The sequence below is a fragment of the Vulcanococcus limneticus LL genome, assembly GCF_002252705.1.
In the GTDB taxonomy this organism is placed as follows: Bacteria; Cyanobacteriota; Cyanobacteriia; order PCC-6307; family Cyanobiaceae; genus Vulcanococcus; species Vulcanococcus limneticus.
On record NZ_NQLA01000001.1, the window covers coordinates 52,159 to 106,318 of the forward strand.

General features: G+C 67.8%; 58 protein-coding genes (2 of these 58 running past the window's edge). 33 read left to right on the top strand and 25 right to left on the bottom strand.

All coding sequences use genetic code 11. From position 1 onward, the window contains the following. Positions 1-721 carry the 5' portion of a sodium-dependent bicarbonate transport family permease gene (locus CJZ98_RS00325; protein ID WP_094587521.1) on the bottom strand. It extends 272 nt beyond the left edge of the window, so the window shows 721 of its 993 coding nt (coding positions 1-721); its start codon is at positions 719-721; its stop codon lies beyond the left edge, outside the window. A 140-nt stretch (positions 722-861) separates the two neighbouring features. On the opposite strand from CJZ98_RS00325, the gene CJZ98_RS00330 reads away from it, so the two are divergent. Next, positions 862-1,482: a non-canonical purine NTP pyrophosphatase gene (locus tag CJZ98_RS00330; protein WP_198537397.1), complete on the top strand. Its 621-nt coding sequence runs from the start codon at positions 862-864 to the stop codon at positions 1,480-1,482. Between the two features lie 664 nt (positions 1,483-2,146). Here the strand turns inward: CJZ98_RS00330 and CJZ98_RS00340 are convergent. Continuing rightward, on the bottom strand, positions 2,147-2,869 hold the full coding sequence (locus CJZ98_RS00340; RefSeq protein WP_232756087.1) for a BMC domain-containing protein: 723 nt from the start codon (positions 2,867-2,869) through the stop codon (positions 2,147-2,149). Between the two features lie 384 nt (positions 2,870-3,253). On the opposite strand from CJZ98_RS00340, the gene CJZ98_RS00345 reads away from it, so the two are divergent. After that, complete coding sequence (locus CJZ98_RS00345; RefSeq protein WP_094587525.1) at positions 3,254-3,565, top strand: hypothetical protein; 312 nt, start codon at positions 3,254-3,256, stop codon at positions 3,563-3,565. Here the strand turns inward: CJZ98_RS00345 and CJZ98_RS00350 are convergent. Further along, positions 3,552-5,225 carry an oxygen-binding di-iron domain-containing protein gene (locus CJZ98_RS00350; RefSeq protein ID WP_094587526.1) on the bottom strand — a complete coding sequence of 558 codons (1,674 nt, stop codon included), beginning with the start codon at positions 5,223-5,225 and terminating at the stop codon, positions 3,552-3,554. The genes CJZ98_RS00345 and CJZ98_RS00350 overlap by 14 nt on opposite strands. Before the next feature lie 250 nt (positions 5,226-5,475). On the opposite strand from CJZ98_RS00350, the gene CJZ98_RS00355 reads away from it, so the two are divergent. The 6 genes from CJZ98_RS00355 (at position 5,476) to CJZ98_RS18095 (ending at position 11,713) form a co-directional block, all read left to right on the top strand. Beyond that, positions 5,476-5,841 carry a hypothetical protein gene (locus tag CJZ98_RS00355; protein WP_094587664.1) on the top strand — a complete coding sequence of 122 codons (366 nt, stop codon included), beginning with the start codon at positions 5,476-5,478 and terminating at the stop codon, positions 5,839-5,841. A 195-nt stretch (positions 5,842-6,036) separates the two neighbouring features. Next, entirely contained in the window at positions 6,037-7,944 is a 1,908-nt protein-coding gene (locus CJZ98_RS00360; RefSeq protein WP_094587527.1) for an NAD(P)H-quinone oxidoreductase subunit F, read from the top strand. Continuing rightward, entirely contained in the window at positions 7,944-9,494 is a 1,551-nt protein-coding gene (locus CJZ98_RS00365) for an NADH-quinone oxidoreductase subunit M (protein WP_094587528.1), read from the top strand. The genes CJZ98_RS00360 and CJZ98_RS00365 overlap by 1 nt, the downstream gene beginning before the upstream one ends. Further along, complete coding sequence (locus tag CJZ98_RS00370; protein ID WP_094587529.1) at positions 9,491-10,801, top strand: CO2 hydration protein; 1,311 nt, start codon at positions 9,491-9,493, stop codon at positions 10,799-10,801. The genes CJZ98_RS00365 and CJZ98_RS00370 overlap by 4 nt, the downstream gene beginning before the upstream one ends. Positions 10,802-10,823: 22 nt before the next feature. Then, complete coding sequence (locus tag CJZ98_RS00375) at positions 10,824-11,225, top strand: fasciclin domain-containing protein (protein ID WP_094587530.1); 402 nt, start codon at positions 10,824-10,826, stop codon at positions 11,223-11,225. Positions 11,226-11,554: 329 nt separating this feature from the next. After that, on the top strand, positions 11,555-11,713 hold the full coding sequence (locus CJZ98_RS18095; protein ID WP_157910813.1) for a hypothetical protein: 159 nt from the start codon (positions 11,555-11,557) through the stop codon (positions 11,711-11,713). A gap of 90 nt (positions 11,714-11,803) precedes the next feature. Here CJZ98_RS18095 and CJZ98_RS00380 read toward each other — a convergent pair whose 3' ends face one another. From CJZ98_RS00380 to CJZ98_RS00405, 6 genes are all read right to left on the bottom strand, one after another. Next, positions 11,804-12,394, bottom strand: a complete 591-nt coding sequence (locus CJZ98_RS00380) for a hypothetical protein (protein WP_157910814.1) — start codon at positions 12,392-12,394, stop codon at positions 11,804-11,806. A gap of 143 nt (positions 12,395-12,537) precedes the next feature. Then, the gene (locus tag CJZ98_RS00385) at positions 12,538-15,360 is read right to left on the bottom strand and encodes a cyclic nucleotide-binding domain-containing protein (protein WP_232756062.1); all 2,823 of its coding nucleotides are present in this window, start codon (positions 15,358-15,360) and stop codon (positions 12,538-12,540) included. Next, positions 15,338-16,180 carry a nitrate ABC transporter ATP-binding protein gene (locus tag CJZ98_RS00390; RefSeq protein ID WP_094587533.1) on the bottom strand — a complete coding sequence of 281 codons (843 nt, stop codon included), beginning with the start codon at positions 16,178-16,180 and terminating at the stop codon, positions 15,338-15,340. The genes CJZ98_RS00385 and CJZ98_RS00390 overlap by 23 nt, the downstream gene beginning before the upstream one ends. Before the next feature lie 67 nt (positions 16,181-16,247). Beyond that, positions 16,248-18,239: an ABC transporter ATP-binding/substrate-binding protein gene (locus CJZ98_RS00395; RefSeq protein WP_094587534.1), complete on the bottom strand. Its 1,992-nt coding sequence runs from the start codon at positions 18,237-18,239 to the stop codon at positions 16,248-16,250. A 45-nt stretch (positions 18,240-18,284) separates the two neighbouring features. Beyond that, on the bottom strand, positions 18,285-19,106 hold the full coding sequence (gene ntrB / locus CJZ98_RS00400; RefSeq protein ID WP_094587535.1) for a nitrate ABC transporter permease: 822 nt from the start codon (positions 19,104-19,106) through the stop codon (positions 18,285-18,287). Between the two features lie 96 nt (positions 19,107-19,202). Beyond that, entirely contained in the window at positions 19,203-20,543 is a 1,341-nt protein-coding gene (locus tag CJZ98_RS00405) for a CmpA/NrtA family ABC transporter substrate-binding protein (RefSeq protein ID WP_094587536.1), read from the bottom strand. Between the two features lie 619 nt (positions 20,544-21,162). Between CJZ98_RS00405 and CJZ98_RS00410 the strand changes: the two genes are divergently transcribed. Further along, entirely contained in the window at positions 21,163-22,029 is an 867-nt protein-coding gene (locus CJZ98_RS00410; protein WP_094587665.1) for a DUF6671 family protein, read from the top strand. A gap of 68 nt (positions 22,030-22,097) precedes the next feature. Here the strand turns inward: CJZ98_RS00410 and CJZ98_RS18100 are convergent, their stop codons facing one another. After that, positions 22,098-22,244 (bottom strand): hypothetical protein, encoded by a 147-nt coding sequence (locus tag CJZ98_RS18100; RefSeq protein ID WP_157910815.1) that lies wholly within the window; start codon positions 22,242-22,244, stop codon positions 22,098-22,100. A 67-nt stretch (positions 22,245-22,311) separates the two neighbouring features. Here CJZ98_RS18100 and CJZ98_RS00415 point away from each other — a divergent pair, with 67 nt between their 5' ends. The 3 genes from CJZ98_RS00415 (at position 22,312) to CJZ98_RS18940 (ending at position 23,477) form a co-directional block, all read left to right on the top strand. Further along, entirely contained in the window at positions 22,312-22,929 is a 618-nt protein-coding gene (locus CJZ98_RS00415; protein ID WP_094587537.1) for an ISAs1 family transposase, read from the top strand. Between the two features lie 71 nt (positions 22,930-23,000). Beyond that, positions 23,001-23,234 (top strand): hypothetical protein, encoded by a 234-nt coding sequence (locus tag CJZ98_RS18935; RefSeq protein ID WP_232756063.1) that lies wholly within the window; start codon positions 23,001-23,003, stop codon positions 23,232-23,234. A gap of 3 nt (positions 23,235-23,237) precedes the next feature. Beyond that, a complete protein-coding gene (locus tag CJZ98_RS18940) occupies positions 23,238-23,477 on the top strand; it encodes a hypothetical protein (protein ID WP_232756064.1) in 240 nt (79 codons plus the stop codon). Positions 23,478-23,545: 68 nt separating this feature from the next. On the opposite strand, the gene CJZ98_RS00425 is transcribed toward CJZ98_RS18940, so the two are convergent. The 5 genes from CJZ98_RS00425 to CJZ98_RS00445 all read right to left on the bottom strand — a co-directional run bounded on the left by CJZ98_RS00425 (position 23,546) and on the right by CJZ98_RS00445 (position 26,037). Continuing rightward, positions 23,546-23,671, bottom strand: a complete 126-nt coding sequence (locus CJZ98_RS00425) for a sigma factor (protein WP_094587538.1) — start codon at positions 23,669-23,671, stop codon at positions 23,546-23,548. A 2-nt stretch (positions 23,672-23,673) separates the two neighbouring features. Further along, a complete protein-coding gene (locus CJZ98_RS00430) occupies positions 23,674-23,952 on the bottom strand; it encodes a sigma-70 factor domain-containing protein (RefSeq protein ID WP_094587539.1) in 279 nt (92 codons plus the stop codon). A 185-nt stretch (positions 23,953-24,137) separates the two neighbouring features. Then, the gene (locus CJZ98_RS00435) at positions 24,138-24,578 is read right to left on the bottom strand and encodes a phosphate-starvation-inducible PsiE family protein (RefSeq protein ID WP_094587540.1); all 441 of its coding nucleotides are present in this window, start codon (positions 24,576-24,578) and stop codon (positions 24,138-24,140) included. Positions 24,579-24,687: 109 nt separating this feature from the next. Further along, a complete protein-coding gene (locus tag CJZ98_RS00440) occupies positions 24,688-25,002 on the bottom strand; it encodes a P-II family nitrogen regulator (RefSeq protein ID WP_094587541.1) in 315 nt (104 codons plus the stop codon). 36 nt (positions 25,003-25,038) lie between these two features. Continuing rightward, a complete protein-coding gene (locus CJZ98_RS00445) occupies positions 25,039-26,037 on the bottom strand; it encodes a sodium-dependent bicarbonate transport family permease (protein ID WP_094587542.1) in 999 nt (332 codons plus the stop codon). 418 nt (positions 26,038-26,455) lie between these two features. On the opposite strand from CJZ98_RS00445, the gene CJZ98_RS00450 reads away from it, so the two are divergent. Both CJZ98_RS00450 and CJZ98_RS00455 read left to right on the top strand, forming a co-directional pair. Beyond that, the gene (locus CJZ98_RS00450) at positions 26,456-27,811 is read left to right on the top strand and encodes a cation:proton antiporter (protein ID WP_094587543.1); all 1,356 of its coding nucleotides are present in this window, start codon (positions 26,456-26,458) and stop codon (positions 27,809-27,811) included. 42 nt (positions 27,812-27,853) lie between these two features. Continuing rightward, on the top strand, positions 27,854-28,321 hold the full coding sequence (locus CJZ98_RS00455; protein WP_157910817.1) for a DUF6671 family protein: 468 nt from the start codon (positions 27,854-27,856) through the stop codon (positions 28,319-28,321). 4 nt (positions 28,322-28,325) lie between these two features. Here CJZ98_RS00455 and CJZ98_RS00460 read toward each other — a convergent pair whose 3' ends face one another. Next, complete coding sequence (locus CJZ98_RS00460) at positions 28,326-29,255, bottom strand: sigma-70 family RNA polymerase sigma factor (RefSeq protein WP_232756066.1); 930 nt, start codon at positions 29,253-29,255, stop codon at positions 28,326-28,328. A gap of 324 nt (positions 29,256-29,579) precedes the next feature. Between CJZ98_RS00460 and CJZ98_RS18105 the strand changes: the two genes are divergently transcribed. Both CJZ98_RS18105 and CJZ98_RS00465 read left to right on the top strand, forming a co-directional pair. Further along, the gene (locus CJZ98_RS18105) at positions 29,580-29,738 is read left to right on the top strand and encodes a hypothetical protein (protein ID WP_157910818.1); all 159 of its coding nucleotides are present in this window, start codon (positions 29,580-29,582) and stop codon (positions 29,736-29,738) included. 64 nt (positions 29,739-29,802) lie between these two features. Then, the gene (locus tag CJZ98_RS00465; protein ID WP_094587546.1) at positions 29,803-31,011 is read left to right on the top strand and encodes a cation:proton antiporter; all 1,209 of its coding nucleotides are present in this window, start codon (positions 29,803-29,805) and stop codon (positions 31,009-31,011) included. Positions 31,012-31,043: 32 nt separating this feature from the next. On the opposite strand, the gene CJZ98_RS00470 is transcribed toward CJZ98_RS00465, so the two are convergent. Then, a complete protein-coding gene (locus CJZ98_RS00470) occupies positions 31,044-32,549 on the bottom strand; it encodes an alpha/beta hydrolase (RefSeq protein WP_232756067.1) in 1,506 nt (501 codons plus the stop codon). A gap of 227 nt (positions 32,550-32,776) precedes the next feature. Here CJZ98_RS00470 and CJZ98_RS00475 point away from each other — a divergent pair, with 227 nt between their 5' ends. From CJZ98_RS00475 to CJZ98_RS00505, 7 genes are read left to right on the top strand one after another with little or no spacing between them, the layout of a single operon-like run. Further along, positions 32,777-33,274, top strand: coding sequence for a DUF2231 domain-containing protein (locus tag CJZ98_RS00475; RefSeq protein WP_094587547.1), 498 nt, complete (start codon positions 32,777-32,779; stop codon positions 33,272-33,274). Next, a complete protein-coding gene (locus tag CJZ98_RS00480) occupies positions 33,274-33,852 on the top strand; it encodes a DUF2231 domain-containing protein (RefSeq protein WP_094587548.1) in 579 nt (192 codons plus the stop codon). The genes CJZ98_RS00475 and CJZ98_RS00480 overlap by 1 nt, the downstream gene beginning before the upstream one ends. Then, on the top strand, positions 33,849-34,931 hold the full coding sequence (locus tag CJZ98_RS00485) for a cytochrome c oxidase subunit II (protein WP_094587549.1): 1,083 nt from the start codon (positions 33,849-33,851) through the stop codon (positions 34,929-34,931). Before CJZ98_RS00480 ends, CJZ98_RS00485 begins: the two co-directional genes overlap by 4 nt. 4 nt (positions 34,932-34,935) lie before the next feature. Continuing rightward, positions 34,936-36,606, top strand: coding sequence for a cytochrome c oxidase subunit I (locus CJZ98_RS00490; protein WP_094587550.1), 1,671 nt, complete (start codon positions 34,936-34,938; stop codon positions 36,604-36,606). Further along, a complete protein-coding gene (locus CJZ98_RS00495) occupies positions 36,603-37,238 on the top strand; it encodes a cytochrome c oxidase subunit 3 (protein WP_094587551.1) in 636 nt (211 codons plus the stop codon). Before CJZ98_RS00490 ends, CJZ98_RS00495 begins: the two co-directional genes overlap by 4 nt. A gap of 2 nt (positions 37,239-37,240) precedes the next feature. Then, positions 37,241-38,761: a GMC oxidoreductase gene (locus tag CJZ98_RS00500; RefSeq protein WP_094587552.1), complete on the top strand. Its 1,521-nt coding sequence runs from the start codon at positions 37,241-37,243 to the stop codon at positions 38,759-38,761. 55 nt (positions 38,762-38,816) lie between these two features. Next, positions 38,817-39,557: a hypothetical protein gene (locus CJZ98_RS00505; RefSeq protein ID WP_094587553.1), complete on the top strand. Its 741-nt coding sequence runs from the start codon at positions 38,817-38,819 to the stop codon at positions 39,555-39,557. On the opposite strand, the gene CJZ98_RS00510 is transcribed toward CJZ98_RS00505, so the two are convergent. Continuing rightward, on the bottom strand, positions 39,548-41,560 hold the full coding sequence (locus CJZ98_RS00510; protein WP_094587554.1) for a sensor domain-containing protein: 2,013 nt from the start codon (positions 41,558-41,560) through the stop codon (positions 39,548-39,550). The genes CJZ98_RS00505 and CJZ98_RS00510 overlap by 10 nt on opposite strands. Positions 41,561-41,722: 162 nt before the next feature. Here CJZ98_RS00510 and CJZ98_RS00515 point away from each other — a divergent pair, with 162 nt between their 5' ends. Continuing rightward, entirely contained in the window at positions 41,723-42,316 is a 594-nt protein-coding gene (locus CJZ98_RS00515) for a MarC family protein (RefSeq protein ID WP_157910819.1), read from the top strand. A 273-nt stretch (positions 42,317-42,589) separates the two neighbouring features. Here CJZ98_RS00515 and CJZ98_RS00520 read toward each other — a convergent pair whose 3' ends face one another. Next, positions 42,590-42,793: a hypothetical protein gene (locus tag CJZ98_RS00520; protein ID WP_094587556.1), complete on the bottom strand. Its 204-nt coding sequence runs from the start codon at positions 42,791-42,793 to the stop codon at positions 42,590-42,592. Between the two features lie 199 nt (positions 42,794-42,992). On the opposite strand from CJZ98_RS00520, the gene CJZ98_RS00525 reads away from it, so the two are divergent. Further along, positions 42,993-45,248 carry a beta-glucosidase family protein gene (locus CJZ98_RS00525; protein ID WP_232756068.1) on the top strand — a complete coding sequence of 752 codons (2,256 nt, stop codon included), beginning with the start codon at positions 42,993-42,995 and terminating at the stop codon, positions 45,246-45,248. A 44-nt stretch (positions 45,249-45,292) separates the two neighbouring features. On the opposite strand, the gene CJZ98_RS00530 is transcribed toward CJZ98_RS00525, so the two are convergent. Together CJZ98_RS00530 and CJZ98_RS00535 are read right to left on the bottom strand one after the other, a co-directional pair. Beyond that, entirely contained in the window at positions 45,293-45,784 is a 492-nt protein-coding gene (locus CJZ98_RS00530; protein WP_094587557.1) for a glycosyl-4,4'-diaponeurosporenoate acyltransferase CrtO family protein, read from the bottom strand. A 15-nt stretch (positions 45,785-45,799) separates the two neighbouring features. Continuing rightward, entirely contained in the window at positions 45,800-46,420 is a 621-nt protein-coding gene (locus CJZ98_RS00535) for an esterase/lipase family protein (protein WP_094587558.1), read from the bottom strand. Positions 46,421-46,560: 140 nt separating this feature from the next. On the opposite strand from CJZ98_RS00535, the gene CJZ98_RS00540 reads away from it, so the two are divergent. From CJZ98_RS00540 to CJZ98_RS17905, 6 genes are all read left to right on the top strand, one after another. Further along, positions 46,561-47,889: an AAA family ATPase gene (locus CJZ98_RS00540; RefSeq protein ID WP_094587559.1), complete on the top strand. Its 1,329-nt coding sequence runs from the start codon at positions 46,561-46,563 to the stop codon at positions 47,887-47,889. A 2-nt stretch (positions 47,890-47,891) separates the two neighbouring features. Beyond that, entirely contained in the window at positions 47,892-48,557 is a 666-nt protein-coding gene (locus CJZ98_RS00545; RefSeq protein ID WP_198537398.1) for a hypothetical protein, read from the top strand. A 42-nt stretch (positions 48,558-48,599) separates the two neighbouring features. Next, on the top strand, positions 48,600-49,379 hold the full coding sequence (locus tag CJZ98_RS00550; protein ID WP_198537399.1) for an RNA ligase family protein: 780 nt from the start codon (positions 48,600-48,602) through the stop codon (positions 49,377-49,379). Positions 49,380-49,456: 77 nt separating this feature from the next. Next, entirely contained in the window at positions 49,457-49,690 is a 234-nt protein-coding gene (locus CJZ98_RS00555; RefSeq protein ID WP_094587561.1) for a hypothetical protein, read from the top strand. 95 nt (positions 49,691-49,785) lie between these two features. Further along, complete coding sequence (locus CJZ98_RS18945; protein ID WP_232756069.1) at positions 49,786-50,166, top strand: CsbD family protein; 381 nt, start codon at positions 49,786-49,788, stop codon at positions 50,164-50,166. 175 nt (positions 50,167-50,341) lie between these two features. Further along, positions 50,342-50,488 carry a lmo0937 family membrane protein gene (locus CJZ98_RS17905; RefSeq protein ID WP_108723263.1) on the top strand — a complete coding sequence of 49 codons (147 nt, stop codon included), beginning with the start codon at positions 50,342-50,344 and terminating at the stop codon, positions 50,486-50,488. 56 nt (positions 50,489-50,544) lie between these two features. On the opposite strand, the gene CJZ98_RS00565 is transcribed toward CJZ98_RS17905, so the two are convergent. Further along, a complete protein-coding gene (locus CJZ98_RS00565) occupies positions 50,545-50,934 on the bottom strand; it encodes a PilZ domain-containing protein (protein WP_094587562.1) in 390 nt (129 codons plus the stop codon). 171 nt (positions 50,935-51,105) lie between these two features. On the opposite strand from CJZ98_RS00565, the gene CJZ98_RS00570 reads away from it, so the two are divergent. Beyond that, a complete protein-coding gene (locus CJZ98_RS00570) occupies positions 51,106-51,753 on the top strand; it encodes an NAD(P)H-dependent oxidoreductase (RefSeq protein WP_094587563.1) in 648 nt (215 codons plus the stop codon). Between the two features lie 4 nt (positions 51,754-51,757). On the opposite strand, the gene CJZ98_RS00575 is transcribed toward CJZ98_RS00570, so the two are convergent. Both CJZ98_RS00575 and CJZ98_RS00580 read right to left on the bottom strand, forming a co-directional pair. After that, the gene (locus tag CJZ98_RS00575; RefSeq protein WP_198537400.1) at positions 51,758-52,636 is read right to left on the bottom strand and encodes a M48 family metalloprotease; all 879 of its coding nucleotides are present in this window, start codon (positions 52,634-52,636) and stop codon (positions 51,758-51,760) included. 82 nt (positions 52,637-52,718) lie between these two features. Next, positions 52,719-52,955, bottom strand: a complete 237-nt coding sequence (locus tag CJZ98_RS00580; RefSeq protein ID WP_094587565.1) for a hypothetical protein — start codon at positions 52,953-52,955, stop codon at positions 52,719-52,721. A gap of 169 nt (positions 52,956-53,124) precedes the next feature. On the opposite strand from CJZ98_RS00580, the gene CJZ98_RS00585 reads away from it, so the two are divergent. Next, entirely contained in the window at positions 53,125-53,571 is a 447-nt protein-coding gene (locus tag CJZ98_RS00585) for a hypothetical protein (protein ID WP_157910821.1), read from the top strand. 67 nt (positions 53,572-53,638) lie between these two features. Here the strand turns inward: CJZ98_RS00585 and CJZ98_RS00590 are convergent, their stop codons facing one another. After that, positions 53,639-54,160 carry the 3' portion of a L,D-transpeptidase gene (locus tag CJZ98_RS00590; protein WP_094587669.1) on the bottom strand. It continues 6 nt past the right edge of the window, so only the last 522 of its 528 coding nucleotides appear in the window; its start codon lies beyond the right edge, outside the window; the stop codon is at positions 53,639-53,641.

Consider the following 54,160-nt stretch of genomic DNA (forward strand, 5'->3'; position numbering starts at 1 on the left):
CGATCAGCAGCGGGCCGGCGCGGCGCAGATCCCCCAGCCGCTGGGCCGCCACGATGCCCATGTCCAACAGGAAGAAGCTCAGGGCCCCGTAGAAGAGCTTGTCGGTGAAGGGCAGCATCTTCTCCACCCCTTGGGGGCTGAAGCTGGCCACCAGCACGCCGATTACCAGGCTTCCCACCAGCAGGAACACCGAGCTGTTGAGAAAGGCCTCCCGCAGCACGGAACCCCAGCCCATGGCGCCGCTGTCCGGGCGCTTCTGGGGCCCCGCCAGTTTCACCAGCAGCAGGCCGATGATGATCGCCGGCGATTCCATCAGCGCCAGGGCCGCCACCATGAAGCCATCGAACGGCAGCCCCACCACCCCGAGAAAACTCTGGGCCGTGATGAAGGTCACGGCACTGATCGAGCCGTAGGTGGCCGCGATCGCGGCGGCGTTGAAGAGATCGAGCCGGGTGCGCAGCAGCAGGAAGCTATAGAGCGGTACCACCAGCGACATCGCCACGGCCGCCAGGATCGTGGGCAGCACCTGGCCGCCGAGTCCGCTGTGGGCCAGCTCCACCCCGCCCTTGAAGCCGATGGCCAGCAGGAGATAGAGGGAAAAGAGCTTGGGTAGCGGCGAGGGAATCTCCAGGTCGGAGCCCAGCAGCACCGCCAGCACGCCCAGAAAGAAGAACAGAACCGGTGGGGAGAGCAGGTTCTGCAGCACCAGGCTGGTCTCCATGGGCGCCCGGCTCTCTCATCAGTGGCTCCAACCTAGGGGTGGGATTCGGCGCCATCTGGGGGCCGTAGCCAATTGCAAACGCCCTGTGCGGCCGAGTTGCCCCCACCCCCGTACCGGGGCAGGGTCCGCCGTTGGCCACAATGGCGGACCCTGCGAGGCATCCCGTGAGGCCAGCGGCGCCCCATCCCGTGCTGGTGATCGCCAGCAGCAACCGCTGGAAGGTGGTGGAAATCGGCGCCATGCTCGATGCCGTGGCCATCGAGGTACGCCCGCAGCCCGATGGGCTGGAGATCGAGGAGACCGGCCTCACCTATCTGGAGAACGCGCGCCTCAAGGCCGAAACCGTGGCCCGGCTCACCGGCCATTGGGCCCTGGGGGACGACTCCGGTCTGGAGGTGGATGCCCTGGGCGGCGCCCCCGGCCTCTATTCCGCCCGCTACGCCCCCACCGACCACGAGCGCATCCATCGGCTGCTGCACGAACTGGGTCCCACGCCCTACCGCAGCGCCAGCTTCAACAGCGCCATGGCCCTGGCCGATCCCAGCGGTACCACGGTGCTCGAGGCCGAGGGGATCTGCCGCGGCGAGATCCTCACGGCCTCCCAGGGCCATGGCGGCGGCTACGACCCGATCTTCTGGGTGCGGGAGGCGGGCCTGAGCTACGCCCAGCTCCCCGACCACTTGCGCCACAAGCTGGGCAGCCGGGGCAAGGCGGCGCGGGCTCTGGCCCCCGGACTCAAGCACTGGCTGGGGGTGGACTGAACCGGGACAGGCGTGGGCTCAGGCCGCGGGCCCCGTCCGCCCAGTACGGTTCAGTATGTTCATCTTGAACGACCCTATCCGTGCTCACTGAGTGTCTTGGAAGATCCCTTGATTCCTGCCGATGGACTCGATCGCTTGAGTGACTTCTACGGCGATGATGTCTTGGATGCGGAGGCGGATCCCGGTATTGATGTCATCAGGGAGTTGGCATGGCAAGTTGGTACGGCATACCGCCTGGGTCGGCATCCATGGGGTGAGCCTGGTCATGTCCAACGCACTGGAGGATCTTCACTTCACAGGCAATCCTTCGTTGATCGGTGATTCCCAGGGAGGCCAAGGTGAGCCTCCTTGCCGATGTCGACTTGGGGTGCTCTTGCGGTTTGAGCAGGAGAAGGCCCGGGTGGACGCATCGCTGCGCGCAGCATCAGCCTGACAAGCCAGATGTGACGCAATGGCGTCCTGTCCATGGCCATGGGCTTCCCGATCGGCACCGCCATGGGCCGCCACACTGGCCAGAGCTCCCAGGCCAACCTGGCTAAAACCAGCCTGACTGCGCGGGCGACGCGTGGCAGTGCCAGCGGCAACTTCCGCTTCGTGGATCGGCACCGGAGGAGCCCAGTGACATCCCAATCTCGCGCCCCTGACCGCTGGCCCGGCGCCTGGGTTAGTCGCGGGCGCGGCGGTTGATGCCGTCCACGGCGCGCATGGCGGCGGCGGCGGCCTCCTCCACGTCGCCCTCGCGGCCCGCCAGGGTGAGCCGGCCGAAGGCCCCCACCCCCTTCACGTCCACGATCGTGATGTTGGAGGACTTCTCGGCCTCATTGGCGGCGATCAGCACGTAGCCGGCGGGCTCGGTTTCGAGGATGAACATGCTCATGCCGGCCTGGATCATCGAGCCGCGGCGGTTCTGGCGGTTGATCAGCACCGCGTGGTCGGGTGTGATGGCGCGGATGATCTCGGTCCAGCTCACCTCGCAGCGGCTGCGCTGCTCCACGGTGCTGCCGATGGCCTCGAGCACCACCTCGCCCGAGTGGAGCACGTTGCTCTGGTCGCGGTGGTAGAGCGCCAGCGAGCCGAAGGCCCGCTCCACGATCATCTGGCCCAGGCGCACGGTGCTGGCCTTGAGGGCGATGTCGGTGACGCGGTGCACGGCCATGCCGGGCGAGACCTCGAGCCACAGGCAGGCATCGCCCGGGATCGGCAGGAAGCCCTGGCTCACCGTGCCCATGTAGGCGGCGAGCTGGGGCTGGAGCGAATCAAGGAAGACGTAGGTGCGCAGCTCGATCGACTGCACATGGCTCGACTGCCGGCTCAGCCGGGCGCCCTCGGCGTCGGTGGTGATGACACAGCTGGCGGCCGATGGTGTCGGGCCCGGACCCCCACCCAGACCGCTGCCGCTGCCGAGACTGCCACCACTGAAGCCAAGGTCGGTTCCGGTGATCTGCACCGACCGCGCTCTGGCCCTGGGGATGCGGTTCGGCAAGGGGAAGACGTCGCTCCGGGGACTGCATCGCCCCTGGATGGGCGAGACCAGAGGGAGGACCGACGCGACGACCAGGACGACCTGACCGCTGCCCCACCTCTGAAGTGTTGGGGGGATCTTACCGTCCGCCCCGGGCCCTACCCGCCCCCGCCTCGCGCCGCCAACTCCTGCCGGACCATCCTGCAGGTCGTGGATTGGCGTCCACTGACGCCAGGCCCGCCATGGTGGCGACGCCTACATCGCGCCACGCTGGGCCCGCTATCACGGGGCCACTCCGGGTTCGACGCCATGCTCTCCCCCCCCGCCACCCGCCTGCGGCTGCAGGAGATCCTGGATCGCCTCTCGGCGGGCCGGGCCGTGGCACTCGAGGAGCGGATCTACCTCCAGAAGTTCGCCGACCGGGATCCGCGGGTGGGCACCTGGCTGCGGCGCGCGCGCCGCCAGCAGCAGGCGGCCACGGGCGATGGCCTCGACCGCCTGCTCGCCGGCCTGGACCTTGGGGATCCGGATCCAGCCCCTCCCTTTCGACCCGACCCGGAGGATCCCGGCGACTTGGGTGACTGGTTCGGCAGCGCCCCGGGCTGGCTCAGGCGCAGCTGATCCGATCGCGGCCCTCCCGCTTGGAGCGGTAGAGGGCTCCATCGGCGCGCTCCAGCACCGTGGCGAAGTCCTCGGTGCCCGAGGCGGCGGCGCCAGTCCCCGCCTGGGCGATGCCCAGGCTCAGGCTGATGTGGCCCTCGGGGGCGAGCCCCTCCAGGTCGAGCCTGGCCGTGCTGGTGCGGATGCGCTCGGCCACGGTGAGGGCCGAGGGCTGATCCGCGGCGGGCAGGACCAGCAGGAACTCCTCACCCCCCAGTCGGTAGACGGCATCCTGCGGACGCACCGAGCGGGATAGCAGCGAGGCCAGGCGCTGGAGCACCAGATCGCCGGCGCCATGGCCGTAGCTGTCGTTCACAGCCTTGAAGTGGTCGATGTCGATCGAGATCAGGGCGTAGGGCGTCGACGGAACCTGCTGCTCCAGGGCGCGGCGGTTGGCCAGGCCCGTGAGGGCGTCGCTGTAGGCCGCCTCCCGCAGGGCGGCGGTGTTCCGCTGCTGGCGCACGCCGTGGAGGTAGTGCTGTAGCCAGGGCCGCATCGTCGTCGCCACCTCCCGCAGCATCGCCAGCAGTTCCGGGTCTCCCTCGTCCTGGCCCTCGCTCCAGCGCAGGGCCAGCAGGGCGGCGGGCTCGCCAGGCAGCGCCACCCGCACCCAGTCCGCCGGGGGAAGGCGGCGCTCCGCCGCACGCTGCCCCTCTCCCCAGCTGCACCAGCCGGAGCCGGGCAGGTCGATCGCCAGTTCGCAGTCGGCCACGGTGCCGGTCGACGCCAGGATCGTGCGCAGGCTGGCCACCAGGGCCGTGGGGCTGTCCTGGCTGATCAGGGCCTCCGTGATGCGGCCGCGGGCCTGGGAGATGCGCAGCAGTCGCTTCAGGTCCAGGTCGGCATCGGCCAGGCAGAACACGCCGCAGTCGATCTCCGTGAGCCGCTGAAACACCTCGGCAACGACCGGGCCAGGCACGATGTGGCCGTGCTGGGGGGCGATGCGCTGGATCCGGGGCCAGTGCAGCTGGATGCGGTTGAGGCCGGCCGTCAGCAGCTCCCGACTCGGCATGTAGTGCTGGTGGAAGGGCCGGGCGTTGTCGATCAGGTAGTCCACATCACTCGACTCCAGCACCGCCGCATCGGGCACGAAGCCGCCGAACAGGTCGGAGGAGAAGAGCGTGCCGGTGCCCGTGTCGAAGGAGACGAAGGCACCAGGAAAGTGCAGGTAGGGGGTGAGCTGGAACTCCAGACGCCGTTCCCCGGCCAGGGGCAGGCACCAGCCGTGCTCCTCCACCCGGTAGTAGCTGAAGCGGTGGCCGTAGTGGCGCAGCAGGGCCTGGGCGCGCCACTCGGTGACCACCTCCACGTCCGGGCGCTTCAGGCGCTCGGAGAGCAGCGGCAGGCTTGCGGCAATGTCGGGATCACAGTGGTGGCAGACGATGTAGCGGATCGCCTCCAGGTCGCGGATGCGGGCCACCTTGCGCAGGGTCGCCTCGATCGTGAGCGGTGAGCCGGGGTCGATCAGGACCCCCCTGCTACCGTTATCGAGGTAGTAGGCGTGGCACTGGAAGCGGTCGTCGGGCAGGCGCATGCCCACCCACCAAATCTGCGGCGCGATCTGGATGGGCGCCTCTGGATCGAAGCCTTGCAGGCTGATGGGCAGCTCCGACAGGACCATGGACCGAGTGGGCTCGCGGCGGCCGGGCCGCTCAGGCCGGTGGCCGAATCTGGGTCAGCCAGACCATAGACGCCCTGGCGGTCTGGTGGACATCGCTCTGCACACCCCCTTGCATGCCCGTTCGCAGGGGGTACCGTCCGGCCACCCCCCAGCCCGAAGCTCCGTGGCCCCCAAGCGCGCTGCCTCCAACGGTTCCACCGTCGCCCAGCCCCTGCCGGGCAGCGCCGATCCCCAGGGCCTCGGGGCCTGGATCGCCGAGGCCGTGGGCCCCGGCGTGAAGGCCGAGCAGGCCCTGGCGCTGGTGGGGCTGGGCCTGATGCAGAAGCTGGCCGCCAGTGGTGAAGCGCCCTGGAGCTGGAGCGAGGCCGAGGATGGCGGCAGCTGCGATGTGGCCCAGCTGCGCCATCGCCTGGAGCTGATCGATCTGGCCCTGAAGACCGGCGCGCCCCTGAGCACCGCCGAGGTGACGTTCCTGCTGGGGGCCCGTCCCGGCGCCGCCCAGGTGGAACGGGGTGGTCTCAAGGCCCGCCGCCTCAGTCGCAACGTCTGGAAGCTGAGCCAGGCCAGCGAGTCCGACCGCGCCAGCGCGTTCAACGACGGGCGGCGGCGCTTCTGATCGGGGGGCGATAACCCTCCCTTAGCCCCCCGATAGGCAACGCCTTTCGCCCGCTTCACCCAACGGCCGTCTGCGGTTTCTACCGTTCGCAGCACGCCAGCGCCCTGACCCTTCCGGTGGCCTGCCCGCCAGGCTCCCACCGCCGGGGTCGTCGCTGCGTTCGAGCTCCGTTGACCTCCGTTGCTGACATCGCCGATGCCCATCGCCCTGTTGGAAACGGCCTGGCTGGTTCCCGTCTATCCACTGCTGGCCGCTGTGGCGTCGCTGGCCTGGTCGCCCGGTCTGATCTCCCGCACCGGCCCACGCCCGTGCGGGTACATGAACCTGCTGATGGTCTCGCTGGCCTTCGTGCACAGCGTGGTTGCTCTCATCGCCCTGCACACCAATGCCAGCGCCGGCGCCGAGGCCCTCTATCGCCCCGTGAGCTTCGGCTGGACCTGGCTGAGCACCGCCGGTCTGCGCATCGGCTTCGACGGCCTGATCACGGAACCGGCCCTGGTGGCCATGACCGTGATCACCGGACTTCACGTGCTGGTGCAGCTCTATTCGATTGCCTACCTGGAGATGGACTGGGGCTGGCCTCGGTTCTTCGGTTCGCTCAGCTTCTTCGAGGCTGGCCTCTGCGCCCTGGTGCTCACCGATTCGCTGTTCTTCAGCTACGTGATCCTCGAGCTGCTCACGTTCGGCACCTATCTGATCGTGGGCACCTGGTACAACCAGTCGCTGGTGGTCAAGGGCGCCCGTGATGCCTTCCTCACCAAGCGCATCGGCGACCTGATTCTGCTGGCTGGCCTGATTGCGCTTCTGCCCATCACCGGCACCTGGAACTTCCATGGTCTCCAGGCCTGGGCCGCCGATCAGGTCAACAACGGCCATCCCCTGCCCCAGTTCCTGCCCGTGATCCTGCTGGCCCTGATTGCCGGGCCCATGGGCAAGTGTGCCCAGATTCCCCTGCACCTCTGGCTCGATGAGGCGATGGAGAGCCCGCTTCCCTCCACCGTGCTGCGCAACTCGGTGGTGGTGGTGGGCGGCGCCTGGGTGCTGCTGCGGCTCGAGCCCCTGATCGAGCTGAGTCCGCTGGTGCAGGGCGTGCTGGTGATCGTGGGCGGGACCACCGCTGTGGTCGCCTCGCTGATCGCCCTGGCGCAGATCGATGTGAAGCGGGCGCTCTCCTTCCTCGTGAGCAGCTGGCTCGGCCTGCTGTTCGTGGCCGTGGGCCTGGGCGGAATCAGCGTCGCCGATCACCTGATGCTGGTGTATCCCCTGCCCATGGCGCTGATGCTGATGGCCATCGGCGCGATCGTGCTCACCAACATCACCCAGGACTTGACCCAGCTCGGCGGTCTCTGGAACAAGCGACCGCTCATGGGTCTGGCTTTTCTCACCGGCGCCGCCGGCCTGATGGCCCTGCCCCCCTTCGGCGGCTTTGCCGCCCTGCGCGAGCTGATGGAGCTCACCGCGGCCAGCTCCCATCCGCTGCTGCTCGGTGGCGTGGTGCTGCTCACCAATGCCCTGATCAGTGCCGGCCTGATCCGGGTGTTCGGCCTGATCTGGGGCGGTCGCCCCTCGGTGTTCACGGCCCGCTCCCCGGAAGTGCTGTGGCTGATGGCCCTGCCCACCTTCGTGCTGATGGGGTTGGTGCTGCATCAGCCCCAGCTGTTTGCGGTCAACGGCGTCTTCCCCCTCGCACCCCTGCCGGGCTGGGGACCCATGGCGGTGCCGCTGCTGTGCTCCACCCTCGTGGGGGGTGGGCTCTCGGCGATCTTCTACCTGCGCCCCCATCCGCTTGCCCATCTGCCCTCTGCCCTCGGTGGCCTCCAGGACTGGCTGGCCCACGACATGCAGACCGAGCGCTTCTACCACCGCACCGTGGTCTGGCTGGTGGTCTCCCTGGCCCGCCTGAGTGCCTGGTCCGATGACCGGCTGATCGATGGGTTCAGTGGCGCCTCCGGCGGCGCCGCCATGGCGGGCGCCCGTCGCCTCAGCCTCACCACCTCGGGCCGGTCCCAGGCCTATGCGCTGACCCTGATCCTCAGCGTGCTGCTGATGGCCGCCTGGCTCATCGCCTCCCCACCCACCGAACTCGTCCGCTCATTCCGCTGATGGGACCGACTCCACTCGCTCTGCTGCTGGTCCTGCCCCTGGTGGGAACCCTGGTTCTGACCCTTCTGCCGGCGGGGTTCAGCTCCGCTCGCATCCGCAGCGTTGCCGCGCTCCCCGCTGCCCTGCAGGTTCTGCTTGCCCTGATCTGCTGGCAGCATCCGCCGGCCGATCTGCAGCTGTCCTGGCTTCCGACCCTGGGCCTCAGCCTGGATCTGGGCCTCGATGGGCTCTCCCTGCCGCTCGTGCTGCTCTGCGGCCTGCTCACCAGCCTGGCCATCCTCTCGGCGCCAGCGGATCAGAACCGACCACGGCTCTTCTTCTCCCTGATGCTGCTCACGAACCTGGGCGTGATGGGGGCGTTCCTGGCCCGCAATGCCCTGCTGTTCCTGCTGGCCTTTGAGCTGGTGCTGATCCCGCTCACGCTGCTGATTGCCACCTGGGGAGGGGAGCGCCGCGCCGGAGCCGCCATTCGCTATCTGCTTTACAGCGCTGTTTCAGGGCTGTGCATGCTCGCCGCAGTGCTCGCCTTCGCCTGGTTCAACGCGGCAGGCCCTGGATTCGATTTTGCCGATCTCGCCTCCGCTGAGCTCACGCCCGAGGCCCAGCGCTGGATCCTGGCCCTGCTGCTCCTGGCCTTCGGGCTGAAGCTGCCCGTGGTGCCCCTGCATGGCTGGCAGCCCTTCACCTACGGCCAGGCCTCCACCCCCGTGGTGATCCTGCTCGCCGGTGTCGTCTCCAAGCTGGGGGCCTATGGCCTGCTGCGTTTCGGCGTCGGCTTCCTGCCGGAGGCCTGGACCGCCTGGTCGCCCTGGATCGCCGCCGCCGGCGCCATCAGCGCGGTGTACGGGGCGCTCAACGCCATCGCCCAGACCGACATCCGTCGGCTGATGGCCTTCAGCTCCCTGGGGCACATGGGGCTGCTCGTGTTGGCACTCGCCGCGGCCACGCCGCTCAGCCTGCAGGGGGCGATCGCCCAGATGCTGGCCCACGGCCTGATCGTGGCCCTGCTGTTCGCCTGCGTCGGTTTGATCGAGCGCAAGACCGGCACCACCTCCATCCCCGAACTTTCGGGTCTGATGAATCCGCTGCGGGGCCTGCCGTTCACCATGGGCATGCTGCTGCTGGCCCTGATGGCCGCCGCCGGCATTCCCGGCCTGGCCGGCTTCCCCGCCGAGCTCGTGGTGTTCGAGGGCAGCTGGACCGCCTTCCCGGTGGCCACGCTGATCAGCCTGATTGCCTCGGGCTTCACCGCCGTGTATGCCATTCGCCTCTTCAACCGCGTCGGTTTCGGTCGACTGGACAACACGCATGCCGACTGGGCCCACACCCTCTGGAGTGAGCGGGCTCCGGCGATGGTCCTGACCGTGCTTGTGATCGCGGCGGGTCTCTGGCCCACGGCCCTCACCGGTTGGAGTGAGGCTGAGACGGCCGGTCTGGCTGTTCGGGCTCAGCCCTTCCTGCTCGGGGCTTCCGGCCCGACCATCGCCCGCTCCAGTACCACCCTCGTTGCCGTCACCCTGCCTTCCGCTCCGGAGCTGCTGCCCTCATGACCCCTCCCACCGCCGCGGTCACCGAGACGGTCCGCCAGCCCCTGATCCCCCCCTCCACCCATCCCTATGCGGATGTGATCCATCGGCTTGAGGCGGGCGGCTCGATGCTTCCGGATACGCCGGAAAACCTGATGCAGATCATCGGCATCTACAAGGCCTATGCCGTGCCGATGGATTTCTACTGGCGCGATCTTCTCTATATCGCTGAGCGGGTTTTTCTCAATCCCCTGCCGGCGTTCAAGTACTTCATCAGCCAGGACTATCTCGATCTTCCCAACTCCTACGCCGGTGAGCAGTCGAAGCTGCGCATCTGGCGCGGCGGCGAGAAGGCCCATCCTGAATTGCTGGAGTTCATGGCCAAGGGCGAAACCGGCAAGCTGCCCAAGCTGCTGCATCACCTCTGGCATGACCGGATCAACATGGAGTTTGCCGAGGCCTGCATGCAGGCCATGCTCTGGCACCAGAACATGGGCGGTCGCTTCAATGATTACCTAGCCAGCGACGCCTACCGGGCCAATGCCGACCGGGCCATCAAGGCCTATTTCCGCGGCAACCCCTTGATGTTGGGGCTCTACCGCCTGTTCCCTGAGATGTTCATGGAGCAGGTGAAGCAGATGAGCTACTACGCCAACCTGGGCCTGTTCTGGGAGGTGATGGCGCCCGTTTTCTTTGAGATGAGCGATATCTACGATGAGGGTGGCTTCAAGGGTGTGCCCGATGCCATGGACTTCCTGGTGAATGGCATCTTCGCCGTTGCTGGACGACCGATCTATCACCACGTCTACATCAATGGTGAATGCATCGAGATCATTCCCAAGAGTGAGGGCTTCACCTGGCTCTATGAAGCGGCTCTGCCCTATGTGGAAGCCGTGTTCTATCGCACAGCTCCCTTCCGCGGCACCAAGAGCTACAACGCCCAGGCCTATCAGGTGCCTGCCGAGCAGGCCGACTTCCATTACGGCATCCTCTACGCCGATGTGTTCCCTGTGGGCTCTGCCGGCATCCCGCCCACCCTGCTGATGCAGGACATGCTCCATTTCCTGCCGCCCTATCTTGTGGATCTCTACAAGAATCACAAGCGCGGGGAGGCGGATCAGTTGATCCAGCTGGGTATTACCTTCCAGCGCTCGATGTACAACGTGACGTCGGCAGTGATCCAGGCCCTGCGCGGTGCCCTTCTGTATCCACTCGACGACACCGATCCCGAGCACCTGCTGGCCAACCGGCGCTTCTTCGAGGCCCAGATGGATCGTTTCCTGCGGCCGGAGGCCCGTCTGCCCCAGGTCCAGACCCAGGACTACCGCTGATTCCGCCGTTCCCTTCTATCCCATGGCCAACATCATCGAGACCGCCAAAGGTGCCGGTTGTTTCGGCACGCTTCTCACTGCGGTGGAGGTGGCCGGTCTCACCGGTGCCCTGGAGGGGCCTGGCCCGTTCACGGTGTTTGCCCCCGTGGACGACGCCTTTGCTGCCCTGCCACCGGGCACCGTGCAGACCCTGGTGGACAACCCTCCCCAGCTCGGTCGGATCCTCAAATTCCATGTGCTCAGCGGGGCCTACTCGCGTGAGGTGCTGGTGACCCAGCCGGAATGGGAGAGCCTGGAAGGCGCACCGGTGGCGATCCGCCGCGCCGATCCCTTCGAGGTGAAGAACGCCACCGTGGTGAGTGCCGACATCGTCTGCGACAACGGCATCGTTCACGTGATCGATCGGGTGATCCTGCCGGGTTGATTGCCGCCTTCAAGGGCTTCGGGGCTTCAGGAGTGGCTCGCCGACGTCTTCTCGTCGATCGAATAGCGGTTTATCACAAGCGACTTGTCATCCAGGGGATATGGGATTCCACGATTCCTGTATCTGCTTTCCGGGCTATACCAGTCCCCAGTCTTTGTGTGACAGCCCAGCTTGGGATGGGGCCCATGCGGATGGCTCCTCTTCAGGCTGGCCTTGTCACCCGTTCTGGATGGCTGTGATGCAAGCCTCCCGTTTTCTGGGTGCCGGCCGCCACGGCCCAGACCGCTGCAGGCCTCACCTCGGCCTAGGGGAAGACCTGCAAGCTGCGGGTGGTCGAGCAGTTTGATGTGCCCATGTCCGATGTCGCGGTGAAACTTGGTGCCACCGAGCCACAGGCCATGGATGATGGCAGCATTTCACTGGCTGACATCACAAAGAGTGGCCTCAGCTTCAATTGGAAGATCAGCGGCAAGCAGGTGGCGGGTTAGTGCAATGTCAATGGCAAAGGAACAATCACGGAGTTCAAGCAGGGCCTGAACTGATCGGGGTTGCCGCAGGCCCGTGACAAGCCCCCACGGTCAGTACTGATCGACCCGCACCGGTTTCAGCTGCCAGCTCGCCTCACCGGGCACCAGCTGGTAGCTGATCTGCCGGATGCCGCCGCTGGGCTTGGCGTTGGTGTCGCCCGGCCGGTAGATGGGGAACCGCCGCGCCAGGTTCCGTTCGATCACGGCGAAGCTGTCGTGCCCCTGGTAGCCCTGGGCGGCCTTGCCGCTCAGCTCCGGCAGGTTGATCGGCGTGATCGATGTGGAGCCTCGGTTCACCGCGTAGCCCACCAGCGAGCCGTGGCTGCCGCTGCCGGCGCTGGTCACAAACACGTAGAGCTCCGGCAGGCCGTTCGCGTCGAGGTCCGCCACCTCCACCCCGGTGACGCTCCCGAGGATCTCCTGCCGGATCGGGGCGATCGGCTTGCGGGTGCCGCTGGTTCTGATCGTGAGCTGGCGTCCTGAGCCTTCGCCCCGGCTGCTCACCGTGAAGGTGATTCCCTGCAGCGACACCCTGGTGGGCTGGCTGGGCGATTCCGCCCGCATCGGTGCGGCCCCGATCAACAGCCCTGCCGCCGCAGTGACAGCGAATCGGGAGCACTTCAGCGCCATGGGCCGGGTCATGGCCATCAACGGAGGCTCCCTCAACTGGAACTCTCTCCAGTGTTGTCGCCCATTGGGATGGGCGCCATGGCCGTACCCGAGCCGCAGGCCGGGGGCGGTAGGCCGTCAATCACCCCCAGCCCACGCCTGCGGTGTGCAGGCCCTCAGGATCTCTTCAAGCCCAGCTGAAGCAGCCGCTGCAGCTGGCGGCTTTCCAGCTCCATCACCCGGCGGGCCAGATCCGGATCCCGGTCCAGAACCGCGTCGAATGCATCCACGGGCAGCGCCAGCAGACGGGTTCGCTCCGCGTCCGCGACGATGGGTGAGTCGACGGTCCCATGGCTCAGCACCTCCAGCTCGTCGAGCACCTGTCCCGGCCTGAGTTCTTCCACCCAGACCCCGTCGGGCCCTTGCCGATGGATCGTGGCGGCACCCTCGATCAGCAGCAGCAGTTCACGGCACGTGTCGCCCGCGGCGGTGATCACCTCATCGCGGTGATAGCTGCGGATCTCGGCTTGCCTGGCCAGGGCCTCGAGGCTGTCGACCCAGGTGCGGCGGAAGAAGTCGCTCGTGGCGAGAAACACCCGTTTCTCCAGGTCTGGGTTGCCGGAGAGTTCTGGCGTCTGGTCGGGGTTCGCCAGCAGCCACTGGGCTGTGTTCACCGTCAGGTCGGCTCCACCGGTTGCCGCGATTTCCGCGGCCAGTGCCAGCCCCCGCTCGCGGTCCAGCCGGGTGATCAGGAACAGGGAGGAGGCCACCACGATGGCGTTGCCGTCGCGCACCAGGCCCTCCACGTGCCCAACGCTGCGGCTCAGGGGGACCGCGATGGAGCAGACGGCGGGCAGCGCACCAGGCTCCGAGAGCTGGCGGCGCACGTCGGGTGGCAGTTTTGCCGCCCAGTCGCCCTCTGCGAGCAGTTCCTGCAGGATCAGGGGCGAGGCCTGCTGGAGCGCGGCCACGAGGGGGGGCACCGCCGGATCCGCCTGCAGGGTCACCAGGCAATCCAGGATGGTGCGCAAGGCCAGCTCCTGGCGCTGGCGCAGGTGATCGCTCAGCAGGGCCAGCACCACCGGCGACTCCTGCAGGTTCGGCTGGTGCAGGCAGCGATAGGCGTCGATCAGTCCCGGCAGGCGCTGCAGCAGCACCTGGGCCTTCTGGGCCGCACTGGTGCTGGGGGAGAGGCCTCCGAGCACCATCGCCTCCTCCTGGGGCGAGATCGCAAACTCCCGCTGCAGGGCACGCCTGGCGACGGCGTCGTTGGTCTGCAGGGCCATCAGCCTTTCCAGGGAGCGGCGATAGCCACTGAGGCGGATCTGGTTCTCGAGGCTGCGTCGCTCGGCCGGATCGAGCAGGGCGGGATCCCCGACCCCCAGCTCCTCCAGCAGCTGCTGATGTTCGTCATCGCTGATGCCGAGTTCCCGCCGCATCTGCTGCAGCACCTCGAGGCTGCTGGCGGCATCGACATAGCCCTCCTCCAGCGCTTCGCGCACCACTCCCTTGTAGGCCTCGTGGCGCTTCTGGCGGCTGAAGCCCGGCAGAACCTTGGCCAGTACATACACCTCGTGGGTGTTCAGATCTCCCACGGAGCGCCCCTCGAGGTAATGGCTCAGATCGAGGCCCAGCTTGTCGAGCTGTTTGCGGAAGCGGCTCGACAGGCCTTCGCGGCTGTAGAGATCGGGGCTGCGCCGCCAGGCCTTCACCAGCCACAGGGTGCTGGTGGCCACGTTGGCCAGATCGAACAGGTATTGAACCCAGCCCGGCAGCAGCAGCAGGATCGGCCGGCCGCCGAACAGGAAGAACACGTTGAACACCAGCACCGTGGCCAGCACGAAGACCCGATGCCGCACCAGGGTTCTGGCCTGCTCCAGGCCCTGCCGATGGGCGTGATGGCGCCAGCGGTGCTCCAGCCAGCGCCCGACTCGCCAGCCGCCCCAGGTGAACAGGCCGAGGGTGATGGGAACCGCCACAAGCCGGGGAATGTTGATGGCCCGTCCAAACACATAGAACCCCGGACTCAGCAGCGTGCTGAGCTGATCGCTCTGGCGCGCCCAGAGGCCGGAGAAGTAGTAGTCCCAGTTGCCCGCGTAGAGGTAGTAGTAAACGAAGTAACCCACCACGAGGCCAACGTAGGCATAGCGCTCGAAGCTGAACTGGCGGGTTTCGAGTCTTGCCCAGTACATCCGCTCGGCATCGATGTCGATGCAGGGCTGCTGGCAGGCCACACAGGCACTCTGCTCCGTGCCATCCGGCCGCGTGCTGCGGCACATCGACTGGGTGATCGGCTGCGGGCTCAGATGGGCCTTGCTGCCCAGCAGGCCCGATGGCGTGGAGTAGATGCTCTGCACCGGTGCCATTGGGCAGAAGTACTGGCACCAGGCCTTGCCGCCATAGAGCCACCCCACCAGAACCGCCGCCGCGATCGTGAGCAGCAACCAGCTGGCCAGCAGCACGCGGTCGGCATTGAAGAACAGGATGCGCCCGCACAGGCCGATGAACAGCCAGCCGAACTGGATCTTGCCGTAGTGCTTCGCCAGCCACGAATCGGGCGGCACCTTGGCGATCTGGGTGCGGACCTGGCCTGTCTTGGCCTGCAGGCTGCGCAGTTGCCGCTGCAGGCCTAGGGCCCTGGGGATCTGGGAGAGAAACGACAGCGGACAGATGCGGCGCCAGAGCTCATGGCCGAACACCAGCAGGATGAAGATGGCCGCAGGCACCACGGCCCCCCAGAACAGGGTGGTGCCCAGGGGATAGGGCTGCTCCACCACGCAGGTTCCCTGCACGGAGACGCAGGTCTCCGGCAGACGGAACAGGCTCCAGGGGTGATCCCGTTGGGTCAGCTGGGGCGTCCAGGGGTCGTAGAGCAGGGAGCCCACGATCAGCAGCCAGCCCGTGGTGAGAAACCAGCGGATCGCGTGCATCCGCCGTTCCGGAACCGATGAAGCAACCCCCAGGGGCTGCCTGGCTTCAGCCGGCTTCGTCGTGGTCATGGGCAAAGCGGTTGTAGAGAAAGTCCAGGGCGCTGTTGCGCAGCTCGTAGTACCGCGGGTCCTCCATGATGTCCTCCCGGTTGCGGGGGCGTGGGAAGTCGATCGTCAGCACCTCGCCGATCGCCGCCGATGGTCCGTTGGTCATCATCACCAGGCGGTCGGCGAGAAACAGGGCCTCGTCGATGTCGTGGGTGATCATCAGCACCGTGCACTTCTGGGTGTTCCAGATCTTGAGCAGCTCCTCCTGCAGCTCTTCCTTGGTGATGGCATCCAGGGCCCCGAAGGGCTCGTCGAGGATCAGCACCTCCGGCCGGATCGCCAGGGCGCGGGCGATGGCCACCCGCTGCTTCATGCCGCCGGAGAGCTGGGTGATCAGCTTCTCAGCCGCCTGGGTGAGACCCACCAGCTCCAGATGCTCCATCACGATCTCACGCTTCTCCCGCTCCGCCAGCTGGGGCTTCACGGAGTCGATCGCCAGGTGCACGTTGTCGTAGGCACTGAGCCAGGGCAGCAGGGCATAGCCCTGGAACACCACCATGCGGTCGGGGCCCGGTCGCTGGATCGGCTGGCCCTTGAGCAGCACGCGACCGCTGGTGGGTTTGGCAAAGCCAGACACGGTATTGAGCAGGGTGCTCTTGCCGCAGCCGGAGTGGCCGATCAGGCAGACGAATTCGCCGGCCTGTACCTCCAGATTGACGTTCTCGAGCACCGGATAGGGCCCCTTGGGGGTGGGGTAGGCCATGCCCAGCTGCTCGAAGCGCAGCAGGGGGGCTCCCGCGGCGGCGGGGCTGGAACGGTCGGACCGGAGCGTGGAGGTCATGGCGGTGAGCGGTGGATGGACGGGGGAGGGAAACGGGTTCGGGACGCCGGTCAGGCCGGCGACGCGATCAGGTCGCCAGGATGCGGGGCACGCCGACCGGGATTTCGGCCACGCTGAAGTCCTGGTGGATGGAGAGGGTGTTGAGGTAGCTGATCGGGTCGTCGGCGTTGAAGGGCACGCCATCGAACAGCTCGATGCCGCCCCGTTGATACGACACATCGTCGAGGCCCAGCTCGCGGGCCGCCGTGCTGTAGACCCCCACCGAGCACACGCGCTCGAGGATCTCCACGTAGTTGCGCGGGAAAGGAATCTCGCTCCAGCGGGCCAGCTGGGTGAGGATCCAGAGGTGTTCACTACGGCTGGGACGGTTCACCCCGGGGCCGAAGAAGAGGGTGTGGGCGGTGCCGTGGGGATTGTCCCGGTCGCCATCCGGCACACCGAAACGGATCAGCTCCTGCTTCATGCCCAGGTAGCGCCGATCGCTGAGCAGCGCACTGAGTTCGTCCCAGTGGGCGGGATCGGCGCAGTAGCGGCACGCCTCAAGCAGCGCCTTGGTCAGGGCGATGTGGGTGTTGGGGTAGGCCAGGGCCCAGTCTTCGCGCACGCCGAGCACCTTGCCGGGGTGGCCGTCCCAGATCTCGATATCGCCCACGATCGGGAAGCCGTGGCCTTCCCGTTCGGCCCGGTAGTTCCAGGGCTCGCCGATGCAGTAGCCATCGATCGAGCCGTCCTTGAGGTCGGCCAGCATCTGGGCCGGCGGAATGGTCTGCAGATGCACGTCGCGGTCGGGGTCGATCGCGTTCGAGGCCAGCCAGTAGCGCAGCAGCAGGTTGTGCATCGAGGCCGGATGCACGATGCCGAGGGTGTGCGACTCCCGATTGGTGCGCAGCAGGTAGTCGCGGTAGTCGGCCACACTGCTCACGCCCTGCTCGGCGAGCCGGCTGGCCAGGGTGATGCCGTTGCCGTTGCGGCTCAGGGTGAGGGCCGTCACGATCGGCGTTGGATCGCCGCCGTGGCCACCGGCCGTCATCCAGGTGGGCATGCCGGAGGGCATCAGCCCCGCATCGAGGGTGCGGTCGAGCAGGCCGTCGGTGATGCCGCGCCAGCTGGTTTCCCGCACCAGGTGCACCTCATCGAGGCCGTGTTTGGCGAAGAAGCCCTTGGCTTCGGCCACCGCCAGCGGCGCGCAGGCTGCCAGGGGGATGAAGCCCAGATCGAGGTTCACCTTCTCCAGGCCATGGCGGGCCAGCACCTTGTGGGGCTTGGCCTGCCACTGCTTCACCCGCTTCTGGCGGTTGAGGAAGTAGATGATCTCCGAGCGCAGGCTGTAGTAGCTCGGGTGGTGCACCACCTCCAGGCGCTGGCGCGGCCGGGGGATGTCTACCTCCAGGATGCCGCCGATCTTCGAGCCAGGCCCGTTGGTGAGCATCACGATGCGGTCCGAGAGCAGCACGGCCTCGTCCACGTCGTGGGTCACCATCACCGCGGTGAGCTCGTGCTCGTTGCAGATCTGCATCAGCTTCTCCTGCAGATTGCCCCGGGTAAGGGCATCGAGGGCCCCGAACGGCTCGTCGAGAAGCAGCAGCTTGGGCTTGATCGCCAGGGCGCGGGCGATGGCCACCCGCTGGCGCATGCCACCCGAGAGTTGCAGGGGTGGCTTGTCGGCCGCATGGGCCAGTCCCACCATGGCGATGTGCTCCTCCACCACGGCGTTGCGCTCGGCTGCGGAGAGATCCGGCATCACCTCGTCCACGGCCAGGGCGATGTTTTCGCGCACCGTGAGCCAGGGCAGCAGGGAGTAGTTCTGGAACACCACCATCTTGTCGGGCCCCGGCCGCTTCACGGTTTCCCCATCCAGGAGAACCGTGCCGCCGGTCGGTAGATCCAGCCCGGCGATCATGTTGAGCAGGGTGCTCTTGCCGCAGCCGGAGTGGCCGATCAGGGAGATGAACTCCCCCTTGCGAATCTCGAGATCAATGCCCTTGAGGGCCAGATAATTGCCTCCCCCCTGCAGGGGGAAGTCCTTGGCAACGTCCTGAACAGCGACCAGTGTTGTCATGGCGTGATTGGGGGGTGTGGATGGCAGGTGGGCCAGCGGGACGGCTCAGCGGCCGGTGGCGATGCGGGTCTGCAGCCAAGCCATCAGGCGATCGAGAATCAGGCCGATGGCGCCGATCCAGATCACGCCCAGCACGATGTCGGACACATAGCCGTTCTGGTTGGCATCCCAGATGAAGAAACCGATGCCGGGGGTGCCGGGCATCACGATCTCGGCGGCGATGATGGCGAGCCAGGCCAGACCGATTGAGATGCGCAGGCCGGTGAAGATGTAGGGCAGGGCCGAGGGGATCAGGATCTTGGTGAAGAAGCGCTTCTTCGACATCTGCAGCACGAGAGCCACATTGCGGTAGTCCTGCGGGATCTGACGCACGCCTTCAGCCGTATTGATCAGAATCGGCCAGATCGACGTGATGAAGATCACGAAGATCGCCGCCGGCTGGTTCTGCTGGAACATCACCAAGGCGATGGGAACCCAGGCCAGCGGTGCCACCATCCGCAGGAACTGGAACAGCGGATCGAAGGCGCGGTTCAGGGCCTGGTTGAGCCCCACGGCGATACCGACGCCAATGCCCACTACCGCCGCCAGGGTGTAGCCCAGGGCAACGCGGCTCAGGCTGCTCAACGTGTGCCAGAACAGACCCTTGTCCAGGCCACCGCGGTCGAAGAAGGGATAGAGCAGGAGGTCACGGGTGCGCTCCTCGGTCCAGAGGCTGAGGGGGCCGGAGAGTTTGGTGAGGCCGAGGCTGGCGCTGAGCTGCCAGAACAGCAGGAAGCCGCCGATGCCGAACAGGGGGGGGAGGATGGTTTTGCGGCTGCGCTTCCACCACTGGGCAAGGTTGAAGCCGGAGCTGGGAGCTGTGGTCATGGGACTGTCCTGGAGAGGGAAGGAATGGAGATCTGTTGGGGTCACAACTCGCCTGGAGTTGCATGGAAGGGGAGCCGGATGGGGCTCCACGTGGCCTCAGTTCTTGATCTTGAGGCTGTCCAGATAGGCCTGGGGATTGGTGGGGTCGTAGATGGTTCCGTCGAAGAACACCTCCTTGCCACGGCTGGGCGACGTCGGGATGTCCTTGGCCGGTAGCCCCAGCTCCTTGGCGGCCTGGAGCCAGAGGTCGTCGCGGGTCACCCTGTCGTTGATCGCCTGGGCCTCCTGGATGTTGTCAACCGTGCCGGGATAGAACTTCCAGCGCAGCGACTCCACCAGGAACCAGAGCGTGAGGCTCTTGTAGGGATAGGAGATCACACCGCGATCGCTGTTCCAGTAGAGCGGACCCATCTTGGGGTCGGTTGAGGGTGTGCCATTGGGGCCGATCCTGTATTGACCCTTGAGGGCTTCCTGCAGCACGGGCAGGGGCACGTTGTACCACTTGCGAGAGCTGAGAATCGTGGCGGCCTCATCCTTGTTCTCCGCTTTGTCGAGCCACATCTGCGCTTCGATCAGGCCCTTGAGCAGGGCAACGGCAGCCTTGGGATGCTTGTCCACCCAGTCGGAGCGAACCGCCAGGTATTCCTCGGGGTGTGCCTTCCAGATCTGGGCGGTGGTGGCCGCCAGGTAGCCCACGTTGTCCCTGGAGATGCGGGAAGGCCAGGGATCTCCCGTGGAGAAGGCTTCCATCGTGCCGTTCTTCATGCCCTGCAGGGTTTCCGGGGCCGGCACGGTGAGGAGCTCCACGTCCTTGTTGGGATTCACGCCACCGGCAGCCAGCCAGTAGCGGATCCAGATGTCCTGGTTGGCCTTCGGGAAGGTGTAGGCCGCTCGGAACTTGCGACCCTCCTTCTGGTTGAACTTCTGGAAGAAACCCGGTGAGGATTTCTTCAGGTCGTAGCTGAGATTGCCATCCTTCACCGTATTGGCCGCTGCAATGCCATTGCCCTGGCTCATCAGCATGGCCAGCACAACCATCGGCACCTTCTTGCCATTCGTGAGGGCCCCTTCGCTGATCATCTGGGGCATGGGCAGCTGCCACTGGCCGCCGTCAATGCCACCGCCGGCTGACCCCAGTACCACGTTGTCGCGGGCGGCTGACCAGCTGGCCTGCTTGCTCAGCTTCACATCCAGGCCATGTTTGGCAAAGAAGCCTTTTTCAACGCCCACCACCAGTGGAGCCGCTTCAAGGATGGGAACAAAGCCCAGGTTGATGCTCTTGGTGTCCAGCTGGGACGCGGCCTGGGTGTTCAGGGCGATGGGGGAGGAGCTGGCGGAGCCTGTCCTGCTGGGAGGGTTGCCGAGGCAGCCCGTCAGCAGGATGGAGCTGGAGAGGGTTCCTGCAACCAGGGCCAGAACGGAGCGACGCTTGGACATGGAGAATCGGAATCGGTGAAGGAAGAAGGGGCGCAGAAAAGCCAGAGCCAAGCTTCGTGACTGGCTCTTGACTTGTTGCGTTGCACTAGAGCTAACGGCAATAACTGTGGTGCAAAGACTTGGTTCGAGCTCCGTGGATTGAGTGTCCCGGAACATTAGGGTTCGCCTCTGTGGGGTTGGGGAGCCTGTCACCGTGGCGTTGCTGACTGTGTTTATAAGCTGCGGTTATGGTTGACCGGTGCCTGGTCGTTCCCCTCCGGGAACCCAGATGCACGGATTCATGATCTCGGTTCCCCCAGTCCAGCCGGGGAGGATCCCATTGCCGTCATCAGTCAGCCAGTGCAGATGGGCTGGCAACCGCCCTGATCAGCGCGGCAGAACGGACTGGATTCCAGCCCTGTCCTCGCGACAACAGGCCGGCATTCAGGATTCCCGAACCATTGCCTCCTTGTTCTTCCTAGGGTTGCCCCGTCCTGGAGATCTGGGCCCACTGACCACGCAGGTCAGTGGGCCTTTTTCTGGGCCATCAGCCACCATCCATCTCCTGCCAGGAGTGCGCATCTGGCCCAGATCGCGTGGCCAGTGTCTAACGTCCCTGCGCCACTTGTTCTCTACCGGCGTGTCGTCCCGCCGCTATACCGGCCGGCTGATCGCCCTGGCCACGCAACACGGCAAGGAGAGGGTCCTCTCCCGCCCGCTCCGGCACGGCCTGGGCCTCACCCTCTGCCATGCCGTCGCGGTGAACACCGACCGGTTCGGCAGCTTCGCCGGTGAGCACGCCAGACCCGCGGATGCCCCCACCACCTGCCGCCTGAAGGCCGAGGCGGCCATGCAGGCCCTGGGCCTCGACCTTGGCATCGCCAGTGAGGGTTCGTTCGGGCCCCATCCGGTGGTTCCCTTCCTGGCCATCGGCCAGGAGTGGCTGACGCTGGTGGATCGCCGTGACGGCTTCGTGATCAGCGAGCCGATGCTCTGCAGCCACACGAATTTCGGCTCCTGCACCGCCGCCGATCCGGAGAGTTGTGCCTCCTGGCTGCGCCAGGTGGGTTTCCCTTCCCATGCCTTGATGGTGCGGGCCCATGGGGTTGAGAGCGCCAAGCCACTGCCCTGGCTGGCCAAGGGGGTGCACGGGTCCGCGGAGCTGGCCCATTGGATGGCGGTGGCCGCGGACCGATCGCCCCTGGGTCTGGCCTGGCTGCAAACAGACATGCGCGCCCACTGCAATCCCACCCGCATGGCGACGATCCGGCGTCTGGCCTTCCGGCTGGTGCGGCGGGTGGCCGCCAGCTGCCCGGCCTGCGATGCTCCGGGCTGGGGCCTGGTGGCCACCCGGGCCGGACTGCCCTGCCGGGCCTGCGGGCTGGCCACCGAGATGGTGCAGCTGGAGGATTTCGGCTGTGTGGCCTGCAGCCATCGCCAGCTGCTGCCGCGGCGGGATGGGCTCACGGCCGCCGATCCCGCCCACTGTCCCTATTGCAATCCCTGAGGGCTCAGGCCTCCATGTAATCGATCACCCGCTGGGAGAGATCCTTCACGGCCGCTGCCGTGCGGTACTCAGGTCATCGGTATGGGATGGTTGATCCCGTAGCGCAGGCGCAGCAGTTCCGCTTCCCGATTGGGCAGTTGCAGCGGTAGCTGCCCGAGATCGTGGTTGAGCAGCTGGCGGCTGGGGCGACCGTCGGGAAGGCAGGGCTGATTCAAAGTCTGGCTCAGGCATTCTTGCCGGGGCTGCGAGCATGGGTGAGGTCGGCGGGATTGCCTCCTCTCTGTGCTCCAAAGCGTCTCCGCTGCAACCGATCTCGATCTGATCAGCTACCTCAAGGCGATCCCCGATTCCCGCATGCGGCGCGGGGTGCGGATCCCGGCCTGGTACCTCCTGCTGGTGGCTGTGCTCGGGATCCTGAGCAAGTGCGAGAGCCTGCGGGATCTTGCGCGTTTTGCCCGTCGCCACCATGGCGTTCTCACCACGGCGCTGGGCCTGGAGCTGCGGCGACCGCCCTCCGACTCGGCCCTTCGCTACTTCTTCCTGCAGGTGGATGTGACCGCCCTCTGCGCTGCCACCCGGGACTGGACGATCGCTCAGATCCCTGGTAGTGCAGCAGATCTCGATCAGCTGATTTGTGACGGCAAGACGCTGCGGGGCTCCATCAAGCCCACGGCTGGCGGCGGCTCAGCCTTCATTGCCCAGGTCACGCTGTACTCCGCCGCCCTGGGCGTGGCGATTGCCCAGGCCTACTACGCCACGGGGGAGAACCATGAGCGGGCTGTGCTCAAGAAGCTGCTCGGGGAGCTGGATCTGGACGGTGTGCTGATTCAGGCGGATGCGCTCCACACCCAGCAACCGTTTTTCGACAGCTCAAGGAGCAGTGGGCCGACTTCCTGCTGACCGTCTAGCCGCAGGCTTCTCCGAAGGAGTAGGCCAATCAACGGACGCTGTATCGGCAGATAGCCGACCAGTTGTTCGGCAAGCGTAAGATCCCTGTCGTGGCAATGGATCACGAGGTCAGCCACGGCCGTGACATTACCTGGACCCTACGGGCAAAAGAAGCCCCGGAGCACATCAAAGCGGACTTGCACGGCGCCAGCTGGATCGTTGAGGTGATGGCCACCGGCACCCGCGAGGGCAAGCCGTTCAAGGCCACGCACCGGTTCATCACCAGCCTGCGCACCACCCCAGAAGCTCTGCTGTAACTGGTGAGAGAGCGGTGGAGTCTGGAGAGCTGGCACTGGATCCGAGACACCCAGCTCCGTGAGGACGACCATCGCTACCGCGGCAATGGTGCCGGCGTGATGGCTGCACTGCGTACCGCAGCGCTCAATCTGCTACGCCTGGCCGGCTTTCACTCGATCCGCGCAGGCCTGCAGGCGGTGATGCATGACATCACGGCGCTCATGGTGATGGTCCGGCGCCAACCGGAGGCAAGCCCAAGCTGAGACTTTGAATCGGCCCTGGTCGGGAAGGGGAGCCCCGCAGCGCTGTAGATCCATTTCACCAGTAGGAGTCAGTCGGTGGAGAACTCGTAGCCGAGGCTGGGATCGAAGCGCTCCACAGCCCGGATCCGCCCCAGGGTGCCCCCCTGGATCAGATCTTCCAGGTCTCCAGGGGTGTGCTGGTAGCGGCGAGCCATGCTCACCACCAAGCGAAGTTGGCGAGCACCATGCGGCTGCGGGGATGATTGGCCCCACGCAGGTAACGCTGCAGCCGACGCACCAACATGCCAGCTTCTCGGGCCCAGGCCGCCAGGCTGGGTGCCACGCCGCCGGCTCGCAACGTCATTTCCTGGGCCACGCCGGTGGCTCGGCAGCCGCTTTGAACCAGCCTGGCCAGGCTGATTTCAGCCTCAGCGCTGAGCAAGGCCAAGCGGCTGATGCTGCGTATGTGCTGGCTGAGTGCGTCGCAGCCGCCCATGGGGCGTTTCTGTGGCCAGGCATCGGAACGTCGTCTGCGGTGGGGCCGGCAAACGTGAATGACTGGTTTGTATGGTTGGCCTTTCCAGTCTCGGTTCTCAACTAGTAGCTGCAATCCCTGCGATCAGAAAAGATGGTCAATGCCTGGAACTACCGGGCAAGTTCTTGGCTATCGTTGGGCCTGGATCAGGCTGATTGCTGATCACGTCTGGCCAATTTGACCAGCCAATAGGCGGCAGCCAGGCCCACCACAATCACCCCAAATCCCGCCATGAGTTGGGGTTTGCTTTCCGTGCCTGGCGGCAGCACAATCACTTTTCTGGCGACGGCCGTCATGGCCGTGAGCAGCACCAGTTCGATCTGTACGACCTGATCACGGAGATAGGCCATCACGTTTTGGAGTACTTCCAGGGCGATAAAAATCATCAGAAGCCGATCGAGCAGTTTGATCAGGTCTCCATCAAACCAATCCGGCTGGAATCGGGCAATCTTGATGCTGGATTCGACGACCAGTTCGAGGACGGCGAAGCCAATGACAACAGCCAGCAGCAGGGCCAAGAGCTTTGCAAGTTGCCGCTCATAGTTGTGAATTCCGCCAAGGAACCGATCGTCGTCGAGAAACTTCATGGTGTGGATGGTGGAATGGCAAGGGGGCAAGCAATAGAAATGCCCGCCCATGCAAGGGTGCATAAGCGGGCATCAGAAAAGCGAAGGCTTTTACTTGCTGGCAGCTGCTTCAGAACTTGTGGTCGCGCAGGGCTTCCACTGGATAGATGTAGGTGATGATGGAGAAATCGGCGTAGTACTTGGCTTCGATTTCACGGGTGATCTTGTCGGCCAGCTCGCGGGTGCCGGTGAGCACCTCAATTTTCACATTGGATAGGGTGTGCGACACGCTTGGCTCTCCGGTGGAGCGTACGTTGCGGCTGCCTTCCCCTCCGGCTGCGTTCACGGTATAGCCGGTGGCGCCGGCCGCCTTGATGAGCTTGGTCAGTTTTTTGGAGAGGATTTCCTCGGCAACGATTACCAGCTTCCAGACTTGTTGGCTCATTGTTTGTGGCTCTGAATAAATGGTTTGGGAAAAATTCTATCGGCCGAGCATCATTTCTGCAATCCCAATGAACAGCGGGATGCAGATCGCAATGGCCACTGGGGTGCCGATGGCCGTGGAGGCACCGATGTAGGCCGAGGGATTGGCCGATGGAATGCCTGCGCGAAGGGTGGGTGGGCCAGAGATGTCAGAGCTCGACGCTGCAATCACCGCCAGTACCACCGAGCCACCAATGCTGAAGCCGGTGAGCTTGTGCAGGATCAGGCCAACACCGAAACCCAGGAAGCCATGAACAATGGGAGCAATGAAGGCATAGATGGCAAACCATTGGGCGACCTTGCGCAACTCGTTCATGCGCTGGGCTGCCTCCATCCCCATGATGATCATCAGAACCGCGAGGAAGCCGCGGAACAGAGGGTTGAAGAAGCTTTCATACACAGGCTCTGGCTTGGTGAGGATGCCAAGAGCTACGCCCAGGAGCATGGCTGTCACTGCCGAACTCTGTAGGCTCTCTTTGATGATCGGCCAGATTTCAACTTTTTCGGAGGTGTTGCCGGTTTTCTTGCTGATGTACAGGCTGGCCATCACGATCGCGGCTACCAGGGCCGGGATGTCCATGAACGGATAGAGGGCAGCCGTCCAGGCCTCGTAGGGGACCTTGGCGGAGTCCAGCTGGGGCAGCACCGCCGCCAGGGTGGAGCCACTCACTGCACCGAACAGCCCACCCGTGGCAACGGCGTCGGGCACGCTGATGCCTGGAAGTTTTCCCAGCGTGTAACGGCTAATCAAGACGATCACGATGCCAATTCCCACAGCTCCGAGGGCGGGGAGAATGATTTCGGAGAAGTTCGAATTGCGAATCGCGATACCGCCAGTCAAACCGATCTTCATCAGCAAGAAAAAGCTGATAAATTTGTAGATCGAATCAGGAATGGCCAGCTGGCTTCCAAGTGCAGCAACAACGATGCCGCCAATTAGGAAGCCTAAGGTTGGCGATTGAAGTTGCTCGATGAAGAGAGGGAGGAAGTCTGTCAAGTCAAGTCCTCTTTTGTGCGTTGAGACTACGTCGTCTTGAGATTAGGGGCTTTGCCGCGAGATTGGGGCTGAATCCGTAATGAGGGTCACCTGATTGGGTCGACAGGGGAGTGATGCGCGCCGAACGATAGGCAGTGTTCCCAGAAAATGGGTCGCCGTGGGCCAACCCAGTTGCGGCCCGTTCTGCCCATAATCGCCGCGCCCGATAGCAGCCCTTCATGACCCTGCTCCTGCTTGTGGTCTTGGCTGGTTGGATCTGCGCACAGTGCTGTTGCTCGCTCAGGGGTCACGTCACAGCAGTGAGGCCCGGCCTGATCGATGCCCCCAACACCGATAGGGAGATCCCAGGCCTCATTGGCTTCGCCGCCCCAACAGCAGGGTCACAGTCCCTATAAATCTGCAACCCCGTCTGTTCGCGATGCTCGCCATCCCCCCGCTTCTCCTGGAGTTCAGTTCCCACCAGCTTGAAGTGGCGGAAACCCTGATTCAGGTTGGCCGTTTTGTGGTGATCTTCTTCGCCGCCCGCGCCATCGCTGAAGTCATGGTGCGGCTGCAGCTGCCCACCATCCTGGGTGAACTGGTGGCCGGGGTGCTGATTGGTGTGTCAGGCCTGCACCTGATCGTGCCGCCTGAAACCCAGGCCCAGCTCGCTGCCAGCGTGACATCGCTGGTGGGCTCCCTGGCCCAGATCAGTCCCGAGGCGGTGCAGGAGGTCTACAACGAGACCTTCCCCAGCCTGCAGGCTGTGTCGCAGCTGGGCCTGTTCGCCCTGCTGTTCCTCACGGGTCTGGAAAGCGAGCTCGATGAACTCGTGGCTGTGGGGGTACAGGCCAGCACGGTGGCGGTGGCTGGTGTGGTGCTGCCCTTCGCCCTGGGCACGGCTGGGCTGTATTTCCTCTTTCATGTGCCGCTGATTCCCGCCGTCTTTGCCGGAGCGGCCATGACCGCTACGTCCATCGGCATCACCGCCAGCGTGTTCGGCGAGCTCAAGTGGCTCAAGCGCAAGGAAGGCCAGATCGTGATCGGTGCCGCCGTGCTCGACGACATCATCGGCATCGTGATCCTGGCGGTGGTGGTGGCGGTTGTGGGTGGCGGTTCATTCAGCCTCGGCCCGGTGCTGAAACTGTGTCTGGCGGCGGTGGTCTTCGTGGCGGCGGCCCTGGTGCTGAGCCGCAAGGCCGCGCCAGCCTTCGACTGGGTGGTGGACCGGCTCAAGGCGCCCGGCGATGTGGCGGTGGCCAGTTTCCTGGTGCTTACCGTGTGCTGTTTTGCGGCCCAGGCCATTGGCCTGGAAGCGGCCCTGGGGGCCTTCGCCGCAGGGCTGATCCTCAGCGCCTCGAAGCACACCCACGACATCGATGCGGCAGTGAAGCCCCTGGTGGCCCTGTTTGCCACTGTGTTTTTCGTGCTGATCGGCACGGGCCTCGATCTCTCCGTGCTCAACCCCCTGGATCCGGCCAACCGGGAGGGATTGGTTGTGGCCGCTTTCCTGCTGGCGGTGGCGATTGCCGGCAAGGTGGCCGCCGGCTGGAGTTACCTCAGCAAGGAACCCACCAACCGCCTGGTGGTGGGCCTGGGGATGATGCCGCGCGGCGAGGTGGGTCTGATTTTCCTGGGGCTTGGCAGCCAGGCCGGCATTCTCACGCCGGCTCTCGAGGCCGCCATCCTGCTGATGGTGATTGGCACCACCTTCCTGGCCCCGATCCTGCTGCGGCTGGTGATCCCTCGGGAACCGGGTGAGGGCCCAACGGTGGCTGCCGAACAGCCCGCCTGATTCCGTGCCGACAGCCTGGGGACCTTCAGCGGTCAGGCGTTGATGGGCCTCGAGCGCAGCGGCTTGAGGCTCGGCCTGGCCAGCGAGGCCAGCTTTGGCCCCCACCCCACAGTGCCGCTGCTGGCCGTGGGGCAGGAACAGCTGGTGTGCGTGGATCTCGATCGCCCACTCACCCTGGTGGAGCAACGCCTGGATTGGCGCACCAACGACTCCCAGAGGCAACACGGGCCGGAGCAGGATCCGTCAGCCTGGCTGAAGCAGGGGGGCTTTCACCCCCGTGGTGTGATCGTGCGTCCGTTGGATCGGGCGGACGGGCTTGTCCTCAAAGAGCTCACTCACCCTGTCGCCCTGCAGGAGGGCCTGGCTGCCTGCCGCAGGCTCGATTCCCAGGGGCAGGTCTGGCTGGAGACGCTAGACGGGCCCATCGCAATCCCATCCGGGTGCGCTCGAACCAGGCGGGACCGGCTTACGGATGCCGATCCCGCCCACTATCTCTATTGCAATCCCTGAGGGCTCAGGCCTCCAGGTAATCGATCACCCGCTCGGAGAGATCCTTCACCGCGGCCACGGCCCGGCGCTCGATGCCCCGCGCTGTATCGCGGGTGACGCCCATGCTGCGGGCGGCGGCACTGAGGGTCATCGGCTCGGGCCGGTTGATGCCGTAGCGCAGGCGCAGCAGTTCAGCCTCCCGGTCGGGCAACCGCGTCAGCAGCTGCTCGAGATCGTGGCTGAGCAGCTGGCTGCTTACGCGATCGTCGGGCAGGGGAGCGCCGCAGGCCTGCAGCTCCAGCAGATTGCCGTCGTCCTGGCCGGCCAGCCCGGCATCCAGACTCACCGGCTGCTGGGCGCGGAACAGGGTCTCGCGGATGTCCAGGGGCTTGAGCCCGGTGGCGTCCGCCAGTTCATCCACGCTGGGGGCCCGACCCAGCTGCTGCCACAGGCTGTGCTGGGCTTTGCGCAGCTTGCTGAGGGTGTCGCCAACGTGCACCGGCAGCCGGATCGTGCGGCTCTTGTCGGCGAGGGCCCGCGAGATCCCCTCGCGGATCCACCAGTAGGCGTAGGTCGACAACTTGTAGCCGCGGCTGGGATCGAAGCGCTCCACCGCCCGGATCAGGCCCAGGGTGCCCTCCTGGATCAGGTCCTCCAGTTCCAGCTGACGGAAGGTGTACTTGCGGGCCACGCTCACCACCAGCCTCAGGTTGGCGGTGACCATCCGCTTCTGGGCCCGTTCGGCCAGGCGCAGCTGGCGCTGCAGGTGCCGCACGGTCACCCCGGCCTCCACGGCCCAGGCCTCCAGGCTCGGTTCGAGGCCGCCGGCCCGCAGCTTCATCTCTTCGGCCAGTTCCAGCAGTCGCCGGCCGGTCTGCACCGATCGGGCCAGGCTGATTTCTTCGTCGGGAGTCAGCAGGGGAATGCGGCCAATGGCGCGCAGGTGCTGAGTCATTGCGTCGCAGCCGCCGCTGGGGAGCTTCTGTGGCGCAGGCATCGGGGGATGTCTGAAAAGAATTCGGCAAACCTTACGGGCATGGCGGCGGGATTGGGGGGTGGTCGGGGCTGTGAGTAGCACCTCCAATCGGGGTAATCAGGTGAACTGATCGTTGGCCCGAATCGCCCTGTCGACTGTTGAGGCCCGCTTAGCAAATTGCGGAGGTTGTTTGGGGGCTAGTCCCCCTAATCCGCTCAGCCGGGGCCATCGGACGGTCGCTTCGGCGCTGCCCCAGGCCCTGCGCAAGCTGTCCACAATGGGGCGGATGTGCCGCCCCTGCCCATGACCGCGCTGTTCCTGGTGGCCCTCGGCTGGCTGGGCCTGCGCACGGCCTTGCTGCTGGCCCAGACGATGCGCCACACGCCTGAAGCCCAGCTGGGTCGGGCCTTTCAGCAGGAGCTGCGGGACAGGGGGCTGATCGTGGAGCCGCGCGGCCGCTGACCCCTGCCAGGCTCACCGCTGCGCTGACGGGTGCTTCAGCTCCCCCTGCCCCGTTGCCTAGCCCGTGGCCTCCTCCTCCCTGCTCACCACCCTGCTGCTGTTGCTGGTGGGGATCCTGCTGGCCCGGCTCACGGCCAGCCGGCTGGAGCGCTGGGCCGTTCCGGCGATCGTGCTGGAGCTGGTGGTGGGTTTCGTGCTCGGCAACACGCTGCTGCCCTACGCCGCGATCCGGCCGTTGGCGGGTCTCACCGAGCTCGGGGTACTCACCCTGTTCTTTCAGGTGGGCCTGGAGGTGCGCGGCGACCTGCTCCAGTCGCGCCGGGGGGCCGTGCTGCGCACCGTGGCCCTCAGTGCCCTCACGCCCCTGCTGGCCTGGGGGCCGCTGCAGGCCGGCTTCCAGCTTCCGGGGGCCACCACCCTGCTCTGCCTGGCCGTGCTGAGCGCCACGGGCACCGGCGTGACCCTGCGGCTGCTGGCCCAGCGCCAGGCCCTCGGCACCCCCTCGGGCCGGCTGCTGGTGGGCGTGTCGGTGCTCGATGACCTGCCCGCCATCGGCCTGCTGTCGCTGGCCATGGCCCAGGGATCGGCCCAGGCGAGGGCCGCGGGGCAGGCGGCCTTCCAGTCCCCTGGTCTGCCTGGCCTGCTGCTGGGCCTGGGCCTGGCTGCCCTGAGTTATTGGGGCGTGGAGCGCTGGCGGAGCCGGCAGAGCCCTCGCCGGCCGGATCTGCTCACGATCCTGCTGCTGTTGATCAGCTGTGCCTGGGTGGGCGAGGCCAGCGGCCTCACCAGCCTGCTCGGCGCCCTCTGGGCGGGCGTGCTGCTGGGCCGGCTGCTGCCGCAGGGGCCGGACAGCCCCGAGGAGCAGCGGCTGCGCGGCCAGCTCACCCTGCTCTCGGAGGTGTTCCTGCCGCTCTACTTCCTGAGCGTGGGCATGCGCGTCTCAGCGGCCACCCTGCTGAACCCGGCGGCCTGGGGTCTGGCCGCGGTTCTCACCGTGCTGGCGCTGCTCTGCAAGGCCGTGTGCGGCCTGGGTGTGCGGTCGGGGGATCGGGCGGCGGGCGTTGATCCCCAGGTGGTGGTGTACGGCCTGATCCCCCGCGGCCTGCCGGGGCTGGTGTTCGCCACCAGCGCCCTTGCCGCCGGCCTGATCGATGCGGTGCAGTTCTCGGCCCTGGTGCTGATGGTCACCGTCACCACAGTGCTGGGACTGGTGTTGCTGGGCCGGCGCCTGCGGCAGCTGGAGGCCGCCACGGCTCCGACCTCCAGCCCCTGAGGCCAGCCCCAGGACGGCCCAAGCCAGGGCTCTCAGCTGCCCTTCTGCAGGGTGTCTGTCACATCCACCAGCGGGATCTGGGCATCGCCCCAGCCGTCGGCGGGCAGCAGGGCGGGGGCCTTGGGTCCAGGGGCCGCGGCGGCTCCGGCCTGGAAGGCCCCGTTGACCCAGGCCAGGATCACGCCCCGCAGGGGCCCGCCCCCCTCCTCCAGGGGCGAGCGCAGGTTGAAGTGGTCGCCGCCCTTGGCCAGCACCAGGCGATGGCCGCCGCCGATGCCCCGGATCTGGGCCGCCATCGGGGTGATGGCCTCAGGCCCCGAGGGCACCACCCAGTCGCGGCTGCCGCTCACCAGCAGCGCCCGCGCATTCATCGCCTGGGCGGCGCCGGTGTCGAACAGCAGCGCCATCGGTGGGCTCACCGCCACCACGGCCTTGATCCGAGGGTCGGCGAGGGCCGACTGGTCGGCGGTGGCCTTGAAGCTGCATTGCAGCACCCAGCTGAGGTTGCGCTCGGGATCGCGCGGATCGGCGCACCGGCCCAGCATGCGGCTGGCGCTGGGCCGCGCCCCGGCCAGCTGCAGCACCGTGGTTGCCCCCCAGGACTGGCCCAGGGCCACCACCGCATCGGTGCGCACCGGCGCCGGCAGCTTCAGGGCGCCGCTGGCGGCGGCATCGATCAGCGCCGACACATCCAGGGGCCGCAGCTTGAGATCCTCCGGGCTGGGGGGCGGCATCTTGCCGGCGAGCATCGCCTGCTGCTGGCTGCTGTCGCTGCCCGGGTGACGGGGTAGCACCACCGTGGTGCCGTGGCTGGCCAGGTGCTTGGCCCAGCCCTCGAAGCTCTCGGGCGAATCCCAGAGCCCGTGGGAGATCACCGCCAGCCGGCCGTTGCCACGGCCTTTGGGCGCGATCACCACGGCTGCCAGGGGGCCGGGCCGGTGGCGCACGCTGATGCTCTGCTCCTGCCGCTGGATCTCGAGGGGGCCCGGGGCGCTCAGGGCCGTGGTCACCGCCGCAGGGGTGGCCGCCGCCAGGCGCAGGCCCTCGCTCTGCTGGCGCTGCAGCCGCTCCAGCGCCACCACGAACTTCTGCAGATCCACCGTCACCGTGCGGCCTGGCAGGGCCTGCAGCAGATCCACCACGGTGAGGGGGCCGGTGGCGGCGGTGCGGTTGAGGCTGGCGGCCAGGTCCTTGCTGTCGAACGTGTCGGGCACCCCATCCACCTGGCCCAGCGCTGAGACCAGCAGCAGGGCCTGATCGAGCAGCGGCGAGCCCACGGCCTGGTTGGCGAAGGAGCGCACATCGATCGGCAGCGGCGTGCTGAACACCCGGGCCAGCTCGCGGCCGATCGAGCCATTGGTGGCCCGATCCAGCTCCGCCAGATCGCTGCTGCCCCGGATCAGCTTGGTGGGATCGCGCAGCTCCGCGGTTTTGACGGTGAAGCTTGTCTGTAATAGAGGGAGCTGCAGCTGCACCACATCAATCGCCTGCGCCGGGGCGGCCAGGGCGGTGCTGCCGGCCAGGGCGGCGCTGGTCAAGATGGCTGCCCGCAGGCGACTCGAGCGGCGAAGGCGAAAGGGCGAGGGGACCAAGGCGAGCGGGCGGCGGGCGCAGAGCTCAGTCAACCAGCCTTTGGCCGCGTCTGCAGGGCAGGCCCGATCTGATGGCCTGGCCCCGACGGTGCAATGGCAAACCGTGACAGTGCCCCGCCGCCGCTGTGGCCCCTGGCCATGGTGGAGGTTCAGACCGGGCACCATTCCGCTCCATGCTCGAGCTGCTGCCGGCCCTCAACGACCACAACCTGCCCTGGATGGACACCCTCCATCCGATCGTGGTCCACTTCGTGATCGCCATGGCGCTGATCGCCTTCGTGTTCGACCTGGTGGGGGTGCTGGCCCGCAAGCCGGCCCTGCTGGAAGTGAGCTTCTGGAATCTGCTGTTCGCCACCGCGGCGATCTTCGTGGCGGTGATCCTGGGCCAGGTGGAGGCGGGTCTGGCGGCGCCCTACGGCGGCGCCCGCCGCATCCTCGATCTGCACACCACCCTCGGCTGGGCCCTGGCCGGCATCCTCTCGGTGTTCACCGGCTGGCGCTACGTGCTGCGCAACCAGGACAGCCAGACCCTGCCCTGGCCCTTCCTGGGCGCCGGTGCACTGCTGAGCCTGCTGATCGGCGTGCAGGTGCTGCTCGGCGACCAGCTGATCTGGACCTACGGCCTGCACACCGTGAAGGTGGTGGCGGCGATGCGGGAGGGGTTGATCTGATGAACCCCTACGGCCCCAACGGCCTGCCCTACCCCCTGCCGATCCACCCCAACCTGGTGCACCTCACCGTGGGCCTGGTGGTGATCGCCATCGCCTTCGACATCGCCGGCGCCTTCTATCCGATCGAGCGGCGGCTGTTTCGCTTCCTGGCCCTGCCCGTGACCCGCTCCGCCCTGCACGACGTGGGCTGGTACAACCTGCTGGCGGGGGTTGTCACCGCCTTCTTCACCGTGGCGGCGGGGCTCTACGAGATGCTGCTGGCCGAACCCCTGCCCGGCGTCACCAGCGCCTTCGGCCTGGGGAGCCTGGACACCATGCTCTGGCACGGCGTGGGCGGGGCGGTCCTGTTGCTGCTGCTCACGGCGATGGCCGTGTGGCGCGGCTACCAGCGCTTCGCCTGGCGCCGCGACATGGGCCGCCAGGTGCAGTGGAGCTACCTGCTGGCTGGGGTGGGGCTGGTGGTGGTGCTGGCCGTGCACGGCACGCTCGGCGCCCAGCTGGCGGCCGAATTCGGGGTGCACATCGCCGCCGGCCAACTGCTCCAGGCCGGCGCCGATCTGACCACGGCCCTGCCATGACCGCCACACCACCCGCCAAACCGACCAACCGGCTCGCCATCGCGGCCGTGAGCCTGTGGACCGGCCTGATCGTGCTGGTGAGCCACTGGATGGCGCAGCAGTCCCAGCGGTGGCTGCCGGTTCAGGCCTCCAGCGCCGCGCCCCTGGTGGATGGGCTGTTCGGTTTCGAAACGGGCCTGGGCACCTTCATCTTCCTGGGGGTGCTGACGGTGCTGGCCTGGAGCCTGCTGTTCCACCGCGCCAGGAAATACGACGAGAGCGACGCCGAGCCGATCGAGGGCAACACCCGCCTGGAGATCATCTGGACCGTGATCCCGCTCGTGTTGGTGCTGCTGATCGCCGCCAACGCGATCCGGGTCAACCGGGTTCTGGGGGTGCTGGGGCCGATGGAGCACGCGCATGGCGGCGCCGTGCCCACCGGTGCGCTGTCTCCCGGCGCTGAGGGATCCGGACCGGTGACGTCGGCGTTGGCAACCTCCGACGCGGCGGCCACCGAGCTGCAGGTGGAGGTGATCGCGCGCCAGTGGTCATGGGAGTTTCGCTATCCGCTCAGCGATGGCGACGTCCAGCCCCATGGCGACCACGACGGCATGGCTGGGGCTTCCGGTGGGACCGGATCCGGCGGAGCGGCCACCACCCACGGAATGCCGGCCACCGTCTCCTCCACCGAGCTGCACCTGCCCATCAACCGGCCGGTGACCTTCCGCCTGCTCTCGGAGGACGTGCTGCACGGCTTCTACGTGCCCGCCTTCCGCCTCAAGCAGGACGTGGTGCCCGGCCAGGCCATCAGCTTCCGCCTCACACCCACCCGCAGTGGGCGCTACCGGCTGCGGGATTCCCAGTTCAGCGGCACCTGGTTCGCCGCCAACCAGGCCGATGTGGTGGTGGAGAGCCCGGCCGCCTTTGCCCACTGGCTGGAGCTGGGGGTCCAGCAACCGCTGCAGCCCGGCCTCAGCCCCGCCGCCGACGACTACGCCCGGCGCCAGCAGCGTCCCAGCAATGGCTGGGCCACCGTGGTGCCAGCGCCGCCGCCGCTGGTGAACGTGCCTGGATCCGTTGCCCTCCCCCACGACGCCTGAGCCGATGGTTTCCACCGCTGCCACTTCCACGCCACCAGCCCCGGGTTCCTGGCTGCGCTATCTGGGCTGGAGCACCGACGCCAAGGTGATCGGCATCCAGTACATCGCCACGGCCTTGATCTTTCTGCTGGTGGGGGGCTTTCTGGCGATGGTGATCCGCGGCGAACTGATCACCCCCGAGGCCGATCTGGTGGACCGCACGGTGTACAACGCCCTGTACACGATGCACGGGACGATCATGCTGTTCCTGTTCATCTTTCCGGTGCTCAACGGGCTCAACAACCTGCTGGTGCCGCTGATGATTGGAGCGCCTGATATGGCCTTCCCCAGGCTGAATGCGGTGGCCTTCTGGATGGTGCCGGTGTTCGGGCTGATCCTGATGGCCAGTTTTCTGGTGCCGGGCGGGCCGGCAGCCTCGGGCTGGTGGTCCTACCCGCCGGTGAGCCTGCAGAACCCACTTGGCATCCTGCTCAACGGCCAGGCCCTCTGGATCCTGGCCGTAGCCCTCTCGGGCGTGTCGTCGATCATCGGCGCCCTGAATGTGGTCACCACGATCCTGCGGCTGCGGGCGCCGGGCATGGGCCTGTTCCGCATGCCGATCTTCTGCTGGACGGCCCTCTCGGCCCAGCTGATCCAGTTGGCCGGGCTGCCCGTGCTCACCGGTGGGGCCGTGATGCTGCTGCTGGATCTGGTGGCGGGTACCTCCTTCTACCGGCCTGAGGGGGGCGGGGATCCGGTGCTCTATCAGCACTTCTTCTGGTTCTATTCGCACCCGGCGGTCTATGTGATCATCCTGCCGATCTTCGGCGTGTTCTCCGAGCTGCTACCGGTGTATGCGCGCAAGCCGCTGTTCGGTTACACCGTCGTGGCGATCGCGTCGCTGGTGATCGTGGGGCTCAGCCTGATCGTGTGGGTGCACCACATGTTCCCCAGCGGCGTGGCCCAGTGGATGCGCGATCTGTTCATGGTCACCACCATGTTGATTGCCGTGCCCACGGGCATCAAGGTGTTCGCCTGGGTGGCCACCCTCTGGCGCGGCAAGATCCGCCTCACCTCGGCGATGCTCTTCGCTCTGGGGGGCATCGTGAATTTTGTGTTCGCCGGCATCACCGGCGTGATGCTTGCAACTGTGCCGATCGACATCCATGTGAACAACACCTATTTCGTGGTGGGGCATTTCCACTACGTGATCTACGGGGCCGCCACCATGGGGGTGTATGCCGCCATCTACCACTGGTTCGGCAAGTTCACCGGTCGCATGCTCTATGAGGGCCTGGGCAAGCTGCACTTCGTGCTCACCTTCATCGGCACCAACCTCAACTTCCTGCCGATGCATCCCCTGGGTCTGATGGGCATGCCCCGGCGCGTGTCCAGTTATGACCCGGAATTCGCCTTCTGGAATGTGCTGGCCAGCCTGGGGGCCTTCATCCTGGGGGTGTCGATCATTCCCTTCCTGCTCAACCTGGTGAGTTCCCTGGTGCGCGGTGCCAAGGCTCCAGCCAACCCCTGGAATGCCATCGGCCTGGAATGGCTGCTGCCCTCGCCGCCGCCGGCCGAGAACTTCGAGGAGCACATCCCCACGGTGCTGCGGGGTCCCTACGGGTATGGCAGTGGCGAGCCGCTGGTGGAGCACCAGGAGCGTTACGAGCAGGCCCTGCGGGAGGTGGCGGCATGACCAGCACCAGTGCCGGTGCGGCCCCCGGCGAGGCCGGCGGCCCAGGCCAGAACCTTGGCCCAGGCGAGGCCTCCAGCACCGGCCATCACGCGCACCCTGACCACAGCCTCACCGGCTTTGTGCTGTTCCTCGCCTCCGAGAGCCTGGTGTTCCTGGCCTTCTTCGCCGGCTACGCGGTGCTGAAGAACGGCGCCCTCAGCTGGTACCCCGCCGGGGTGGAGGGGCTGGAGTGGCGCGAGCCGCTGCGCTATACGGCGGTGCTGCTCTCCAGCTCGGGCACCATCGCCCTGGCGGAGCACTTCCTGGCACGCGGCCGGCTGGGGCTGTTCCGCGGCTTCTGGCTGCTGACGATGGCGATGGGGGCCGTGTTCCTGGCCGGGCAGGTGCTCGAGTGGCGCGGCCTGGCCTTCGGCTTCACCGATGGCGTCTTTGCCAATCTCTTCTATCTGCTCACCGGTTTCCATGGCCTGCATGTGGCGGCCGGCATCGTGCTGATGGGCGTGACGCTGGCGCGCTCCTTCACCCCCAGTGCCGGCGGCGGCCACAAGGGTCTGCAGGCTGCAGGCCTGTTCTGGCACTTCGTGGATGTGATCTGGGTGGTGCTGTTCCTGCTGCTCTACGTGTGGCGGTAGCCATGATCATCGACGACCGCTCCTACGACGTTCTGATCATCGGCAGCGGCGCTGCTGGTGGCACCCTGGCCGGCGCGCTAGCCGCCAGCGGTCGCTCCGTGCTGCTGCTGGAGCGCGGCGGCGTGATGGCCCTGGCGGACCAGAACGTGGCCGATGTCGACCTGTTCCGCAAGGATCGCTACCACTACGGCGAGCAGTGGTTCGGCCCGGACGGTGACCCCTTCGCTCCCCAGACCGTGTACGCCATCGGCGGCAACACCAAGATCTGGGGAGGCGTGTTGGAGCGGATGCGCGAGCGGGAGTTCGGCCCCCTGGCCCTGCAGGAGGGGCCGGTGCCGAGCTGGGAGCTCAGCTACGCCGACTTCGCCCCGTACTACGACCGGGCCGAGGCCCTCTACCGGGTGCATGGCCAGGCCGGCAGCGACCCCACGGCGCCGCCTCGCAGCGGTCCCTTCCCGCTGCAGCCCCGACCCCTCGATCCGCTGATGGCGGAGCTGCGTGGCGCCCTGGAGCGGGCCGGCACCCATCCCCACCCGCTACCCCTGAGCTGGAGCACGTCGGCGCTGGATCCCACGGGCGATGCGGAGCTGTTCGGGGTGGATCTGGCCCGCGCCAGCACCAACCCCACGGTCACGGTGCGGGAGCGGGCCCGGGTGCGCCGCCTGCACGTGAACCCCAGCGGCCGGGAGGTGCGGGGGGTGGAGGCGGAGATCGATGGTCAGCGCTGGCTGTTCAGCGCCCAGCTGGTGGTGCTGGCGGCCGGCGCGATCAACAGCGCCGAGATCCTGCTGCGCTCCGCCAACGACCGCCATCCCCAGGGCCTGGCCAACGGTTCGGGCCAGGTCGGCCGCAACCTGATGAAGCCCCAGCTCACGGCCATCCTGCAGCGGGCCGCCGTAGCCAACAGCGGCCGTGAGGCCCGCTGCCTCGGTGTGCACGACTACTACTGGGGCGATCAGAACGTGTCGTTTCCGCTGGGGGCGATCCAGAGCGGCGGCGGTGTCCTGCAGGATCCGCTGTTCGCCGAGTCGCCGCCGGTGCTCTCGCTGGTGACGCGGCTGCTGCCCAACGCCGCGCTGGAACGGCTGGCGGGGCGCTCGATCTGCTGGTGGGCCAGCAGCCCCGTGCGGCCCGATCCCGCCAACCGGCTGACGCTGCGGGGCGAGAGCCTGCAGATCGACTACACCGCCAACAACCGCGAGGCCCACGACCGGCTTGTCTACCGCTGGCTCGACACCCTGGAGGCGGTGGAGGCCGATCCCCTCAACCGGGCGGTGCAGCCCTTCCCGATCCACCCCCGCGGCGAGGCGCCGCTCTCGGCGATCGGCCAGGTGTGCGGCACCTGCCGCATGGGCTCGGACCCCGCCAGCTCCGTGGTCAACCTGCAGGGGCAATGCCACGAGCTGGCCAATCTCTACATCGCCGACTCCAGTACCTTCCCCAGCCTTCCGGGGGTGGGGATCGGCCTCACCGTGATCGCCCAGGCCCTGCGCCTGGCCGATCACGTGCAGGCCCTGATCTGAGCGCGGCACGCCGGGCCCGGGCTGGCCATGCTGCAGGCATTGCGCGGCCCCAGCGATGTCCAGCCTCTCCCCGGAACAGGCCCTGGTGCTCACCGCCATCGAGCGCTTCCTGGCCGACCCCGACCTGGTGGCAGACCAGGACGGGGGCGATGACGGTCGGGGCGGTGGCGGTGGGGATGGCGACGTGCTCGAGGCGATTGCCCTGGCCCTCACGGCGGTGCTGCCCGTCGAGGCGATCGAGCAGGCGATCACCAGCCTGCTGGCCAGCCATGGCGCGGAGCTGGATGACGACATCCAGCAGGTGCTCGAGGCCCTGCTCGGCGCGATCGAGCGTGACGACAGCGATCTGGAGGCTGATCCCGGGTCCGACTCCGGCCCCGATGCCGGCGAGTCGGCGCTGCAGCGCTCCCTGGCTGGTCAGGCGGCCGCGCTGGAGGCCAATGCCCTTGATGGCAACTGCCTGCTGGTGTGGGACGAGCAGCTGAGCCCGCCCCTGCAGGAGCTGGAGATCCTCGACCTTCTCGATGAGTACCCCTGCCGCGGCGATGGGGCCCGCTGGAGCCCGGAAGACTTCGTGGTGCTGCTGGAGGCCAAGAGCCGCCTCTGGCAGCAGACGATGGCGGCGCTGGAGATCTTTGCGGAGCGTCCCGAGAGTCGATCCAACGCGGCCACGATGCTGGCGGTGGTGCCCACGGACCCCGAGCGGCCGATCGAGCTGATGGAGGTGCTGGTGCCGCTCACCGGCCTGGCCTGGGCCGCGGAGGAGAGCGGATCGGCAGCGGAGCCTCAGGCCTGAATCGGGATCACCCGGTCGCGGCCACGGCCCTTGCCCGTATACATGGCGCCATCGGCCCGGGCGATCAGTGCATCCACCGACTCGCCGCCCTGGGCCACCGCCACCCCGATCGTGGTGGTGATGGCCAGGGGCCCGGCAACGGTGGGGATCGGCTCGGCAACGGCCTTGCGGATCTTCTCGGCGATCTGTACGGCGTTGTCCAGACCTTGCACGCCTTCGAGTACCACCAGCAGCTCATCGCCGCCAAGGCGGCCGGCCAGATCGCCGGCGCGCAGGCAGCCGCCGATCCGCCTGGCCACCCCGCGCAGCAGGTCGTCGCCGGCGGCATGGCCGTGCTGGTCGTTGATGGCCTTGAAGTGATCCAGATCGCAGAACAGCACGGCCGTGCGGGAGCCGGTGCGGGGCTGTTGCCGCACGATCGTGTTGATCCGGTTGGTCACCTCCTGGCGGTTGAGCAGGCCGGTGAGGGGACCTCTGGCGGCGCGGCGGGCCAGCTGTTCTTGCTGGCGCCGGCGCTCGGTCACATCGAAGCAGTAGCCGATGTAGCCGCCGAAGACTCCATCGAGGCCCGTGAAGGGAATGCCGTTGTCGGAGATCCAGCGATACTCGCCGTCGTGGCGGCGCAGCCGGTACTCCATCACGAAGGAGCGTCGCTCTGCGAAGGCCTCCAGGTAGATCTGCAGGCAGCCCGCCAGATCGTCCGGGTGGACCCCCTCGGTCCAGCCGTTGCCCACCTCCTGCTCCAGCGTGCGGCCGGTGAAGGCCAGCCAGGTGGCGTTGAACCAGTCGCAGAGGCCATCGAGGCCGGCGCGCCAGATCAGCGCAGGGGCGTCGTTGAGCAGCTGCAGGTAGAACGTCGCGGCCCGCTCCCGCTCCCCCTCCACCCGCTTGAGCTCGCTGATGTCCGTGATCTGCAGGATGGTGGTGCTCACCCCACCGTCCGCGTCGCGGATGCAGCTCACCGAGAGATCTCCCCACACCGGCGGGCCATCAGGGCGGCGGAACCGGGCCGTCAGCCGGTAGCTGTTGCGCCGGTTGGCCTCCATGTCGCGGCGCAGCGGCTGTTCCGCCGCCAGATCCTCTGGATCGATCAGGTCACTCCAGCTGGTTTGCATCAGCTGCTTGGGCTCGCGGCCCAGGAACTGGCAGAGGGCCGGATTCACCCGCAGGATCGCTCCGCCGGGATCGAGCAGGGCGTTGCCCACGGCGGCGTTGTCCATCGCCATCCGGAAGAGCTGCTCGGCCTGGGCCCGGGCCAGGCGGGCCTCCACCGCTGCGTGCACGTCGCGGCAGCTGCCGACGCGGGCGATCACCCGGCCCTCGCCATCGAGCACGGGCTTGATGGCCACGGAGGCCCAGCGCCTCTCGCCGCTGGCCGTGCGCAGCCGCAGCTCGCAGCTGATCGGACGGCCCGCCAGGATCTGCTCGGTGGCCTGCTGCAGTCGCGGCAGGTCCGCCGGCTCGATGAACTCGGCGGCGGAGCGGCCCACCAGCTGCTCCGGTTCGCAGCCCAGCAGGCTGCGGGACGCGGGCGACACCCACTCGAACACCGCCTCCGGCGTGGAGCGGAAGATCATGTCCGCGGAGTTGTCCAGCAGCAGCTGGTACTGGTCCTTGGTGGCCCTGAGCTCCCGCTCGCTCTGGCGCCGCCGCGCGGCCACGACGACCGCCATCAGGCCCACACCCGTCAGACCCACCAGCCTGGAGAGAAAATCGAGCGAGGGGAAAAAGGCCCAGTGGATCCCTGAGGCCAGCGACAGGGCCAGGGCCAGGGCCCCCATCACCAGCACCCTGATCGGGGAGGCAAAGGCCGCCGCCAGCACCACCGGCAGCCAGTAATAGGGCAGAACGACGATGTCGCGGGGCAGCACCAGATCCGCCAGGAACAGGCCGATCAGCGCCAGCGCCAGCAGCACCCAGCCGCTCTGCTGGTCCAGCGGGATTGGCCGCGGTGGGACGTGGCGATCGGGTTCCCTGTTGGTGCCGGCTCCGAGCAGTGCCACCGCCTCCAGCGGTTGTCCGTTCCACTCTGGTGCGGATCGGCATGGATGGGCAGCCCGCAAGCTGAGGTAGTCACCGACCGATGGAGAGTCCGCCAGTGGCAGGCGCTCCACCTGGGCGCCCCCGGGGATACGGTGCGGGCAGCGGCGCCTGACGGCACGGCCATGGCCCTGATCAACACCGCCGTGGGCCTGCTGGCGATCAGTTCGCCGATCGGCGCGCTGCCAGTGGTGGCCAAGGCTGCCGGAGGCGAACCCGGCCGGGTGCGGCGGATCAGCCGGCTGGCGGTGCTGACCTTTCTGTTCACGCTGCTGGCGGCCTGCTGGTGGGGTCAGGCTCTGCTGGATCTGTTCGCGATCAGCCTCGATTCCTTCCGCGTGGCCGGTGGCCTGATCCTGCTGCCCATTGGCCTGCGGCTGATCGAAGGCCTGGAGGTGGGCCACCCGGAGGTCGACAACGACGCCGGTACGGTCGGGGTGGTGCCGATCGGGATGCCGCTGCTGGCCGGCCCCGGCGCCATCTCCCTGGTGGTGGCCGATGCGCCGCAGGCGTGGATCGGCCGTCTGGCCCTGAGCGGGATCATCGCCCTGCTGGCCCTCGGGATCTATCTGGTGCTGCTGGTATCGATGCCGCTGCGGCGGGCCCTGGGGGAACTGCAGGAGAAGGTGATCAGCCGCCTGATGGGGCTGCTGCTCAGCGCCATTGCTGTGCAGATGCTGGTGAACGGCCTCAAGGGCTGCTTTCCGGCGCTGGCCTGAGGCTCACGCCCAGCCGACAGGTCCGACGGGGTGATTGCCGACACGTGGCACCAAGACCGTGGCGCCAAGACCTTGCTGCCAAGACCGTGCCGCCGACAGCGTGCCGCCGGCACGGCGAGGTAGAGGCCCTGCCGGGAAACCCCAGGGCGTCGAGACCATCCACCGCGGGGGTTGGTGCTGCTGATCGGTCTGGCGGCCAGGAGGGGGCCAGGCCCCTGGGGCAGCGGCTGTTCGGCTTGGAAGTTCTGAGGTGCTGAGGCCGTTCCCCTGCCCTCAGCCGCCCTCGCCCGGAAACTCGGCCGGCTGGGCCAGGGCCTCGAACAGCTCGGCCAGCACCCCCTGCATCCCCGCCTGCAGGCGGCAGCCCGGAACGGCCTCGGAGGCCACCAGCAACAGGGCGCAGGCATCGGCCAGGGCCGCGGCCTCCTCGGCGTTGAAGGCCAGCAGGTGCTGGCCCCTCCACTGGCTCGCCCTCACTGGACCCTCGTTGCGATCTCCGTCATGTCGCTGCCTCCAGCGCCGGGGTGGAAGGAGCCTGGGCGGCAGCTGTGTCTGGCCGCTGACTGCGAGGGCCGCGGTTGCGACTGGATGTGACCGCCGATCCCCAGCCCGGGGCCATGGCCCATGGTTTGCCGCCGGAGGCCATGCCTACGGTGCTGGTGTGTGCCGCCCTGCCGTGACCAGCGCCGCCGATGGTCGCCGCCTCGAGCCCCAGGCGCCCGGGGCGCCGGCCCAGGAGCAGCGGGCCCGGGCCCTGCTGGAGCAGCTCACGCTGGCCGAGAAGCTGGCGATGCTCGATGGCGATACGCCGTTCTGGTCGGGAATGGCGGACATCGCCCTCCACAACGCCTCCCACCAGCACCCCTGGCCGGCCGGGGTGGTGCCGCGGCTGGGGATTGGCGGCCTGCACTTCGTGGATGGCCCCCGCGGCGTGGTGCTGGAGGGCGGAGCCACCACCTTTCCGCCACCGATCGCCCGCGGCGCCAGCTGGGATCCGGAGCTGGAGCAACGGATTGGTGCGGCCATGGCCCGCGAGACCCGTTCCTTCGGCGCCAATCTGCTGGGCGGAGTGTGCGTGAACCTGCTGCGCCACCCCGGCTGGGGCCGCGCCCAGGAGACCTACGGCGAGGACCCCGTGCACGTGGGCGCCATGGGCGCCGCCATGAGCCGCGGGGTGGCTCGCCATGCGATCGCCTGCGTCAAGCACTTCGCCCTCAACTCGATCGACAGCGCCCGCTTCCGGGTGGATGTCCAGGCCACGCCGCGGGTGTTGCACGAGCTCTACCTGCCCCAGTTCCGCGACTGCATCGAGGCCGGCGCCCTGGCGGTGATGAGCGCGTACAACAGCGTCAACGGCGCCTGGTGCGGCCAGCATCCCGATCTGCTGAGCGACATCCTCAAGCGGCGCTGGGGCTTTGGTGGCTTTGTGCTCACCGACTTCATCTTCGGCGTCCGCGACGGCGTGGCTGCCGTACTGGCGGGCCAGGACCTGGAGATGCCCTTCCGGATGGTATTCGAGGCCTGCCTGCCGGAGGCGGTGGCGAGCGGTGCGGTGCCCCTCAGCCGTATCGATGACGCGGTGCTGCGGCTACTGCGGGCCCAGCTCTCGGTGCCGCCCGGGGACTATTCGGCGTCGCTGCGGGCCTGCCCGGAGCACCGGGCCCTGGCGCGGGAGGCCGCCACCAAGGCGATCGTGCTGCTGAAGAACGAGCCGCTCGCGGACGGCGGGCCGCTGTTGCCGCTGGCTGGCGTGGCTTCGATCGCTGTGATCGGCCGGCTCGCCGCCGAGGCCAACCTGGGCGATCGCGGCTCCTCCGACACCCGCCCCGCCCCCGGCTCGGTGGTGACGCCCCTGGCGGGCCTGCGGGCCGCGGCGCCCGAGCTGGAGATTCGCCACTGCGACGGCCGCAACCTGGCCGAGGCCACCGCCCTGGCCGCCGCGGCCGAGGTGGCGGTGCTGGTGGTGGGGCTGGACTGGCGCCATGAGGGCGAGCACATCCACGCCGGCGATATCGCCCCGATCCTGCGCCATACGCCGCCCCCCGATCCCCTGCTGCGCCGCATCGGCCGGGCGCGGCTGCTGCCGCTGTGGTCGAAGCTCACGGCGGGCTTTGCGGCGGTGGCCAGCCTCGGCTCGGCCAGGCCCGGGGGGGATTTCGCCTCCGGCGACCGCACCGAGCTCAACCTCGAGCCGCGCCAGGAGGCCCTGATCCGCGCCGTGGTGGGTGCCAACCCGCGCACCGTCGTGGTGCTGATGGGCGGCGGCGGCATCCTCAGCGAGGCCTGGCGCCAGCTGGTGCCAGCCATTCTGCTGCTCTGGTATCCAGGCCAGCAGGGGGGCGAGGGCCTGGCGGATGTGCTGCTGGGCCGCGTGTCGCCCTCGGGCCGGATGCCCTTCGCCCTGCCCACCGACCACGCCCACCTGCCCCCCTTCCACCCGCGCACCCGCCAGATCACCTACGACCTCTGGCATGGCTACCGCCGCTTCCAGCGGGACGGCCACTCGAGCGCCTTCCCCTTCGGCTTCGGCCTCTCCTACGCGAGCTTCAGGCACAGCGAGCTGGCCGCCGAGCTGGTGGAGGCTCCCGCGGGGGCGGCGGATCCCCAGGCGGCGCTGCTGCTGGAGCTCACGGTGCACAACGCCGGGGCGATGGTGGCCGATGAGGTGGTGCAGGTGTACCTGGAGCCGCCGGGGCGAGCCGTGGAGCGGCCGGTCCGCAGCCTGATCGGCTTCCAGCGGCTCACGCTGGAGCCGGAGCAGAGCGAGCGGCTGCGGCTGCTGATTCCCCTGCGCCGCCTGGCCTATTTCGATGAAGCCCACGACGGCTTCGCCCTGGAGGCCGGCCGGCACAGGCTGGTGGCGGCCCGCCACGTGGAGGATCCAGGCCTGGCGGTGGATCTGGAGCTGGAACCGCTGCTGCTGGGACCCTGAGGGGCCGCCGCTGGAGGGCTGCACCGGCCGCGGGCCAGGGACCCTCAGTCCCCCGCCGGTGGCGTGAGCCCCATCCTCTGCAGCAGGGCCGTGATCCGCAGCCGGTTGAAGCGCTGCAGCCACAGGCAAGGCAGGTTGAAGGCCGTGGCGAACAGCAGGTTGAGCAGCACCCCCATGGGCGGCAGCCACAGGGCTGTGGCGATCCAGAACGGCCACAGGGCCAGGTGCACCAGCTCGGCCCGGCGGGTTTCGGCCACCAGCCGCCGCAGCGTCTCCCGATCCCGCCCCACCAGGCTGGCCTTGCGGACGCCGCCGGCAAAGGCGGTGCCGGCATCGGGCAGCCGGTCCTTCCAGTGGCGGATCCGCAGCCAGCGCTCGTAGGCCGCGGGCCGCTCGCCCCAGGGGCGGGGCGCTGTGAGCCAGCTGTCGCTCTCCAGGGCCGCCGGTGGCAGCCGCTGGGCCAGCCAGCCGATCAGCAGCGACCAGGCCAGCCAGCCGCCTGCGCAGGCCAGGAACCTCCAGGTATCCGCCGACATCGGGGATCTCCGGCCTCAGGCCCGCAGCAGTTCCTGGGCCAGGGGCGCCAGAGCCTGGGGATCGCGCACCAGTTGGGGGTGGGTGAGCACCGGCAGCTGGTGCCGCGGCCCCACCGGCAGCACGGCGCTCCAGCCCGGCAGCACCATCAGGTCAAGCCCTGAATAGAAGCTGCAGCAGTCCACCTGCCGCAGGCTGTCGAGGTCGGCATCGAGGCGCTGCAGCAGCGGGCTGCCCGGCTTGAGGTCGGCGATGCCGGCCAGCAGCTTTCGCGGCCAGGGCTGGGCCGTGAGCGTGCCCTGCTGGGGGCTGCCCAGGCTGATGAAGCGGCGGGTGCGGCGATACCCCCCCTGCAGTTGGATCCAGGTGCGGCCGATCACCCCACCCATCGAAAAACCCAGCAGGTCCACCGGCCGGGAGGGGCCGAACGCCGCCTCGATCTGGCGGCCCAGCCACTCGGCCAGCTCCTGCACGGGCGTGGTGCCGAAGCGCACCGGCAGGTCGGGCACCAGCAGCTCTTGGCGTTGCTCGCCCAGGTGACGCCGCAGCCGATCGAACACCCGCGGGCTGTCCATCAGGCCGTGCAGCAGCACGAGCGGTGGTGTGGCCGTCTGCGTTGAACCACTGGAGCTGCGCATCGCTCCATTCAAGGCCAGATCGCGCGCGGCCGCAGCCAGCCCGGCAGACGGGAATACCGGCAGGGCCGATCCCCCAGGCTGCGGGCCGCAGAATGCAGCCCTGGGACCCTTGCCCGCCCTGCGGCCCCAGCGGTACCGCCATGCTCACCGCGCTCCAGCTCCGCCAGTTCAAGTCGTGGCAGGACACGGGCTCTGTGGCCCTGGCGCCAGTGACGATGCTGCTGGGCACCAATTCCTCGGGCAAGTCGTCGCTGATCCAGAGCCTGCTGCTGCTCAAGCAGACGGCCCAGTCGCCCGATCGCACCGTGCACCTCGACCTCGGCGGCGAGGAGAGCACCGCCAGCTTCCACTTCGGCGACTTCGCCAGCCTGCTCAAGCAGGGGGCCAGCCCGCGTCGCGTCGGCATCGGCTTCAGCTTCGCCCGCAGCGGCAGCGCTGAGCGGGTGGCCAGCGGCCGGTTCCAGGCCAGCTACGGCCAGAGCGCCAGCGGCGCCGTGGTGGTGCAGGAGCTGACCCTGGAGGACGGGGCCGGCCAGCGCTTCCGGACCGTGCGGCGCGAGAAGGGGAGCTACGGGCTGCTGGTGGGGGCCGAGAACCAGTCCAAGGGCAGGAGCCCCGCCTTCAGCCCCGAGCGCTCGATCGCCTTGCCGGCCAGGGCCATCGCCGAGCTGGGCGCCGCGGGTGCCCGCGTTGAAGACCTCAGCCTGGCGATCCGCCGCGAACTGGAGGAGATCCTCTACCTCGGCCCGCTGCGCCGCAAGCCCGAGCGCGACTACCAGTGGGATCGGGCCCGCCCCGGCGAGATCGGCAGCGATGGCGGCCGCAGCATCGACATCCTGCTGGCCGACGCGCTGCTGCCGGGGCCAGAGCGCAACGGCATCGTGAACGGGGTGTCGCATTGGCTGCAGCGCATGGGAATTGCCCAGCAGCTGCTCGTGCGCCAGGTGGGCCGCTCCAGCCGCTACGAGGTGGTGATCGACCAGGAGGCGGTGGCCGCGAACCTGCACGATGTGGGCATCGGCATCTCCCAGGTGCTGCCGGTGCTCACCGTGGCCTTCTTCGCGCCGCCCGGCAGCACCGTGATCCTGGAGGAGCCTGAGATCCACCTGCACCCGCTGGCCCAGTCGGTGCTGGCTGAACTGCTGGTGGAGGTGAGCCTGAGCCGCCAGGTGCAGTTCATCGTGGAGACCCACTCCGAGCACCTGTTTCGCCGCATGCAGACCCTGGTGGCTCGCCAGGCCATCGCCCCGGGCGACTGCGCCCTCTACTTTGTCGACAAGCTGGCGGGCAGCTCCCAGCTGCGCCGTCTCAGCCTCGACGACTACGGCCGGCTGCTGGATTGGCCCGAGCACTTCTTCGGCAATGCCATGGGCGATGCGGAGGAGCAGGCCCGGCTGATGTTCGAGCGGCAGATGATCGAGCGGCAGAGGGCCGGGCGCCAGGGGGCTGATCGGCAGCGCGAGGCCTAGCCATGAGATCCCGCTATGTGGTGGATACCAACGTGTTGATCGCCGCCAGCGCCGGCAACCCCCAGCAGCACCGTCCGATCGAGGCCACCCCGGAGGACCCCACCCTGCGCCTGGCGGTGTGGCAGTGGCTGAAGGCGTTCAAGGAGTCGGACAGCCGGCTGGTGCTCGATGGAGCGGGCCGCATCTTCGAGGAATACCGCCACCAGCTGGGCTTCGGCGACTACGGCCATCAGGTGGTGCTGCACAAGTGGAGCACCTGCGCCAGTGATGTGGTGGAGATCGCCTACGACACCGACGGCAACGCCGTACTGCCGGCGGATCTGCAGCCTGTGGTGCACGACCTGGCCGACCGCAAGATGGTGGCCGCCTGCGCCGAGGCGATCCGGGTGCATGGCGCCTGCTGGATCGCCTTCGCCGGCGACACCGACTGGCACGGCTGGGAGCAGGCCCTGAGCGCCCACCGGATTCCGCTGGAGCCGGTGATTGAGTCCTGGTCGCGCCAGAAGTACGCTGAAAAGGAGGGTCTCGCTGGTGGACTGCATGGGCGCCAGCAGGAGCGGCACCATGGGCGTCCGAATGAGCGCCAACACCACCAGCATGATCACGGCTCGCATGTGCACGGCCCGCATGATCACCGCCATGGCGAGGCCCACGACCAGCACGACTGACAGGGTTTCTCCCAGCGCCGCGAACCCGGGGCCAACCACGCCATGACCCCTGCCGCCCACCCTGCCATGACCGGCGGCGCCAGCAGCGCCGGGGATCCGGAGTTCTTCCGCTTCCCCCACACCCCCCACCTCGCCTGGCTCGGCAGTGGGGATGTGCGCGGCGACAAGGTGCTCACCACGCCCGAGGCCGAGAGCTTTCTCCAGGCCGACCTGTCGGTGGAGGAGAAGGTGGATGGGGCCAACCTGGGCCTCTCCCTCGCCTCCGATGGCCGCCTGCGGCTGCAGCAGCGCGGGGAGTACCTGCAGGCGCCGTTCCAGGGCCAGTTCACGCGCCTTGGCTCCTGGCTGGCGGTGCATGGGCCGGCGCTGACGGCCTTCCTCTCGCAGCCGGAACATCGGGGCCTGGTGCTGTTCGGCGAGTGGTGCGCCGCCCGCCACTCGCTCGACTACGGGGCCTTGCCGGACCTGTTCCTGCTATTCGACGTGGTGAATCCCCGGGACCCGCGCTTCTGGAGCGCGGCGCGGCGCAACGCCCTGGCCCTTGAGCTGGGCCTGGCGGCCGTGCCCACCCTGCACCGGGGCCGGCTGGATCTGCCGGGGGTGGTCTCCCTGCTGGACAGCGCCCCCAGCCGCTACCGCAGCGGTGCCCCTGAGGGCTTCGTGCTGCGCCATGACGACTTGGACTGGTGCGTGTCGCGCAGCAAGCTGGTGCGGCCGGAATTCACCCAGGCGATTGCTGAGCACTGGCGCTCCCAGCCCCTGGTGTGGAACCGAGTGGATTATGGCGCGGCGTCCGAACCTGGCGGATACGGGTCTCCGTAGCCCAGCTCACCTCCGGCGAGCGAGCAAACCCGCGAGAATCGGTTTAACGAAGCAAGCCATATCCGGGCCCCAGCTCCATGCGTGAAATCGTGTTCCGGGTGCTCCCCGATCGGCCAGGGCGCCTCCAGGCCACCGCCGAAAACGAGACGATTCGAATTGAGGCCGACTCCCTTGAAGAACTGCAGTACGAGGCCCGCGAGGCCCTGATCGAACGGCTGGGTCCGTCCCACGTGGCCTATCGCGTGCGGCTGAAGCGCAGTCAGGCGCCGATCGTCGCCCGGCCTTGCTCCCGGCCACTGCCGCTCGGCTGAACTCAGTCGGTTCGGTTCAACGATTTCATGCCCGGGATGGAGGCTGGCGCCACGCCGTGCCTACAGCGGAGATGAGCCTCTGGGATCAGAACCCCATGTCCATCTCCCCGCTCGCCCGGCCACCCAGGGCCCAGCCGTTCGGTTTCAGCCTCGGCGGCTTCGCTGCGCTGGTCGCCCTGATCTGGTCCCTGCTGCTTCCGTTGCCGGCCGTGGCAGCGGTCAGCCTCCACCCCGTTCACCTCACCCCCATTGCCACCATGTCCAACCACCTCGATGCCGCGGCCAAGGATGCCGAGGGCAAGCTGGAATCCGCCTATGGCGAGCTCACCGGCGACACTGGCCACCAGATCAAGGGCAAGGCCAAGCAGGTGCAGGCCTCCGGGATGCATGCCCTGGAAGATGTGAAGCAGGGCGCCAAGGAGGCGGCTGAGAATGTCAGCGATGCCGCTGGTCGGCTGGCCGACAAGGCCAAGTAGGCATCAGTTGATTCGTTCGGCTCAGGCCACGCTCATTTGATTGATTTAGTTCGGTCAATTCAGACCGAATCAAGTCAGTTCAAATCAGTTCACTTTAATGCAGTCCAGGCCCCGCTTCGGGATGGGGCCTGGCGCTTTCCTTGCCCGTCCTGTCCCCGTCCCTGGAGGAACCGCCATGCTGGAAACGCTCGCCATTCTTCTGATCATCCTTTGGCTGCTGGGCCTGGTCACCTCCACCACCCTGGGGGGGCTGATTCATTTACTGCTGGTGATTGCGATCATTGCGATTCTGTTCCGCGTGATCAGTGGCCGGCGGATCTGAGTCGCAGTGCCACTATCTTTCGGGCCAAGTGGATGGCCACACTGGAGCCCTCACGATCAGTCTGAGAGCCCGGCCCTGGCCATCTTTGTGAAGGCCACGAAGTTGCGGCGTTCCGTCTCACTGCCCACGAAGGAGATGCCGATCCTGGAGTTGCTCTGACCCAGTCGGCACCAGCGCACCACCCCCTGAATCCTGCGGCCCTCGTCCATCGCCTGTTCCATCATGCGGGCGTCGTATTCGGCCACCTCGATTTCCACGACATCGCCGACGCTCACCTCCAGCCTTCCCCGGCGGATGGCACAGGCGCCACCGTCGTTGATGTCATAGAGGTTGGCGATGCCACTGCCGGCCTTGGGCAGATGAAGATTGATCGGTGTCCCGGAGGGCATCACCTCCCGCTCGGCGCGGTCACTCTGGCCCGGCTGAAGCGGCGCGGAACTCGTCATCGGATCAACCGTCGTGCCCGAACTTCACCTCCATTAAAGGAACGGCGCCAGGGGGCCAGCTACGGCGCCGCAGAACTTGATCCTCGCCTGCCGCGTCGGTGCGGTGTCCGCGCGAACCGGCGCCGCCTCGGGCCCCATGGGACAGTCCTGGTCCTGCCGGATGTCGCCGCGATGCCCCTCTCCCCCGCCGAGCTGCTCGAGGCCCAGCGTTGGCGCTACGCCACCAAGGCCTTCGATCCCAGCCGCACCATTCCGCCGGAAACCTGGGATTCCCTGGAGGAGTCGCTGGTGCTGACCGCCTCCTCCTTCGGGCTGCAGCCCTGGAAGTTCCTGGTGATCGCCGATCCGACCCTGCGCGCCGAGCTGCGCGGCCACTCCTGGAACCAGGGCCAGATCACCGACAGCTCCCATCTGGTGGTGCTGCTGGCCAAGCGCCGCATTGATGCCGCCGACGTGGACCGCCTGATCACCACGACGGCCCAGGCCCGGGGCCTCGATCCGGCCAGCCTCGATGGCTTCCGCCAGCTGCTGGAGAAGACCGTGGTGCAGGGGTTCAGCCCCGAGCGTGCCGATCAGTGGGCGGTCAATCAGGTGTATATCGCCCTGGGCAACCTGCTCACTGCCGCTGCCCTGCTCCAGGTGGACACCTGTCCGATCGAGGGCTTCTCGCCCCCGGACTACGACCGCATCCTCGGCCTGGAGGGCAGCCCCTACCGCACGGCGGTGGTGGTGGCCCTGGGCTACCGCAGCACGGACGACAAGTACGCCGGCCTGGCCAAGGTCCGCTACCCGCGCCAGGAGCTGATCGAGCGGCGCTGAGGCCCTACCGATCCACCCCGCTCGGGGTGGTCTGGACCCGCAGCACCTGGTGCTCCGGGTCCCAGCTCCACTGGGGGCTGGATTCCCCACCGGCCTGGCGCCCCCCCTGCCGTTGACGCCAGGCCGCCAGATCCCGCTGCAGCGGCTCGCCCAGGTACTGCTGCGCCGCCTTGAGCCGCCGGGCCTGGCCCGGATGGGAGCCCAGGGGATCCTCCGGGGCGTAGTCGGCATCGAGCTGGGCGCTGCTGAGCAGCTGCTGCACGCAGGCCTTCGGGTCGTGGCCGGCGATGGCCGTCATCAACATGGCGCCGCGATCGGCCGCCAGCTCCTGCTGCTGCGACAGCTGGGCCAGGGCGCGCTGGCGGGCCTCCTCGGCCAGGTTCGCGTAGGTCTCGTTGGCCGCCCGGGAGGCCAGATAGGAATGGCGGCGCAGCACGTGGCTCAGCTCATGGGCGATCACGCAGCGCAGGGCCGGACGGTCGCTGTCGTGGATCAGGAAGAAGGAGCGATCGAAGGTGATCAGCCCATGGGAATAGCTGCGGGCCTGGGCGGAGCCGAACAGATAGGAGAGCCGGCGAATCTGGCGCTGGGCCGGGCTGGTGGCCTCCGCAGGCGACTGGTGGGCCCAGTTGGCGCAGGCATCCCCGGTGTCCTGGTCTTCCTTGCTGGCCTTGCAGAGGCCGGCCTTCTCGGCCCAGTAGGGCGCCGCATCCCCCAGCTCCAGCCCGAAGCGGAGCGGGGTGGTCTGGATGCGATTGGCGCGCAGCAGCGGATCCGCCACGGCCTGGACCTCCGCCAGTTCGCGGGGGATGGGAGCCTTGCCGCAGCCGGCCAGCCCCAGCAGCAGCGCCAGGGCCGCCAGGGGGCCGGGCAGAGAGCGCACTGAGAGGCTGCACACAGAGAGGCTGTACACAGAGCGGCAGCGCACAGCGCGACGGTGCACGGGCTGGAGGTGCACCAGGACCTCAGGCCCGCTGAGGCACCAGTGCGTTGCGCTGGAGGGTGGTGAGTTCAAAGCGCAGCCAGGTGTGCAGCTGCTGGCGTTCCGCATCGAAGACGAAATCGAGCACCCGTCCGGCGCTCACGACAATGCCGCGCACCTGGGCCAGGCTGCACTGACCCACCACGCTCACCCACTCGATCGGTGCATCGAGCTGGCGGCTGAGCAGGTCCATCAGCTCGGGGGGCACCGGCAGGGGCATGGCGCAGATCGCGTTTGAGGTCGTCGTAGCCAGCCTCCGATGGGACGGGCCCCGCTCCACGGATTTCCTGCAGATCCCATTCCTGCAGATCCCATTCCTGCAGATCCCATTCCTGCAGATCCCATTCCTGCAGATCCCATTCCTGCAGATCCCATGTCCTGCAGATGCCATGGGGCGGGCTCTCCGGTTGCAGGCCCTCAATGACCTCCACTGGGAGCTGTGGCCCCGGCCCGACCTCGGCACCCTGGAGTGCGCGGGATGGAACCTCCCGCCGCCGGGATCCCGCCCTGGCGCCACCACTGATCCCGTCGCCCAGCACAACTTCAGCCTGAGCGAGCCCTTCGCCATGGCCCAGCATGGAAGGTATCCCCGACCTGCCTGCCCCATGGCCGACCCCCACAGCCCCGCCCAGGCCAACGACGCGGCGGCCGGCCACGGGCCGCTCGACCTGATTCACCGCGCCGCGATCCAGACCGCCCGCGACCTGCTCGCCGCCGAAAAGCAGGTGGAGAGCCTGCGCCATGAGCTGGCGGCCGCCGAGCACCATGCCCGCTCCCTGCGCCAGCAGCTGGAGATGACCGTGCACCGCATCGACAAGGCCTCGCCGACGGCCTGAACGCTCCGGCCAACCCCGTCGCCGCGGCAAGGCTGGACCATGCCGCCCGGATCAAGGCCCGAGTTGATTACGGCTCGATCCCCACCTCGGTGCCCGCCGGCGTCCGCTGGAACAGCCAGCGTGCCGTGGCGCTGGAGACGCGGATGCAGCCATGGCTGCGCCGAACGCCGAAGGCCTGGCGGGCCGCCTCCTGCCAGGGGGCCGGATGGATGCAGATCCGATCGGGCCGGAGACCGCCGCCCCCCAGACACATCACGTTGGCGACAGCGGGGATGCGGTACCCCTCGCCCACGATCGGCGTGCTGGCGTACTTGCCGGCCACCCGGAACTGTCCCGTGGGCGTGGGCATCGAGGCCAGGCCCGTGGAGACGAGGGCGCGATAGACCCGCCGTCCCTCGCCGTCGAAGACCGTGAGGCGCTGCTCGGAGAGATCGATCAGCAGCCGGGCGACCTGGCCGCCACTCGCTGGGGCGCGCCCCCCTGGGGTCGGAGTCGCTGGAGCGGGCCGGGGCGGGGTGGCACCGGATGGTTTGCTCTGGCTGGGAGCGGCGAGGGGTGCCTGGGTGGGCTGCTCCGGCGGGAGCGGCTC

Bases quoted from the DNA above. Each gene is read 5' to 3' on its own strand.
- CJZ98_RS00385 (WP_232756062.1), bottom strand. From the start codon at position 15,360: ATGACCACGACGAAGCCGGCTGAAGCCAGGCAGCCCCTGGGGGTTGCT.
- CJZ98_RS00375 (WP_094587530.1), top strand. From the start codon at position 10,824: ATGGCCAACATCATCGAGACCGCCAAAGGTGCCGGTTGTTTCGGCACG.
- CJZ98_RS00330 (WP_198537397.1), top strand. From the start codon at position 862: ATGGCGGACCCTGCGAGGCATCCCGTGAGGCCAGCGGCGCCCCATCCC.
- CJZ98_RS00435 (WP_094587540.1), bottom strand. From the start codon at position 24,578: ATGAAGTTTCTCGACGACGATCGGTTCCTTGGCGGAATTCACAACTAT.
- CJZ98_RS00455 (WP_157910817.1), top strand. From the start codon at position 27,854: ATGGGCCTCGAGCGCAGCGGCTTGAGGCTCGGCCTGGCCAGCGAGGCC.
- CJZ98_RS00460 (WP_232756066.1), bottom strand. From the start codon at position 29,255: ATGACTCAGCACCTGCGCGCCATTGGCCGCATTCCCCTGCTGACTCCC.
- CJZ98_RS00390 (WP_094587533.1), bottom strand. From the start codon at position 16,180: ATGACCTCCACGCTCCGGTCCGACCGTTCCAGCCCCGCCGCCGCGGGA.
- CJZ98_RS00530 (WP_094587557.1), bottom strand. From the start codon at position 45,784: ATGTCGGCGGATACCTGGAGGTTCCTGGCCTGCGCAGGCGGCTGGCTG.
- CJZ98_RS00440 (WP_094587541.1), bottom strand. From the start codon at position 25,002: ATGAGCCAACAAGTCTGGAAGCTGGTAATCGTTGCCGAGGAAATCCTC.
- CJZ98_RS00570 (WP_094587563.1), top strand. From the start codon at position 51,106: ATGCCCCTCTCCCCCGCCGAGCTGCTCGAGGCCCAGCGTTGGCGCTAC.
- CJZ98_RS00450 (WP_094587543.1), top strand. From the start codon at position 26,456: ATGCTCGCCATCCCCCCGCTTCTCCTGGAGTTCAGTTCCCACCAGCTT.
- CJZ98_RS00425 (WP_094587538.1), bottom strand. From the start codon at position 23,671: ATGGCTCGCCGCTACCAGCACACCCCTGGAGACCTGGAAGATCTGATC.
- CJZ98_RS00580 (WP_094587565.1), bottom strand. From the start codon at position 52,955: ATGCCCCTGCCGGTGCCCCCCGAGCTGATGGACCTGCTCAGCCGCCAG.
- CJZ98_RS00480 (WP_094587548.1), top strand. From the start codon at position 33,274: ATGAACCCCTACGGCCCCAACGGCCTGCCCTACCCCCTGCCGATCCAC.
- CJZ98_RS18105 (WP_157910818.1), top strand. From the start codon at position 29,580: ATGACCGCGCTGTTCCTGGTGGCCCTCGGCTGGCTGGGCCTGCGCACG.
- CJZ98_RS00350 (WP_094587526.1), bottom strand. From the start codon at position 5,225: ATGGTCCTGTCGGAGCTGCCCATCAGCCTGCAAGGCTTCGATCCAGAG.
- CJZ98_RS00500 (WP_094587552.1), top strand. From the start codon at position 37,241: ATGATCATCGACGACCGCTCCTACGACGTTCTGATCATCGGCAGCGGC.
- CJZ98_RS18945 (WP_232756069.1), top strand. From the start codon at position 49,786: ATGTCCATCTCCCCGCTCGCCCGGCCACCCAGGGCCCAGCCGTTCGGT.
- CJZ98_RS00545 (WP_198537398.1), top strand. From the start codon at position 47,892: ATGAGATCCCGCTATGTGGTGGATACCAACGTGTTGATCGCCGCCAGC.
- CJZ98_RS00585 (WP_157910821.1), top strand. From the start codon at position 53,125: ATGGGGCGGGCTCTCCGGTTGCAGGCCCTCAATGACCTCCACTGGGAG.
- CJZ98_RS00360 (WP_094587527.1), top strand. From the start codon at position 6,037: ATGCCCATCGCCCTGTTGGAAACGGCCTGGCTGGTTCCCGTCTATCCA.
- CJZ98_RS00475 (WP_094587547.1), top strand. From the start codon at position 32,777: ATGCTCGAGCTGCTGCCGGCCCTCAACGACCACAACCTGCCCTGGATG.
- CJZ98_RS00555 (WP_094587561.1), top strand. From the start codon at position 49,457: ATGCGTGAAATCGTGTTCCGGGTGCTCCCCGATCGGCCAGGGCGCCTC.
- CJZ98_RS00495 (WP_094587551.1), top strand. From the start codon at position 36,603: ATGACCAGCACCAGTGCCGGTGCGGCCCCCGGCGAGGCCGGCGGCCCA.
- CJZ98_RS00540 (WP_094587559.1), top strand. From the start codon at position 46,561: ATGCTCACCGCGCTCCAGCTCCGCCAGTTCAAGTCGTGGCAGGACACG.
- CJZ98_RS00505 (WP_094587553.1), top strand. From the start codon at position 38,817: ATGTCCAGCCTCTCCCCGGAACAGGCCCTGGTGCTCACCGCCATCGAG.
- CJZ98_RS00550 (WP_198537399.1), top strand. From the start codon at position 48,600: ATGACCCCTGCCGCCCACCCTGCCATGACCGGCGGCGCCAGCAGCGCC.
- CJZ98_RS00565 (WP_094587562.1), bottom strand. From the start codon at position 50,934: ATGACGAGTTCCGCGCCGCTTCAGCCGGGCCAGAGTGACCGCGCCGAG.
- CJZ98_RS00535 (WP_094587558.1), bottom strand. From the start codon at position 46,420: ATGCGCAGCTCCAGTGGTTCAACGCAGACGGCCACACCACCGCTCGTG.
- CJZ98_RS17905 (WP_108723263.1), top strand. From the start codon at position 50,342: ATGCTGGAAACGCTCGCCATTCTTCTGATCATCCTTTGGCTGCTGGGC.
- ntrB (WP_094587535.1), bottom strand. From the start codon at position 19,106: ATGACCACAGCTCCCAGCTCCGGCTTCAACCTTGCCCAGTGGTGGAAG.
- CJZ98_RS00380 (WP_157910814.1), bottom strand. From the start codon at position 12,394: ATGACCCGGCCCATGGCGCTGAAGTGCTCCCGATTCGCTGTCACTGCG.
- CJZ98_RS00365 (WP_094587528.1), top strand. From the start codon at position 7,944: ATGGGACCGACTCCACTCGCTCTGCTGCTGGTCCTGCCCCTGGTGGGA.
- CJZ98_RS00430 (WP_094587539.1), bottom strand. From the start codon at position 23,952: ATGGGCGGCTGCGACGCACTCAGCCAGCACATACGCAGCATCAGCCGC.
- CJZ98_RS00485 (WP_094587549.1), top strand. From the start codon at position 33,849: ATGACCGCCACACCACCCGCCAAACCGACCAACCGGCTCGCCATCGCG.
- CJZ98_RS00405 (WP_094587536.1), bottom strand. From the start codon at position 20,543: ATGTCCAAGCGTCGCTCCGTTCTGGCCCTGGTTGCAGGAACCCTCTCC.
- CJZ98_RS00370 (WP_094587529.1), top strand. From the start codon at position 9,491: ATGACCCCTCCCACCGCCGCGGTCACCGAGACGGTCCGCCAGCCCCTG.
- CJZ98_RS00515 (WP_157910819.1), top strand. From the start codon at position 41,723: ATGGCCCTGATCAACACCGCCGTGGGCCTGCTGGCGATCAGTTCGCCG.
- CJZ98_RS00395 (WP_094587534.1), bottom strand. From the start codon at position 18,239: ATGACAACACTGGTCGCTGTTCAGGACGTTGCCAAGGACTTCCCCCTG.
- CJZ98_RS00490 (WP_094587550.1), top strand. From the start codon at position 34,936: ATGGTTTCCACCGCTGCCACTTCCACGCCACCAGCCCCGGGTTCCTGG.
- CJZ98_RS00345 (WP_094587525.1), top strand. From the start codon at position 3,254: ATGCTCTCCCCCCCCGCCACCCGCCTGCGGCTGCAGGAGATCCTGGAT.